General features: G+C 57.9%; 41 protein-coding genes and 1 riboswitch (2 of these 42 cut by a window edge). Of the genes, 20 read left to right on the forward strand and 21 right to left on the reverse strand.

All coding sequences use genetic code 11. From position 1 onward, the window contains the following. The 3 genes from B9Z51_RS04945 to B9Z51_RS04955 form a co-directional block, all read right to left on the reverse strand. Positions 1–1,577, reverse strand: partial view of a peptide chain release factor 3 gene (locus B9Z51_RS04945; protein WP_108372276.1) — the 5' portion only. It extends 52 nt beyond the left edge of the window; 1,577 of the gene's 1,629 nt are visible here — the first part of the coding sequence; it begins with the start codon at positions 1,575–1,577; the stop codon falls past the left edge of the window. 146 nt (positions 1,578–1,723) lie between these two features. Next, positions 1,724–2,119 (reverse strand): type II toxin-antitoxin system PemK/MazF family toxin, encoded by a 396-nt coding sequence (locus B9Z51_RS04950; RefSeq protein WP_369958628.1) that lies wholly within the window; start codon positions 2,117–2,119, stop codon positions 1,724–1,726. Next, complete coding sequence (locus tag B9Z51_RS04955) at positions 2,079–2,333, reverse strand: antitoxin of toxin-antitoxin stability system (protein WP_233254826.1); 255 nt, start codon at positions 2,331–2,333, stop codon at positions 2,079–2,081. Before B9Z51_RS04955 ends, B9Z51_RS04950 begins: the two co-directional genes overlap by 41 nt. Before the next feature lie 237 nt (positions 2,334–2,570). Here B9Z51_RS04955 and B9Z51_RS04960 point away from each other — a divergent pair, with 237 nt between their 5' ends. From B9Z51_RS04960 to B9Z51_RS04985, 6 genes are all read left to right on the forward strand, one after another. Further along, the gene (locus tag B9Z51_RS04960; protein ID WP_108372280.1) at positions 2,571–2,870 is read left to right on the forward strand and encodes a nucleotidyltransferase family protein; all 300 of its coding nucleotides are present in this window, start codon (positions 2,571–2,573) and stop codon (positions 2,868–2,870) included. Then, positions 2,867–3,235 (forward strand): DUF86 domain-containing protein, encoded by a 369-nt coding sequence (locus B9Z51_RS04965; RefSeq protein ID WP_108372282.1) that lies wholly within the window; start codon positions 2,867–2,869, stop codon positions 3,233–3,235. Before B9Z51_RS04960 ends, B9Z51_RS04965 begins: the two co-directional genes overlap by 4 nt. Positions 3,236–3,241: 6 nt before the next feature. Then, positions 3,242–3,333, forward strand: a riboswitch (S-adenosyl-L-homocysteine riboswitch). Between the two features lie 82 nt (positions 3,334–3,415). Continuing rightward, positions 3,416–4,849: an adenosylhomocysteinase gene (ahcY, locus tag B9Z51_RS04970; protein WP_108372284.1), complete on the forward strand. Its 1,434-nt coding sequence runs from the start codon at positions 3,416–3,418 to the stop codon at positions 4,847–4,849. A gap of 224 nt (positions 4,850–5,073) precedes the next feature. Further along, the gene (locus tag B9Z51_RS04975) at positions 5,074–5,922 is read left to right on the forward strand and encodes a TlyA family RNA methyltransferase (RefSeq protein WP_108372286.1); all 849 of its coding nucleotides are present in this window, start codon (positions 5,074–5,076) and stop codon (positions 5,920–5,922) included. Positions 5,923–5,938: 16 nt separating this feature from the next. After that, positions 5,939–6,769, forward strand: coding sequence for a methylenetetrahydrofolate reductase [NAD(P)H] (gene metF, locus B9Z51_RS04980; RefSeq protein ID WP_108372759.1), 831 nt, complete (start codon positions 5,939–5,941; stop codon positions 6,767–6,769). 166 nt (positions 6,770–6,935) lie between these two features. Continuing rightward, the gene (locus B9Z51_RS04985; protein ID WP_108372288.1) at positions 6,936–7,532 is read left to right on the forward strand and encodes an OmpW family protein; all 597 of its coding nucleotides are present in this window, start codon (positions 6,936–6,938) and stop codon (positions 7,530–7,532) included. Positions 7,533–7,702: 170 nt separating this feature from the next. Here B9Z51_RS04985 and paaE read toward each other — a convergent pair whose 3' ends face one another. The 6 genes from paaE to B9Z51_RS05015 form a co-directional block, all read right to left on the reverse strand. Further along, a complete protein-coding gene (gene paaE, locus B9Z51_RS04990) occupies positions 7,703–8,803 on the reverse strand; it encodes a 1,2-phenylacetyl-CoA epoxidase subunit PaaE (RefSeq protein WP_108372290.1) in 1,101 nt (366 codons plus the stop codon). A 21-nt stretch (positions 8,804–8,824) separates the two neighbouring features. Beyond that, entirely contained in the window at positions 8,825–9,349 is a 525-nt protein-coding gene (gene paaD / locus B9Z51_RS04995) for a 1,2-phenylacetyl-CoA epoxidase subunit PaaD (protein WP_108372292.1), read from the reverse strand. Positions 9,350–9,353: 4 nt separating this feature from the next. Further along, positions 9,354–10,166, reverse strand: a complete 813-nt coding sequence (paaC, locus tag B9Z51_RS05000) for a 1,2-phenylacetyl-CoA epoxidase subunit PaaC (RefSeq protein WP_108372294.1) — start codon at positions 10,164–10,166, stop codon at positions 9,354–9,356. A 56-nt stretch (positions 10,167–10,222) separates the two neighbouring features. After that, complete coding sequence (gene paaB, locus B9Z51_RS05005) at positions 10,223–10,519, reverse strand: 1,2-phenylacetyl-CoA epoxidase subunit PaaB (protein ID WP_108372296.1); 297 nt, start codon at positions 10,517–10,519, stop codon at positions 10,223–10,225. A gap of 40 nt (positions 10,520–10,559) precedes the next feature. Further along, on the reverse strand, positions 10,560–11,588 hold the full coding sequence (paaA, locus tag B9Z51_RS05010) for a 1,2-phenylacetyl-CoA epoxidase subunit PaaA (RefSeq protein WP_108372298.1): 1,029 nt from the start codon (positions 11,586–11,588) through the stop codon (positions 10,560–10,562). A gap of 129 nt (positions 11,589–11,717) precedes the next feature. After that, the gene (locus B9Z51_RS05015; RefSeq protein WP_108372300.1) at positions 11,718–12,608 is read right to left on the reverse strand and encodes a 23S rRNA (adenine(2030)-N(6))-methyltransferase RlmJ; all 891 of its coding nucleotides are present in this window, start codon (positions 12,606–12,608) and stop codon (positions 11,718–11,720) included. Positions 12,609–12,806: 198 nt separating this feature from the next. Here B9Z51_RS05015 and rplM point away from each other — a divergent pair, with 198 nt between their 5' ends. The 3 genes from rplM to erpA all read left to right on the forward strand — a co-directional run bounded on the left by rplM (position 12,807) and on the right by erpA (position 14,175). After that, positions 12,807–13,238, forward strand: a complete 432-nt coding sequence (rplM, locus tag B9Z51_RS05020; RefSeq protein WP_089953382.1) for a 50S ribosomal protein L13 — start codon at positions 12,807–12,809, stop codon at positions 13,236–13,238. 11 nt (positions 13,239–13,249) lie between these two features. Then, positions 13,250–13,642, forward strand: coding sequence for a 30S ribosomal protein S9 (rpsI, locus tag B9Z51_RS05025; RefSeq protein WP_108324550.1), 393 nt, complete (start codon positions 13,250–13,252; stop codon positions 13,640–13,642). Positions 13,643–13,809: 167 nt separating this feature from the next. Next, positions 13,810–14,175 (forward strand): iron-sulfur cluster insertion protein ErpA, encoded by a 366-nt coding sequence (gene erpA, locus B9Z51_RS05030; RefSeq protein ID WP_090137811.1) that lies wholly within the window; start codon positions 13,810–13,812, stop codon positions 14,173–14,175. A gap of 33 nt (positions 14,176–14,208) precedes the next feature. Here erpA and B9Z51_RS05035 read toward each other — a convergent pair whose 3' ends face one another. Both B9Z51_RS05035 and B9Z51_RS05040 read right to left on the reverse strand, forming a co-directional pair. Beyond that, positions 14,209–15,348: an anhydro-N-acetylmuramic acid kinase gene (locus B9Z51_RS05035; RefSeq protein WP_108372302.1), complete on the reverse strand. Its 1,140-nt coding sequence runs from the start codon at positions 15,346–15,348 to the stop codon at positions 14,209–14,211. A 91-nt stretch (positions 15,349–15,439) separates the two neighbouring features. After that, positions 15,440–16,906 carry a M23 family metallopeptidase gene (locus B9Z51_RS05040; protein ID WP_108372304.1) on the reverse strand — a complete coding sequence of 489 codons (1,467 nt, stop codon included), beginning with the start codon at positions 16,904–16,906 and terminating at the stop codon, positions 15,440–15,442. A gap of 141 nt (positions 16,907–17,047) precedes the next feature. Between B9Z51_RS05040 and tyrS the strand changes: the two genes are divergently transcribed. The 4 genes from tyrS to B9Z51_RS05060 all read left to right on the forward strand — a co-directional run bounded on the left by tyrS (position 17,048) and on the right by B9Z51_RS05060 (position 30,790). After that, positions 17,048–18,280, forward strand: coding sequence for a tyrosine--tRNA ligase (gene tyrS / locus B9Z51_RS05045; RefSeq protein ID WP_108372306.1), 1,233 nt, complete (start codon positions 17,048–17,050; stop codon positions 18,278–18,280). Between the two features lie 55 nt (positions 18,281–18,335). After that, complete coding sequence (gene dtd / locus B9Z51_RS05050) at positions 18,336–18,779, forward strand: D-aminoacyl-tRNA deacylase (RefSeq protein WP_108372308.1); 444 nt, start codon at positions 18,336–18,338, stop codon at positions 18,777–18,779. A 620-nt stretch (positions 18,780–19,399) separates the two neighbouring features. Further along, a complete protein-coding gene (dbpA, locus tag B9Z51_RS05055; RefSeq protein WP_108372310.1) occupies positions 19,400–20,785 on the forward strand; it encodes an ATP-dependent RNA helicase DbpA in 1,386 nt (461 codons plus the stop codon). A gap of 1,308 nt (positions 20,786–22,093) precedes the next feature. Then, on the forward strand, positions 22,094–30,790 hold the full coding sequence (locus tag B9Z51_RS05060; protein ID WP_108372761.1) for a YDG domain-containing protein: 8,697 nt from the start codon (positions 22,094–22,096) through the stop codon (positions 30,788–30,790). Positions 30,791–31,136: 346 nt separating this feature from the next. Here the strand turns inward: B9Z51_RS05060 and B9Z51_RS05065 are convergent, their stop codons facing one another. Beyond that, positions 31,137–31,466, reverse strand: a complete 330-nt coding sequence (locus B9Z51_RS05065; protein ID WP_108372312.1) for a type II toxin-antitoxin system YafQ family toxin — start codon at positions 31,464–31,466, stop codon at positions 31,137–31,139. Then, positions 31,438–31,719: a type II toxin-antitoxin system RelB/DinJ family antitoxin gene (locus tag B9Z51_RS05070; RefSeq protein ID WP_108372763.1), complete on the reverse strand. Its 282-nt coding sequence runs from the start codon at positions 31,717–31,719 to the stop codon at positions 31,438–31,440. The genes B9Z51_RS05065 and B9Z51_RS05070 overlap by 29 nt, the downstream gene beginning before the upstream one ends. A 369-nt stretch (positions 31,720–32,088) precedes the next feature. Here B9Z51_RS05070 and B9Z51_RS05075 point away from each other — a divergent pair, with 369 nt between their 5' ends. From B9Z51_RS05075 to B9Z51_RS05085, 3 genes are all read left to right on the forward strand, one after another. Beyond that, positions 32,089–32,358, forward strand: coding sequence for a type II toxin-antitoxin system RelB/DinJ family antitoxin (locus B9Z51_RS05075; protein WP_108372314.1), 270 nt, complete (start codon positions 32,089–32,091; stop codon positions 32,356–32,358). Further along, positions 32,345–32,626, forward strand: coding sequence for a type II toxin-antitoxin system YafQ family toxin (locus B9Z51_RS05080; protein ID WP_108372316.1), 282 nt, complete (start codon positions 32,345–32,347; stop codon positions 32,624–32,626). The genes B9Z51_RS05075 and B9Z51_RS05080 overlap by 14 nt, the downstream gene beginning before the upstream one ends. A 357-nt stretch (positions 32,627–32,983) precedes the next feature. After that, the gene (locus B9Z51_RS05085) at positions 32,984–44,455 is read left to right on the forward strand and encodes a filamentous hemagglutinin N-terminal domain-containing protein (protein WP_108372318.1); all 11,472 of its coding nucleotides are present in this window, start codon (positions 32,984–32,986) and stop codon (positions 44,453–44,455) included. 297 nt (positions 44,456–44,752) lie between these two features. On the opposite strand, the gene B9Z51_RS05090 is transcribed toward B9Z51_RS05085, so the two are convergent. Continuing rightward, entirely contained in the window at positions 44,753–45,598 is an 846-nt protein-coding gene (locus B9Z51_RS05090) for a MurR/RpiR family transcriptional regulator (protein WP_108326489.1), read from the reverse strand. Positions 45,599–45,762: 164 nt separating this feature from the next. Beyond that, on the reverse strand, positions 45,763–47,226 hold the full coding sequence (gene zwf / locus B9Z51_RS05095; RefSeq protein ID WP_108372320.1) for a glucose-6-phosphate dehydrogenase: 1,464 nt from the start codon (positions 47,224–47,226) through the stop codon (positions 45,763–45,765). 152 nt (positions 47,227–47,378) lie between these two features. Here zwf and tal point away from each other — a divergent pair, with 152 nt between their 5' ends. Further along, positions 47,379–48,326, forward strand: coding sequence for a transaldolase (gene tal, locus B9Z51_RS05100; protein ID WP_108372765.1), 948 nt, complete (start codon positions 47,379–47,381; stop codon positions 48,324–48,326). Between the two features lie 266 nt (positions 48,327–48,592). After that, positions 48,593–50,125 (forward strand): glucose-6-phosphate isomerase, encoded by a 1,533-nt coding sequence (pgi, locus tag B9Z51_RS05105; RefSeq protein WP_108372322.1) that lies wholly within the window; start codon positions 48,593–48,595, stop codon positions 50,123–50,125. 910 nt (positions 50,126–51,035) lie between these two features. On the opposite strand, the gene B9Z51_RS05110 is transcribed toward pgi, so the two are convergent. The 5 genes from B9Z51_RS05110 to B9Z51_RS05130 all read right to left on the reverse strand — a co-directional run bounded on the left by B9Z51_RS05110 (position 51,036) and on the right by B9Z51_RS05130 (position 55,419). Beyond that, complete coding sequence (locus tag B9Z51_RS05110) at positions 51,036–52,019, reverse strand: plastocyanin/azurin family copper-binding protein (RefSeq protein ID WP_158272827.1); 984 nt, start codon at positions 52,017–52,019, stop codon at positions 51,036–51,038. A 151-nt stretch (positions 52,020–52,170) separates the two neighbouring features. Then, complete coding sequence (locus tag B9Z51_RS05115) at positions 52,171–52,575, reverse strand: nucleotidyltransferase domain-containing protein (protein WP_108372326.1); 405 nt, start codon at positions 52,573–52,575, stop codon at positions 52,171–52,173. A 118-nt stretch (positions 52,576–52,693) separates the two neighbouring features. Beyond that, on the reverse strand, positions 52,694–54,343 hold the full coding sequence (groL, locus tag B9Z51_RS05120) for a chaperonin GroEL (protein ID WP_108372328.1): 1,650 nt from the start codon (positions 54,341–54,343) through the stop codon (positions 52,694–52,696). A 43-nt stretch (positions 54,344–54,386) separates the two neighbouring features. Continuing rightward, the gene (gene groES, locus B9Z51_RS05125; RefSeq protein WP_108372330.1) at positions 54,387–54,674 is read right to left on the reverse strand and encodes a co-chaperone GroES; all 288 of its coding nucleotides are present in this window, start codon (positions 54,672–54,674) and stop codon (positions 54,387–54,389) included. A 127-nt stretch (positions 54,675–54,801) separates the two neighbouring features. Continuing rightward, positions 54,802–55,419: a helix-turn-helix domain-containing protein gene (locus B9Z51_RS05130; protein WP_108372332.1), complete on the reverse strand. Its 618-nt coding sequence runs from the start codon at positions 55,417–55,419 to the stop codon at positions 54,802–54,804. A gap of 289 nt (positions 55,420–55,708) precedes the next feature. Between B9Z51_RS05130 and B9Z51_RS05135 the strand changes: the two genes are divergently transcribed. Continuing rightward, positions 55,709–56,536, forward strand: a complete 828-nt coding sequence (locus tag B9Z51_RS05135; RefSeq protein WP_108372334.1) for a lysophospholipid acyltransferase family protein — start codon at positions 55,709–55,711, stop codon at positions 56,534–56,536. 16 nt (positions 56,537–56,552) lie between these two features. Next, on the forward strand, positions 56,553–57,419 hold the full coding sequence (locus B9Z51_RS05140) for a lysophospholipid acyltransferase family protein (RefSeq protein ID WP_108372336.1): 867 nt from the start codon (positions 56,553–56,555) through the stop codon (positions 57,417–57,419). On the opposite strand, the gene B9Z51_RS05145 is transcribed toward B9Z51_RS05140, so the two are convergent. Next, positions 57,413–57,671, reverse strand: partial view of an alpha/beta fold hydrolase gene (locus B9Z51_RS05145; RefSeq protein ID WP_108372339.1) — the final stretch only. Its footprint extends 686 nt past the window's final position; the window shows 259 of its 945 coding nt (coding positions 687–945); the start codon falls outside the window, past its right edge; the stop codon is at positions 57,413–57,415. The genes B9Z51_RS05140 and B9Z51_RS05145 overlap by 7 nt on opposite strands.

The raw sequence follows: 57,671 nt of genomic DNA on the forward strand, positions 1-57,671 counted from the left end.
TGGATTTTGGGAAAGCGTTCTTGCGCCAGGCGCACGTCATATGGGCTGGTGCACAAATACGCCAGCGTGCCTGCCGCGTCCAGCGACATGCGCTGCGGGTAGGCGTTGGTGAACTCGCGCAATTCGGCCGGGGTGTCGGCGGTGATCCAGCGGGCGCCGGTGTACTGGCAGCCTTCCAGGCGCACATCGCAGTCGTATTCGGCTTTGAGGCGGTGCTGCACCACTTCAAACTGCAGCTGACCGACCGCGCCCAGAAGCATGGGGCCGCCGATTTCGGGTTTGAACACCTGGATCGCGCCTTCTTCGCCCAATTGGTCGAGACCGGTTTGCAGTTGCTTGGTGCGCAGCGGGTTCTTCAGGATCACGGTCATGAAGAGTTCGGGTGCAAAGAAGGGCAGACCGGTGAATTGCAGGTTGGCGCCGTCGGTGATGGTGTCGCCCAGCTGCACGCCGCCGTGGGTGGTGAACCCAATGATGTCGCCAGCAAAGGCCTCTTCCACGGCTTCGCGACGTTGGCTCATGAAGGTCACCACGCTGGTGGGCCGCAGCTCTTTGCCGGTGCGTTGCACCTTGAGCTTCATGCCCGGGGTGTATTTGCCAGACGCCATGCGCACAAAGGCGATGCGGTCGCGGTGGTTGGCGTCCATATTGGCTTGCACCTTGAACACCACGCCCGAGAACGCGCTGTCTTCGGGTTGGATTTCTTTGACCACGGGCTGCTTGTTGACCAGCAGGTTGCTGGTGCGGGGCTTGGGCGCGGGGGCCAAATCGACCAGGGCGTCGAGCACTTCCATCACACCGAAATTGTTCACGCCGGAGCCGAAGAACACGGGGGTTTGTTTGCCCGCCAAGAAGGCTGCTTCGTCAAACGCGGGCGATGCGCCGGTGGCCAGCTCCATGCTGTCCATGGCGGTTTGCCACTCCAGACCAAAGCGCTCGGCCAGTTGGGCTTGCTCGGTGAGCGGGATGGTTTCAAAGTCTTGCGGCAGGCGTTCGCTGCCGGAGTCGAACACCGTCATGGCCTGCGTGCGCAGGTTGATGATGCCGCCAAACGATTTGCCTTGGCCCACAGGCCAAGTCATGGGCACGCAGGGCATGCCCAGCTCGCGCTCGACTTCGTCGAGGATGTCGAGCGGGTCGCGCACTTCACGGTCCATCTTGTTCACAAACGTGATGATGGGCGTGTCGCGTTGACGGCAAACTTCAATCAGGCGGCGCGTCTGGGCTTCCACACCGTTGGCTGCGTCGATCACCATCAAGGCCGAGTCCACGGCGGTAAGCACGCGGTAGGTGTCTTCACTGAAGTCTTTGTGGCCGGGGGTGTCGAGCAGGTTGATGACGTGCTCGCGGTACAACATTTGCATCACGGACGAAGCCACCGAGATGCCGCGCTGCTTTTCAATTTCCATCCAGTCCGATGTGGCGTGGCGCGAGGCCTTGCGGGCCTTGACCGAACCGGCGATCTGGATCGCGCCCGAAAACAGCAAGAGCTTTTCGGTCAGCGTGGTTTTACCCGCGTCGGGGTGGGAAATGATGGCAAAAGTCCGGCGGCGCCGGGTCTCGTTGGCGTAGGTCACAAGGGGTCCTGATCGGGGGGGCACCACAGGGGTGCTGAGCGGGCGGCCAAGGTGTGACCGCGATGGGGGAGATTTTAACGGGCCAAGGGGAGTGCCTTGTGGGGGCTGGGCCGGTCAAATGCAGCCCCAATTCTCACCCGGTGCCTTCAGCGTCCAACAAGCAACTTGAGTGCATCTTCCACTTTTTTAAGATGGTTGCTGCTCAGCGTTGCAAGCGGCTGAGTGCCCATGAACCGTTGATTGGAAATGGCGCGAATTTGGTCAATCAGCAAATCAGTTTCCTGAATCAGCCCGGGCTGGTTGACCAAGGCAATTCGCAATGGAAAGTAGTCTTGGTCACGCCTTATTTGCGTTGTCCCGACCACCACAATGGTGGTGGCATGCCCGGCCCGGTTTAACAAATCGGTCTGAATGACCAAGGCTGGTCTGTTGCGTTTGCCGGGTTCTTCTTTGTGGGCTTGGGGCTCGAAATTGACCTCCCAGATTTGGCCCCGCAAGACCTTAATGGAGGCCATCTTCGAGCGAGTCGTCAAGCGATTCATTCAGACTCAGATGATCAGCGGAGAGTGCTTTGGAGAGCATCGCCATGCGCTGTGCCATGACCTGCTCGTTTTTCTCCCGAACAGCCTGACGGATGTAGTCAGAGCTCTTTAAACCCAGCATGTTGGCCAGCGTACGGGTTTGCTCGGCGAACTCGTCACCGGCTCGAAATGAAAGCGTGGCGGCATGCATGGTGATCTCCTTGAGGATAAGCATGAATATACAAAATCCATTGCGAAAATTGTAATACGTTTTTGTGTGGTGTATTAGTCGCCGTTGAAGGAGGTCGCGGGGCAGGCCCGTGCCTTGCTGGCGCTGGCACGCTCCGAATCTCCCCGCAGGAGCGACGCCCTCGTCGCGAAAAGCCCCGCAGACCACGACCCATCGCCTGGGGGGCTCCCACAGTTGGCATCCACTTTCGCCTCTGTTTGAACTGTTTCATAATGATCGTTTATGAACATCGCGCCTCAACAGCAAGCCCTCATTGCCGATATTTGTCGGCGTTATAAGGTTCGCCGCATGCAAATGTTTGGATCGGCTGCGCAAGGGCAAGAAAGGCCTGACAGCGATGTCGACTTGTTGGTTGAATTCATTCCCAATCAATACCCCACAGGCTTTGCGCTGGTGGACATGCAACATGAGCTGTCCATGGTCTTTGATGGAAAGAGCGTGGATTTGGCTTTTTCCTCGGTGTTGAACAACCCCTTCAGACGCAAGGCCATTGAGCCCCAATTGCGTTTGCTTTACCAATGAGTACCGACCGCGCACCTGCGCACTTGGCCGATATGCTTGGTTTTTCTGAGGAGCTGCAATCTTTGGTTGTGGGCTTGAGTCCCACAGAGTTCCAAAGTCAAAGAGTTTTGTGCCTCGCTGTTGAGAAATTGTTCATTAATTTGGGTGAGGCTGCGGCCAGGATGGGGGATTCAAATGTTCAATTTCCTCAAATTCCTTGGCGACAAATTATTGGTTTGCGCAACATCTTGGCACACGGTTATGAACAGGTTGCCCACGAAATCCTTTACCAAACCATTGTGCAGGAGCTGCCAGCCCTCAGCGAGAGTCTGCGTGTTGCGCTGCAGGTCCGGGTTCACGGCAGCACTGTGAGCGGCTCGCTATAATCAGCAACTTCCGAGGAGCGTTGCAGCGCCCACCAGCCCCAAAGCTGGCAGCAGGCGTGAGGCTCGGAACCTTCATACAGCAACGACGCTCATCCACTCGACGTGCGGTGAGCCTGTACCTTCCATCCAGTGCTTTCATCCACGCGTGTGGCTTTTTCACATTGCTTTGGAGCTTTTCTCATGAATGCACGTATGCCTTCCACCGTCAACGCTGATTGCGTGATTGCCGACATCGGCCTGGCCGATTGGGGCCGCAAAGAAATCAAAATCGCCGAGACCGAAATGCCCGGCCTGATGGCCATCCGCGAAGAGTTCAACAAGGCCCAGCCCTTGAAGGGCGCACGCATCACCGGCTCGCTGCACATGACCATCCAAACGGCTGTGCTGATCGAGACCCTGCAAGCCTTGGGCGCTGATGTGCGCTGGGCTTCTTGCAACATCTTCTCGACCCAAGACCACGCCGCCGCCGCGATTGCTGCTGCCGGGACGCCCGTGTTCGCCATCAAGGGCGAAACCCTGGCCGATTATTGGGATTACACCCACCGCATTTTTGACTTCGGCGCCGCAGGTACGCCAGGCGAAGGCCCCAACATGATTTTGGACGACGGCGGCGATGCCACGCTGCTGATGCACCTGGGCAAGCGCGCCGAAACCGACGCCAGCCTGATCGCCAACCCCACCAGCGAAGAAGAGACCTGCCTGTTCAACGCCATCAAGGCCAAGCTGGCCGTGGACCCCACCTGGTACAGCCGCAAGGGTGCGCACATCATTGGCGTGACCGAAGAGACCACCACCGGCGTGTTGCGCCTGAACGAGATGGCCGCCAAAGGCAGCCTGATGTTCCGAGCCATCAACGTGAACGACTCGGTGACCAAGAGCAAGTTTGACAACCTCTACGGCTGCCGCGAATCGCTGGTCGATTCGATCAAGCGCGCGACTGACGTGATGATCGCGGGCAAAGTGGCTTGTGTGGCCGGTTACGGCGACGTGGGCAAGGGCTCGGCCCAAGCCTTGCGTGCTTTGAGCGCCCAAGTGTGGGTGACCGAGATCGACCCGATCAACGCCCTGCAAGCCGCGATGGAAGGCTACAAAGTCGTGACCATGGAATACGCCGCTGACAAGTGCGACATCTTCGTGTCGGCCACCGGCAACAAGAACGTGATCCGTTACGAGCACATGGCCGCCATGAAAGACGAAGCCATCGTGTGCAACATCGGTCACTTCGACAACGAGATCGACGTCGCTTCGCTCGAAAAACTGCAGTGGGACGAGATCAAGCCGCAAGTCGACCACGTCATCTTCCCCGATGGCAAAAAGATCACCCTGCTGGCCAAAGGCCGTTTGGTGAACTTGGGTTGCGCCACCGGCCACCCCAGCTTCGTGATGTCGTCGTCGTTTGCCAACCAGACCATCGCCCAGATCGAGCTGTTCACCAAGCAAGACCAGTACGAAGCCGGTAAGGTGTATGTGCTGCCCAAGCACCTCGATGAAAAAGTGGCGCGTTTGCACCTCAAGAAAGTCGGCGCCATGCTGACCGAGCTGAGCGACGAGCAAGCCGCTTACATCGGCGTGTCCAAGAATGGTCCTTACAAGGCCAACTCTTACCGCTATTGAACCGAATCGCCCCGAGGGCGGGGCTCCTACAAATTCCCTGTAGGAGCGATGCCCTCGTCGCGAATTGCGTTTCATCGCCCGGGGGCGGGGCTCCCACAAATCCCCTGTAGGAGCGACGCCCTCGTCGCGAATTGGGTTTCATCGCCCGGGGGGGCGGGGCTCCCACAAATTCCCTGTAGGAGCGATGCCCTCGTCGCGATTCTTAGAACTGAAATGACTGATTGATGCGCATTGACCAACTTCTCGTCGAACGTGGCTTGGCCGCTTCTCGTTCCCAGGCACAGCGACTCATTGCTGGGGGGGTGAAGTGGCAGCAGCCCGATGGCGCTTGGCGCACCGTGGTCAAAAACCGCGACGAAGTGCCCGACAGTGCCGCCCTGGAGCTGCTGGACGATGCCGAGTCGCGCTACGTGTCGCGTGGGGGTCTCAAGCTCGAAGGCGCTTTGAAGGCCACAGGCGTCAAGGTCGATGGCCTGCGTTGCCTGGATGTGGGCCAAAGCACCGGCGGCTTCACCGACTGCCTGCTGCAAAACGGTGCGGCCGAGGTGGTGGGCATTGATGTCGGCCATGCCCAAGTGCACCCCCGCATCCGTGAAGACGAACGTGTGGTGTGCATTGAAGGCGTGAACGCCCGCGAGCTGGAGCCTGGCGACGAGCGCATACCCGAGGCACTCGAAGGTTTTGACTTGATGGTGGGCGATGTGTCGTTCATCTCGCTGACCTTGGTGTTGCCGGGCGTGGTGCATTTGCTCAAGCCCACAGGTCAGTTGCTGATGCTGGTCAAGCCTCAGTTTGAATTGCAACCCGGTCAGGTGGGCAAGGGCGGCATCGTGAAAGACGACACGCATTTCCCCTTCATCGAGAACCGTGTGCGCACGGCTTTGACCGAACTGGGCATGCAAGTGACGGCGTGGCTGGACAGCCCGATTGAAGGCGGCGACGGCAACCGTGAATTTTTTGTGCAGGCCTGCTGGCCGGACCCGGCGGCGGTGCTGCCTGCGCGTGAGGCCACACGCGTGGCCCACGAGGCCGATCTGGCCGCCAAGGCGTATGCCAAGGCCAATGACTATTGAATTGGAAAGTGAAGTGATGTCTGGTTTGAAATTGCCCATCAGTCTGGAATTTTTCCCACCCAAGACGCCAGAGGGCGCAGAAAAATTGCGTGCAGTGCGCCAACAGCTTTACGCCTTGAAGCCGGAGTTTTGCTCGGTCACCTATGGCGCAGGGGGCTCAACGCAAGAGGGTACCTTCTCAACCGTGAGCGCCATTCTGAGTGAGGGCGTGGCCGCCGCTTCGCACTTTTCGTGCATTGGTGCGACCAAGGCTTCGGTGCGCGAAGAGTTGGCCACCCTCAAGGCCATGGGCGTCAAGCGCCTGGTGGCCTTGCGCGGCGACTTGCCCAGCGGCTATGGCGCAGGGGGTGAGTTCCATTACGCCAGCGATCTGGTGGCCTTCATTCGGGCCGAGACCGGTGACGACTTCCACATTGAGGTGGCGGCCTACCCCGAGATCCACCCCCAGGCCAAGTCGCCCGAGTCCGATTTGCAGGCGTTTGCCACCAAGGTCAAAGCCGGGGCCAATTCGGCCATCACCCAATACTTCTACAACAGCGATGCGTACTTCCGCTTTGTAGACGATGTGCACAAGCTGGGCGTCGATGTGCCGGTGGTGCCCGGCATCATGCCGATCACCAGCTCCTCGCAGTTGCTGCGTTTTTCAGACGCATGCGGTGCGGAAATTCCCCGCTGGATTCGTTTGCGTCTGCAAGGCTTTGGCGATGACTTGGACTCCATCAAGGCGTTTGGGTTGGATGTGGTGACCGAGCTGTGTGATCAATTGATCTCGGCGGGTGTGCCGTCGCTGCACTTTTACACGATGAATCAAAGCGCAACCACAGCGGAAATTTTGCGGCGGTTATGAAGTGCACACAAAGCGGGTCTGCAGCCCACTTTGTTGATCCGCTCTAAAGACCATGGTTGAGCGCTGTTGCCAATTTGCACAATGTGAGCCCTCCCACAACGCAGGACGGGCACAAGACATCCAATGGCATGGAGAGCCGTTTCTCTCATCCACCAAGGAATGTCAAATGCAAAAGAAAACCATTGTTGCCGCCGCCATGGCTGTGTGTTCTGCCACCACTGTGATGGCCCAAGTTTCCGGTGAAGGCCCGTGGCTGGTGCGTGCCCGTGTTGTCAATCTGGACAGCGCCAACAGCGACTCCACAGGCTTGGGTTTGTCCATCGACAACAAAACCTTGGGTGAGCTGGATTTCACCTATTTCTACACCAAGAACGTGGCGACCGAACTGGTCTTGACCACGCCTCAGACCCAGCGGGTGTACGCCAACAATTCACAAATTGGCTCATTCCGCCATCTGCCGCCCACCTTGATGTTGCAGTACCACTTCACGGATATGCAGGGTTTCAAGCCCTATGTCGGTGCAGGTATCAACTACACCAAATTCACGGGTGTGAGCTTGCCCCCTGGCCTGAGCCTGAGCAGCGATCAATGGGGCGGCGCGTTGCAGGCGGGGCTGGACATTCCGCTCGACAAAAACTGGTCGATCAACTTTGACATCAAGAAGGTCTACATCAGCACCAATGTTTACAACAACGGCGTACGCATTGGCGAGCTGAAGGTCGACCCCATGCTGTATGCGGTAGGTGTGGGCTACCGTTATTGATTCGATTGGCTGTGCCGCAGGTCAGTGGTCAAAGACCCCGACGTGTGCATGATTGACCCGCAATGCCTGTTTTGCCCGCGCCGGTGATCGTGCAACGTCGGACTCTGCGAGTGCCGACCTACAAGAACGCATGCTGTAGGTCGGAGGCTTCAGCCCCGACATGGTTGTCTTCAGCGCTCGTCGAAGCTCACCACCACGCGCCCGCTGGTGGGGCGGGCTTGGCACGAGAGCACGTAGCCTTGGTCGACTTCGGGTTTTTCGAGGGTGAAGTTTTTCTCCATCTCGGTGGAGCCTTCGACCACTTTGCAGCGGCAGGTGCAGCACACGCCACCTTTGCACGAATACGGCAAGTCCAGGCCCATGGCCAGCGCAATATCGAGGATTTTCTCGTTCTTGTTCATCGGCATGTCGTAGGGCTTGCCGTCGAGCACCACCGTGAGCTGCACTTCTCCACCATCGCGTGTGGCTTTGTGGCCCAGCACGGCTTTGGCTTTTTGCTCGGGGCTCAGCGCTTCGAGCGTGGGCGAGGTGAAGCGTTCGGTGCGGATGCGGTCGGCCTTCACGCCGGCATTGAGCAGTGTCTTTTCAGTTTCTTCGATCATGGCCTCGGGGCCGCAGATGAAGACTTCGTCCATGCTGCCCACAGGCAAGAAGGCGTCGATGATGGCTTGCACTTTGGCAGCGTCGATGCGGCCTTCGAGCAGCGGCACTTCTTGCGCCTGGCGCGAGAGGATGTGGATCAGCGTCAGTCGCGAGGGGTAGCGGTCTTTGAGGTCTTGCAGTGCTTCGTTGAACATCACGCTGTCCATGCGGCGGTTGCCATAGACCAGCGTGAATTTGGACGCAGGCTGCTCTTCGAGCGTGGTGGCCAAGATCGACAGGATGGGCGTGATGCCCGAACCGGCAGCAAAGCCCACGCGGTGGATGGCGCGCTGCTTTTGCACGGTGAATCGGCCATCGGGCGGCATCACGCGCAGGGTGTCACCGGCTTTGAGTTGCGTCGCGGCCCAGTTGGAGAACACGCCGCCTTCGACCGGACGGATGCCCAATTCGACTTCACCATTCTTCAACTGGCTGCGGGCCGAGCTGATGGAGTAGCTGCGCCGCACATCGGCACCGTCGATGGCAGCGCGCACGGTGAGGAACTGGCCGGGCGCAAAGTCAAAGGCTTCGCGCAGATCGGCGGGCACCGCCAGCGTGATGGCCACGGCGCCTGCGGCTTCGGGCGTGACTCGGGCGACGGTGAGGTCATGAAATCGCAAGGCGGTCATGGCGGGCTTTCTTGAGAAGCTTCAGTAGGGTTTGAAGTAGTCGAACGGTTCCATGCAGGCGAGGCACCTGTACAGGGCCTTGCAGGCGGTGGAGCCGAAATGGGAGGTTTCGGTGGTGTTGGCCGAGCCGCATTGCGGGCAATTCACAACTTGGGCTTTTGCGCCGCGTGCTGCGAACTGCACCACGTTGCTCGCGCCGGACTTTTCGCTGGCGCAGGCGTGCGGCGGGGCAATGCCGTAGGCACGCAGCTTCTCGCGTGCCGCTTCGGTCATCCAGTCGGTGGTCCAGGCGGGGGCGAGCTGTGTGACCACGGTCGCTTGCAGGCCCTCGGTAGCCAGTGCAGCTTTGACGTCGTCTTCGATCTGGCCCATGGCCGGGCAGCCGCTGTAGGTGGGGGTGATGACCACTTCCAGCCCTGATGCTCCTTCACGCACGTCGCGCAGGATGCCCAGCTCGCGCAGAGAGACCACTGGGATTTCCGGATCGCTCAGGTGCTCGAGCAGGGCCCAGGCGCGTTCGGCCGGGCTCAAGGTGTGGGTGGTCATGGGCTTACCAGGTGGCTTCGGGGTGCGCGCGGGCGAGGCTTTGCATTTCGGCCAGCACAAAGCCCAGGTGCTCCGAGTGGATGCCTTGCTTGCCGGTGGGCACAAAGCCGCCTGCAGCGGGGCGCTTGAGCGTCGCCTCTTGCAGCGCGGCGTCCACGATCTGGTTCCAGTCGGCTTGCAGCGCGGCCATGTCGATGCCGGTGCCGTTGGCCAGCGCAGCCGCTTCTTGCGGGCTGGCGCTCCAGAACTCTTGTGTGTAGGGCAGCAGCTGGTCGAGTGCGGTTTGTGCCTTGGCATGCGACGCGTCGGTGCCGTCGCCCAAGCGCACCAGCCAGTCGCGCGAGTGGCGCAGGTGGTAGCGCACTTCTTTGAGCGACTTGGCGGCGATCGCAGCCAGTTGTGCGTCTTGCGAGTGTTGCAGCTGGTCCCACACCAGCACCATCAGGCTGCTGTAGAGGAAGTTGCGCACGATGGTCATCGCAAAGTCGCGGTCGCCCTTTGATGTGGCGGCCATCAGCGGCATGTGCGGCAATTCGCACAAGGTGTAGTTGCGAAAATCCGGCACGTCACGGAAGTACGCCAGCGTGTCTTCGGTCGCACCGTTGCCGATTTGAGCGGCGGCGTGCTGATACAGCATGCGGGCTTGACCGATCAGGTCAAGGCTGTTGTTGGACAGGGCAATGTCCTCTTCAAGGATGGGGCCGTGACCGCACCATTCGGCATTGCGCTGACCCAAAATCAGCGCGTTGTCGGCGAGGTGCAGTAAGTAATCGACCGGCGCGTTGAGCGTGGCGTGTTGAGCGTTGAGCGTATTCATATTGGACGAGTCTGGTGCGTGCCGCTCAACGCTGAACGCTGAACGACAGACATGAATCACATGTGGCCGACTTCTTCGGGGATGCTGTAAAAGGTGGGGTGACGGTACACCTTGTCGCTGGCGGGCTCAAAAAACTCGCCCTTGTCATTGGGCTCGCTCGCCGAGATGGTGGCTGAGGGCACAACCCAGATGCTCACGCCTTCCTGGCGGCGGGTGTAGACGTCGCGCGCCATTTGCAGGGCGTGCTGCGCGTCAGACGCGTGCAGGCTGCCGCAGTGCTTGTGCTCCAGGCCTTGCTTGCTGCGGACAAAAACTTCCCACAGGGGCCATTCTTTGAGTGCGGTGGTGTTCATGGGGTTTCCTTGATCAGTGGGTGACAGCGCTGAACATCTGTCACGCCATTTTTTTTGCTTGACGCGCTTGTTGCTTTTGGGCGTGGGCCAGGGCCGCTTCGCGCACCCAAGCACCGTCGTTCCAGGCCTTGACGCGGGCGCCCAGGCGCTCTTTGTTGCAGGGGCCGTTGCCGTTGACGGTGGCCCAGAACTCGTCCCAGTCGATCTGGCCGTAGTCGTGCGCTTGACGGGCTTCGTTCCACTTGAGGTCGGGGTCGGGCAAGGTCACGCCCAGCACCTTGGCTTGTGGCACGGTGGCGTCCACAAACTTCTGGCGCAGGTCGTCGTTGCTGATGCGCTTGATGCCCCAGCGCATGCCTTGCGCGCTGTTGGGGCTGTCGGCGTCGGGCGGGCCAAACATGGCCAGGCACTTCCACCACCAGCGGTTGACGGCGTCTTGCACCATGGCTTTTTGCTCGGCCGTGCCTTGCATCATCACCAGCAAAGCTTCGTAGCCCTGGCGCTGGTGGAAGCTCTCTTCTTTGCACACGCGCACCATGGCGCGGGCATACGGGCCATACGAGCAGCGGCACAGCGGGATCTGGTTCATGATGGCCGCGCCATCGACCAGCCAGCCGACCACGCCCACATCGGCCCAGTTGAGCGTGGGGTAGTTGAAGATGGAGCTGTATTTGGCTTTGCCGGTGTGCAGGGCGTTCAGCATCTGGTCGCGGCTGGTGCCCAGTGTCTCGGCTGCGCTGTACAGATAGAGGCCGTGGCCGCCTTCGTCTTGCACCTTGGCGATCAGGATGGCCTTGCGCTTCAAGCTGGGCGCGCGGCTGATCCAGTTGCCTTCGGGCAGCATGCCGACGATTTCGCTGTGGGCGTGCTGGCTGATCTGGCGCACCAAGGTCTTGCGGTAGGCGTCTGGCATCCATTCGCGGGGCTCGACGCGGCCGTCAGCGTCGATGCGTTCGTCAAATTGTGCTTGCAGCGCTTGTTCGCTGGCGCTGGCTTGTTTGGGCACGGCCTTGAGTCCGGCCGACTTCGCGTCGTCCTGGTCGGAAACGCTGAAGGATTGCGTGTACATGGGCTTCTCCTGCGCCGGACAGGATGGAATGATCGTGGCGCGCTGAGAAGTATAACAATTAACCGACCGGCCGGTCGGTTAATTGTTGCCCATGGACTCAGGACTTTCCCTGAGCGGAATCGAGGTCGATCAAGACGAGGATTCGACCTGCCAGCTCTTGCCAGTGCCGCGTGCGAGAGCGGGGCCGACCACGTCCAGTGCCTTGCGGATCTGGTCTTTCAGGGTGAAGGGCGGGTTGATCACGAACATGCCGCTGGCCACCAAACCACCTTCGTCGCCAGGGCCACGGCCAATGGCCAGCGTGGCGTTGAGCCAGGGCTTTTGCGCCTGGTTGGCCAGGGTGCGCAGGCGGCGGGGCAGCTCATGTGCTTCGGGGCGCGGAATGATCGGATACCAGACCAGGTAAGTGCCGGTCGAAAAGCGCTTGAGGTATTCCTGAATGACGTTGGCCACCTTGACGTAATCGGACTTGATTTCGTAGCTGGGGTCGATCAGCACCATGGCGCGCTTGGAGCCGGTGGCCGAGGGTGGCGGGGGCAGCAGCTTTTTGAGGGCTTCAAAGCCGTCCTCGCGGCTGACGGTGACGGTGCGACCCGCATCCAGTTGGGCAATGTTGGACATCAACGCCTTGCTGTCGGTGGGGTGCAGCTCAAACAGACGCAGCCGGTCACGCGACTCGTGTCGCATGAGCCGCTGCATCAAAAAGGGGGACCCTGGATAGACGCGAGCCTGGCCATTGGGGTTGAAGCTGGCGATCTGTTCAAGATAGTCTTCAATGGGTTCGGGGATGCTGTCCAGCTTTTCGAGGGCAGCCAGAAGTTTGAACAGACCGTCTTCGGCCTCGGCGCCTTTTTGCGAGTAATCGCCATCGAGCCGGTAAAGTCCTGCGCCCGAATGGGTGTCGATGAGAGTGATGCCGGCCTCTTTTTGCATGAGGTGGCGCATGGTGGCGAGCAAGGTGATGTGTTTGAGCACATCGGCATGGTTGCCCGCGTGGAAGGCGTGTCGGTAACTGAACATCCGTCGATGGTAACCAATTACATCTGCAAGTCCTTGATTTTTCGTATAATGGCAGGCTTCGCAGCGATTTTGTGGTCCCGCGGCGAAGAAGCCCTTGTTTGTAAAGACAGTGGCAAATTCCCACCTAAGAGGCTCCCAACAGAGGAGCACCGACCGTGGAAAAGGGCCCGACAAACCTTTCTTTCAAAGAGAAAACTCATGACAACAACTTTCAGCGCAAAACCCGCTGAGGTCGTGCACGAGTGGTTTGTGATTGACGCGACCGACAAGGTCCTCGGACGAGTAGCCAGCGAAGTTGCTCTCCGTTTGCGCGGCAAACACAAGGCCATTTACACGCCTCACGTCGACACCGGTGACTTCATCGTCATCATCAATGCTGCCCAGCTCAAAGTGACTGGCACCAAGACCATCGACAAAGTGTATTACCGTCACTCGGGCTATCCCGGCGGTATCACTGCAACCAACTTCCGCGACATGCAAGCCAAGCACCCTGGCCGCGCACTCGAGAAGGCTGTCAAGGGCATGCTGCCCAAAGGCCCACTCGGTTACGCCATGATCAAGAAACTCAAGGTGTATGGCGGCGCAGAGCACCCACACACCGCCCAACAGCCTAAAGTGCTGGACATCTAAGGAGCCTTGAGATGATTGGTGAATGGAACAATGGCACAGGCCGTCGCAAATCCAGCGTCGCCCGCGTGTTTCTGAAAAAAGGCACTGGCAAGATCACAGTCAATGGCAAGGACATCCAAGCCTACTTTGGCCGCGAAACTTCCATCATGATTGCCAAGCAACCCCTCATGTTGACCAACCATGCCGAAACTTTCGACATCATGATCAACGTGCACGGTGGTGGTGAATCCGGTCAAGCCGGTGCATCGCGCCACGGCATCACCCGCGCCCTGATTGACTACGACGCAACGCTCAAGCCTATGCTGAGCCAAGCTGGTTTTGTCACTCGTGACGCTCGTGAAGTCGAACGTAAAAAGGTCGGCTTGCACTCTGCTCGTCGCCGCAAGCAGTTCTCCAAGCGTTAATCCGCTTTTCCTGCTTCGTCAAAAAGCCGCCCGGTTCGCCGTGGCGGCTTTTTGCTTTTTGCAGGGTGAACGCATAAGCCCATGTGCCCAGTAGCGTTACTGGCGTTCAGGCCGGTAATTCCCGACAAGCGCGCTATACTATTTGTCATTGAACCCGGAGAAACACCATGAGCGCTGTTGCAGAAAATATCCAGACTGAAATGCCCGCCCCCATCGTCTTCACAGACAGTGCCGCGGCCAAAGTAGCCGACCTGATTGCAGAAGAAGGCAACCCGGATTTGAAGTTGCGCGTGTTTGTCCAAGGTGGCGGCTGCTCAGGCTTTCAATATGGGTTCACCTTCGATGAAATCACCAACGAAGACGACACCACCATGAGCAAAAACGGTGTGTCCTTGCTGATCGACGCCATGAGCTATCAATACCTGATCGGTGCTGAGATTGACTACAAGGAAGACCTGCAAGGCGCCCAGTTTGTGATCAAGAACCCCAATGCCACATCCACTTGCGGCTGCGGCTCATCGTTTTCGACTTGATCGGAGCCATGGGCGAGCAAGGCTTGCCCTGGGTCAGCGGGGGTAAATGGCCCCCAAGACACGGGCGCCTCTGGCGCCCGTGACGTTTGGCAAACTCGCTGTTTCGCGGCGAATGGTCTTGAAGGCCAGCCAGGCAAAAGCGGCGGCCTCCACCTGCAAGGGCGGCAGCCCATGGTGGTCACTGCTGACCACCTGTACACCGGGTAAATGCGCAGCCAAATCACGCATCAAATGGCCATTCAAAGCGCCTCCACCGCACACGATCAAGGTGCGGGCTTCGGGCGCAAAGCGCAAGATGTCCTGGCTGCAGGCCAGCGCCGTATAGGTGGTGAGTGTGGCTTGCACATCGGCCGCAGCCAACCCCGGGTGTGCATTCAGATGTTGAGCCAGCCAGCTGGGGTTGAACAGATCACGGCCCGTACTTTTGGGTGGTTGCCGATGCAAGAACGGTTCGGATGCAAAGCTGTACAAGAGTTCAGCATCAAGCCGTCCTGAAGCTGCCCAAGCGCCATCCCGGTCAAAAGCCAGACCTGTGTGCTGATGGCACCAGAAATCCATCAAGGCATTGCCCGGCCCGCAATCCCAGCCCAGAACGTCGCCTTTGGGCGACAGCACGCTGAGGTTGGAAATGCCGCCAATGTTGAGCACCGCCACGCAGGCATCAGGCTGACCGAACAACCCATGATGAAAGGCCGGAACCAGCGGCGCACCTTGGCCACCTGCAGCCAGGTCGCGGCTGCGAAAATCTGCCACCACATCGATGCCTGTCAGCTCAGCCAGCAAAGACGGGTTGTTCAACTGGAGCGTGTAGCCCACAGCGGCTTGCTGGCGGGTGGCATCGCCATCAAATTCCAGCGGACGGTGGCGCACCGTCTGGCCGTGCGCCCCGATGGCTGTGATGTGCTTGGCTTGCAGCTGGCTTTGCGCCAGCAGGGCGTGCACCACGCGTGCGTAGTTCCGGGCGATCTGGTTGCCTGCCAGGGCGCTGCGGTGCAACTCGTCCTCGCCTGGTTTGTTCAGTTGCAGCAGCTCGGCCCGAAAAGGCGCGTCAAACGCCTCAAAGGCATGTGCCAGCACCTGAATCTGCCCACGCTCATCCAGTTGTGCCAACACGCCATCCACGCCATCCAGTGAAGTGCCCGACATCAGGCCAATGTAGTGTGAGTGCGTCATGGGGTGAGTGGGCAAATATGAATCGATTCTGGGAAGTCACCGAGCGTATCAAAACCGCAGGGACAAAGAAAAAGGGCCTTGCGGCCCTTGTTCACTGAATCGAGCTTTCGCGCATTTGCGCAGCCGCTTGCAACTGACTTCGGGATTGACCGACCAGCGCATTGAACTTGGCCATGGCCAACGGGCTGATCGGCGAGCTTTGCGCTTGCTGAATGATCTTTTGCGGGTCAACGTGCACGCCATTCACGCGGAACTCGAAATGCAGGTGCGGGCCGGTGGACCAACCTGTGGAGCCCACAGCGCCCACAACCTGACCTTTTTGAACGCTCTGACCCTTGCGCACATGGATGCGGCTCAAGTGGGCATACACCGTCGAATGGTTGTTGCCATGGCGCACGATCACCATGTTGCCAAAACCACCCTGAACGCCTGCAAACTCCACCACGCCATCACCGACTGACTGGGCTGGCGTGCCTGTGGGGGCCGCATAGTCCACGCCGCGATGTGCTTGCATGGTCTGAAAAATGGGGTGCAAGCGCATGCTGAAACCACTGGTCTTGCGCGAGAACGCCACGGGCGCCGCCAGGTAAGCGCGGCTCAGGCTCTTGCCGTCCATGCTGTAGTAATTGCCCTTTTGGCCGGGTTCCTGAAACCAGACGGCTTCATAAGTTTTGTTGTCGTTGTTGAACTCGGCGCTCAAAACACGGCCTGTACGCAAAGGCTCGCCATCGGCTTCCAGTACTTCATAAATCACCGAGAAGCGTGCGCCCTTGCGCAAGGTTCGGTGAAAGTCGATCTGGTTGGAAAAAATCTGGGTCAATTGGCTGATGACGGCGTCGGGCAGTCGGGCCTCGTCAGCCGCGTCATACAAAGAACTGGCCACCGTGCCACCCGTCATGCGGATGCTGGTGTTCATGGGCGAGGTTTCCAGCGTGGCTTGCAGGCCTTGCGCTGAGCGCATGACTTTCAGACGCTGAAAAAAAGTGTCGCTGTCATTCTTGAGCCAGCGAACGTTCAGTTCACTGAGCAATTGGTTGCCGGTTGACTCGACCGACACAGCGCGTCCGGCTTGCTGCAAGGCCAGTTTGGCCAAGGGGTTGCTGCGCAAAAACGCAGCCGCCTGCGCATCTACCAGACCCAGACGGCGCAGCAAGCTTTCGGGCGTGTCGGCAGAACGGGTGGTGTCATTGCGTGTCAGGCGAAGATCAGACAAGTCCAGTGAAGCAGCCTGGGTTTGAAGCTGGGCAATTTCAAGGGGGGAGCTCACCATGACCACAGGTTGGTCAGCGATGTCTGGCCCCAGATTGACAATGGCAAATGCACCGCCGCCACCCGCCAGCAGAACAGATGCCACGGACATGCTGATCGTTTTGGGGTGCCGGGTCAGCCAGCTCAGCGCCCACTTGCTCGTTTGAGTCAGTTGCGGGTGCTGGCCGTCAATCCAAATCAGGCCGTTTTGCGCAGTCTTGAGCGTCCAGCCCATGGCAAGGCTGCACTTGTACAAAGAGGTCATCAGCACGGCATAGAGCTGAGATCGCATGGAAGAGAAAAATGTCATCAGTCTGGGTGATTTCGTGTCACAAATCGACAGGGCGATGGGTGATCAACAAGAATTAGGGTGGGTCGCCTCTAGAATGGGCGCCTCGGACAGCGGCCCATTCTAATGGGCCAATGCCTTTTGACTCCAGAAAAAACCCTTATGAATCAAGCGCTTGTTACAAAATACCCGGTTACAGACAAGACTTTGAATGCTTTAGAAGTCACCTTGCGGGGCTGCGATGAGCTGATCCCCAAAGAAGACTGGTTGCAAAAGCTGGCCAAATCCGAAGCCACCGGGGTGCCCTTGCGCATCAAACTGGGTTTGGACCCGACGGCCCCGGACATCCACATTGGGCACACCGTGGTGCTCAACAAAATGCGCCAACTGCAAGACCTGGGGCACCAAGTCATCTTTTTGATTGGCGACTTCACCAGCCTGATTGGCGACCCATCGGGCCGCAACAGCACGCGCCCGCCGCTCACGCCCGAGCAGATCAAGGCCAACGCCGAGACTTACTACAAACAGGCCAGCCTGGTGCTGGACCCCTCCAAAACCGAGATCCGCTACAACAGCGAATGGAGCCTGCCCCTGGGCTCCATGGGCATGATCCAGCTGGCCGCCAAATACACCGTGGCCCGCATGATGGAGCGCAACGACTTCCATGACCGCTTCAAGGCGGGCACCCCCATCAGCGTGCATGAGTTCCTGTACCCGCTGATGCAAGGCTACGACTCGGTGGCCCTCAACTCCGATCTGGAGCTGGGCGGGACCGATCAAAAGTTCAACCTGCTCATGGGCCGCCACCTGCAAGCCGAATACGGCCAGGAGCAGCAGTGCATCCTGACCATGCCCCTGCTGGAGGGCCTGGACGGCGTGGACAAAATGTCCAAGTCCAAGAACAACTACATTGGCATCGCCGAAGAGCCCAACACCATGTTTGCCAAGGTGCTGAGCATTTCCGATGTGCTGATGTGGCGCTGGTTCACCTTGCTGTCCTTCAAGTCGATGGCCGAGATTGAAGCGCTCAAAAAAGAAGTGGAGGCTGGGCGCAATCCCAAAGACGCCAAGGTCATGTTGGCCAAGGAAATCACGGCGCGCTTCCACAGCACCGCTGCAGCCGAAGCCGCCGAACAAGACTTCATCAACCGCAGCAAGGGCGGCGTGCCTGACGACATCCCCGAAGTGTCCTTGTCGGGCGCCCCCATGGGCATCGGCGCTTTGCTCAAGGCGGCCGGGCTGGCCCCCTCAACCACAGAGGCCGGTCGCCTGATCGATGGCAGCGGTGTGCGCGTGGATTCGAGCGTGGTCAGCGACAAAGGCCTCAAACTCGAAGCCGGCACTTACATCGTGCAAGTGGGCAAGCGCAAGTTTGCCAAGGTCCATCTGGCCTGATGCCATTCTTTTTGGCCGGGTTTTGTCCGCTCATGTGCGCTGAGGGTGTTTTGAAATGATCGCGGTACTGCAACGCGTGAGCGAAGCCAGCGTGCGCGTGGACGGTGACGTGATCGGCCAGATCGGCGCAGGCTTGCTCGTGCTGCTGTGTGCCGAAAAAGGCGACACCGACGCGGTGGCCGACAAGATGCTGGCCAAGATGCTCAAACTGCGCATCTTCAGCGACGAGGCGGGCAAGATGAACCGCAGCGTGCAGGATGTGGGAGGCGGCCTGCTCGTCGTCAGCCAATTCACGCTGGCCGCAGATGTGGCCGGTGGCAACCGCCCCAGCTTCACCCAGGCCGCTGCGCCCGACGAAGGCCGCCGCCTGTACGAGCACTTTGTGGCCCAAGCACAAAAAGCCCACCCCGAGGTGCAAACCGGCCGCTTCGCCGCCGACATGAAAGTCGCACTTATCAACGACGGCCCCATCACCATCCCCCTGCGCATGAGCGCTTGAGTCCGTCACAGCCTCAACATGGCCCTTCGGCCATTCATCGCCATGTCGGGGTCTACTGGGTGACAACTTTGTAGGTCGGTACTCGCAGAGTCCGACGTTTGGGCGATCCGGCACGGCAGATCATTGGGTTTGAGTGGTTAGCGGGCGCATGTCGGAGTCTTCGACCGCCGACCTACAAAGATTCTCAGCCCCATCACGTCCCATCGGCCATTTACCCTGCCATGTCTGGGGGCACGACGCTCGACAAACGGTAGTGACCATTTGTGGCCATGTCGGGGTCTACTGGGTGACAACTTTGTAGGTCGGTACTCGCAGAGTCCGACGTTTGGGCGATCCGGCACGGCAGATCATTGGGTTTGAGTGGTTAGCGGGCACATGTCGGAGTCTTCGACCGCCGACCTACAAAGATTCTCAGCCCCATCACGTCCCATCGGCCATTCACCCTGCCATGTCTGGGGGCGCGACGCTCGACAAACGACAGTTCCCTCGTAGGTCGGCACTCGAAGAGTCCGACATCTGCCCGAAGCGCCGCTGCAAAAGTAATTCGGCCTGTCTTGGCTGAGCATGCCAACGATAATCGACGCATGACTGCAACATCTCCCGCCGCGACCCTTGTCCAAATGACTTCTCGCTTCGATCAGCTTCAGCTGGCCCCCGCCACCCTCCAAAACCTCGAACAACTGGGCTACACCCAGATGACGCCCATCCAGGCGGCCAGCCTGCCGCTCACACTGGCGGGGCAAGACCTGATCGCCCAAGCCAGCACCGGCAGCGGCAAAACTGCCGCTTTTGGCCTGCCCCTGATCGAGCGCTTGCAAACTGCAGGCTCGCCCAGCGCCGCTATTCAGGCGGTGATTTTGTGCCCCACGCGCGAGCTGGCTGACCAAGTCACGCAAGAAATTCGCAGACTGGCCCGCGCCCGGCAAAACGTGAAAGTCGTCACCCTGTGCGGCGGCGTGGCCTTGCGCGGCCAGACCGTGAGCCTGGAGCACGGTGCCGATGTGGTGGTGGGCACGCCCGGCCGCATCCTGGACCACTTGGAGCGCGGATCGCTGAGTCTGGCGGGCGTGAACACGCTGGTGCTGGACGAAGCCGATCGCATGCTGGACATGGGCTTTTTTGACGACATCGCCAAAGTGGTGCGCCAGTGCGCCAAAGACCGCCAGACGCTGTTGTTCTCGGCGACTTACCCCGAGGGCATCGCCAAGCTGGCGGCGCAGTTCATGCGCTCGCCCCAGACGGTGAAAGTCGAGGCGCAGCACAGTGCCCACAAGATCCGTCAGATTTATTACGAAGTGAGCGAAAGCCAGCGGCTGGACGCTGTGTCCAAACTGTTGGCGCATTTCCGCCCAGAGCGAACGCTCGCGTTTTGCAACACCAAGCAGCAGTGCCGCGACCTGGTTGCAGTGTTGCAAGCGCAGGGCTACAGCGCGCTGGCGCTGTTTGGTGAGCTGGAGCAGCGCGAGCGTGACCAAGTGTTGGTGCAGTTCTCCAACCGCAGCTGCTCAGTGCTGGTGGCCACCGACGTGGCCTCGCGCGGGCTGGACGTGGAAGGCCTGGAAGCCGTGATCAACGTGGACGTGACGCCTGACCCGGAAATCCACATCCACCGCATTGGCCGTACCGGCCGGGGCGATGCCGAAGGCCTGGCCCTGACGCTGGCCAGCATGGACGAGATGGGCGCAGTCGGCAAGATCGAAGTCATGCAAGGCCGCGAGTCCAAGTGGGAACCCTTGTCGGGCCTGACGCCTGTCGCTGGCGGTCCGCTACAGCCGCCCATGCGCACATTGCAGATCGTCGGTGGTCGCAAGGAAAAAATCCGCGCGGGTGACGTCATGGGCGCTTTGGCGGGTGAATGCGGCCTGACCCGCGAGCAAGTCGGCAAGATCAATGTGAACGAGTTTTCGACCTATGTGGCGGTGCAGGCCGCGCTGGCCAAAAAAGTCGAAGCACAGTTGTCGAGCGGCAAGATCAAAGGCAAGACCGTCAAGGTGCGTTTGATCTGACAGTCAAGGGCTGCACCCGCATTGCAGGCGGCAGCCCACGTCGGAGTCTTCGACCACCGACCTACAAAAACCGTCCTCCGCAATACAGACCACTGCCCCCGTAGGTCGGCACTCGAAGAGTCCGACATTGCCCCATTCACCGCAGCCGCCCGCAAAGGCCCGAATGGTCCACCCGCCGCCCGCAAAGGCGCCAATGGTCAACCCGCCGCCCACGTCGGAGTCTTCGACCACCGACCTACGAAAACGTCAGCCCCCGCAAAACAGGCCACTGCCCTCGTAGGTCGGCACTCGCAGAGTCCGACATTGCCCCATTCACCGCAGCCGCCCGCAAAGGCGCGAATGGTCCACCCGCCGCCCGCAAAGGCGCCAATGGTCAACCCGCCGCCCACGTCGGGGTCTTCGACCACCGACCTACAAAAACGTCACCCCCCGCAAACCTGGCCACGGCCCCCGTAGGTCGGCACTCGCAGAGTCCGACGTTGGTCCATTCACCGCAGCCGCCCGCAAAGGCACCAATGGTCAACCCGCCGCCCACGTCGGAGTCTTCGACCACCGACCTACGAAAACGTCAGCCCCCGCAAAACAGGCCACTGCCCTCGTAGGTCGGCACTCGAAGAGTCCGACGTTGGCCCATTCACCGCAGCCGCCCGCAAAGGCCCGAATGGTCAACTTGCCGCGCACGTCGGAGTCTTCGACCACCGACCTACAAAACCTCAGGCCCATTCACCGCAACCGCCCGCAAAGGCCCGAATGGTCAACTTGCCGCCCATGTCGGAGTCTTCGACCACCGACCTACAAAAACGTCAGGCCCATTCACCGCAGCCGCCCGCAAAAGCGCCAATGGTCAACCCGTCGCCCACGTCGGAGTCTTCGACCGCCGACCTGCGAAAACGGCAGCCTCTTCATAGATAGGCCGACAACCGTCCCCGATCCCCAAAGCTTTTTTTGCGCAACCCGAGCAGACCGACAAAGCTGTTTCGCCCCATCCCTGCACAAATGCCATTATTTAACTTGACAAGCGCAACAGCGTAAATTAGCCATTTTTACTGTTTGAATTTACATCTTGTTGTTTTTATTAAAACTATTTAAGTATCACGAAAAGTGATTCCAAATAGAATGTGAGTTCTTAGGTGCTCGTTTTGTAACTGCAAGTCACATTTGGAGGCATTTGTTGCCAACTTTCGTGATCTTTTCAACAGATTGGAATGAATTTTCCTTCATTGTTAGAAAAAAAGTTCTTACGAGAGCATGGGTGCCAAAGCGATGGAATTTGGCACTTTAAGAAACAAATTGAAAAAGTGAATCCCCATGAACGCCAATTGCTACAAGACTGTCTTCTCCAAACGCCTGGGCACCCTCGTTGCTGTTGGTGAGCACGCAGCAAGCCAGGGCAAGGCCACTGGCAGCTTTGCTGGTGCAGGGTTTGTCAAAGGGTTTTCACACGCCACCGTTTACTACGTGGGTGCCTTGACCCTCAGCTTTGCACTGGTCACCATGGTCTGGGCGGCCCCCGCCAACAACGCATTGCCCACAGGCGGGCAAGTGGCCCAGGGCGCAGCGGCCATCAGCCAAAGCGGCGCCAACATGGCCATCAACCAAAGCACGGCCCGCGCCGTCGTCAACTGGCAAAGTTTTGACATCGGCAAGGATGCCAAAGTCAACATCGTGCAGCCCAACAGCCAGTCCGTGCTGCTCAACCGCGTCAACGGCCCCGCGCCCAGCCAAATCTTTGGCCAAATGACCGCCAACGGCCAGGTCGTTCTGGTCAACCCCAACGGCGTCACCTTTGGCAAAGACGGCTCCGTCAGCGCCGCAGGCCTGACCGCCAGCACACTCAACACCACCGACGCCGACTTCATGACCGGGCGCAACCACTACACCCGAGACGGCGCCACCGGCCAGGTGCTTAACCAAGGCACCCTCACGGCAGCTCCCGGCGGCTACGTGGCCCTGCTGGGCGCCAGCGTCAGCAACGAAGGCAAAATCGTCGCCCCCCAAGGCAACGTCGCCATGGGCGCCGCAGAGTCCATCACCTTGCCCCTGTACGGCAGCAGCCGCATCAAGATGGAGCTGACCCCCTCGGCCATCAACGCCGCCGTGGCCAACCAAAAAGGCGGCAGCATCATCACCGAAGGCGGCCAGGTCTACATGCAAGCAGCAGCCCTGGGCAACGCCATCGCCAGCGTCATGCAGTCCGGCAGCATTGACACATCAGGCGCCCAAGGCGGCGCGGTGCACCTGCTGGCCGATGGCGGCAGCATCAAAGTGGACGGCAGCATCACCGCCAACAGCACAGCCGCAGGCCACAAGGGTGGCGACATCGTCATCGGGCGTGATGAAGTGACGGGTGTGCTGGCCAAAAGCACGGATGTGAGCGGGGCGCAGTTGGAGAGCAAGGGGGGCTTTGTTGAGACTTCTGGTGATTTTTTGGCGACGGATGGTGTTTCCATCAAAGCCGCCCAATGGTTGCTGGACCCTTCTGACATCACAATCTCATCATCTGCTGACAGTCTTATTGCTGGTGCTCCTGGCAGCATCACGCCCAATGGAGGGGCTGGAACAACTAGTAACGTCAAAGTTGATACTATTCAAAACGCTATCAACAGTGGGACTAATGTCACCATCCAAACAACCAATGGAAGCAACACGACAGGCGCAGGCAACATCACCATTGCCAATGCATTGGCTTTCAAAAATACAGGCGCTACCGATGCAACCTTGAGTTTAATCGCCGATAACGGGATTATCCAAAACGCAGGTGCCACCATCACGACCGATTTGGTTAACAGCACCAAGCTGGTCAACATCAGCATGGAAGCCAAAGGCAACTACCAAGGCATCAACACTGCAAACGTCAACAGTAAAGGCATCACGCTCAACAGCAACATCACCACCAACGGTGATGTCACCCTCAAAGGCACAACCAACAACTCTTTGGCAGCCAGTGCATCTAACGCGATTGGTGTGGATATCAAGACCGCCGCAGCCATCACTGCGAAGAACATTTCCATCACGGGTAAATCTGAAAGCTCTATCGGTATTCAGTCTGCTTCAGTCTTGAACGCTACAGGTGACCTCACACTTGACGGTACCAGTAAAAATTGGGTGGGGGTTGTGACTACCAATGCCGTCACTGCTGGCGGTGCGCTCACAATCACAGGCCACAAAACCACGGCTGCGGGTTATCAAGGCATCAACATCAACAGCGCGGTAAAAGGTGCCAGTGTCGCAATCACTGGCGACACAGTTGGTCACTATGGTGTTGGCATCGGCACCAGCGGCTCCGTGGAGTCAACGACAGGTGATGTCACCATCATCGGTACAGGTACTGGCGACACCACAATGGGGGCAAACAATAACGCTGTCGGGGTTCAAGTGCGGGGCGATATCACTGCCAAAGGTAAGCTCAGTATCACGGGAACAAAGGTTGGGTCTGGCGGCTATCAAGGTGTCACGTTTTCTGATGCAAAGACTATGAAAGGTGACAGCATTGAGATTACTGGCACGTCCAACGCTTATGACGCGATCACGTTCACCAATGCCACGTTTAATGCAACAAAGACGCTCAAGGTCACAGCCGATTCAACAGCAGTCGGCAAGGGCATTTTGTTCTCAGGGGGAAGCACCAATACCTTTACCGCCGACAGCTATTTGGTAACGGCCAAGACAGCGGTCAACAATGGCATTTACTTTAGCGGGACCAACACATTCAACTCCACCTCGACCACCACAGACAGCCTGATCGATGTGACCAAAACCACTGCAGGTGGCGAAACGATTTTTAACGCTGGCACTTTGTCGATCAACAGCGGCGCACGCAAAGCGGCTCTGCAAACCTCGGTAACCAACGTTGGCGGCGGCATTCGTATCAATTTTGGTTCGATAGTTAATACCACTGGTGATGTCACCATAGGCTCCAAAAATAGCAGTAACGCTTACACCTTCAACCAAGGCACCATCAATGCACAAAGCGGTAATCTGACTTTGAAAGGCCAAATAAATTCTGCATCAGGTGCGAATGCGGGCGTTTGGATGCAAGACGCTTCAGGGACTCCCGCCAAAATTGTCGGAACGAATGGCGCGAACATCACCATCGACGGCACCAATACTTCGAGTGATGCGGGTGTCAACTTGAGCGTTAACAACAACGCCAACAGCATCACAACAACGGGCACTTCAAGCACTGGTGCAGTAGGCCATATTTCAATTACTGGTACGTCAGCCTCAGGCGACGGTATCTCTAATACCGCAACAACAATCAGCAATGCCAGCACCAACAGCATTACTGGCGCCAATGGCAACATCACACTCACAGGTACTTCTAACGCTGGAAATAAATATGGCATCAACAGCAAAGGACTCATTACTGCGGCAGGTCTTGTGAAAATGACCGGTACTGCTAAGGGTACATACCAAGGTGTTTACGTAGGTGCCAAAGTTGAAGGTAGCAATGTAGATATTTACGGCTCCACAACAGGGGGGGTCGGCGTTGATGTTTCCGCGCTTGTAAAGGCCACCGACACGTCCTCTACTGCAACCGGCGTGACCATAACGGGTTTTGGTGGTAATACCTATGGAAATTACAATCAAGGAGTTTGGGTAAAAGCTGCTGGCTCTGTTGATTCAGCAAGCAAAGTGAGTATTGTTGGTACCAACAATGTTGCAACCAATATGCCCACATTGATGGGCGCGCAAATTGACGGCACGGTTAAAGCTGCTGGTGATATTAATTTGGAAGGTTATTCAACCAGTCCAACTAACCCGAATAGCGGTTTGGTGATTCAAAACACTGTCACCTCGACCGGTGGCAACATCACCGCCACAGCGTCAGCCGCCAACTCCACAAAAGTGGCGTTGTCAATTTCTGGCGCAGGCGCGCTGATTGCAAGCGGTTCGAATAAAAACATCAACATGGTGGCTAACACCATGGACTTTAGCACTGCAACAGCCATTAATGCAGGCACTACTGGTACCGTGAATATCACCACCAAGGACGCAGGCAAGGCAATCAAAATTGGGTTGGAGGATGGTTCTCCCACAGTAAGCTCACAATTGAGCTTAAATCAAGCAGAGTTGAATAAAATCACCGCTGCAAAAACGGTGTTTGGTGATAGCTTAAACACAGGTGGTATCAGTGTTGATGGTGTAGTGACGACTGCAAGTGCCGCAGGCGATATCACCTTACTCACAAAAGGCAACATCGCGGTCAATGCGGCGTTGACGGTGGGTGATGCAGGTGCAACAAAGAACCTGACCCTGAACGGTGGCGGCTCAAGTAGCGCAATCTCTCAAACCGCAGCAGGTGTTATCAAAGCCGCAGGCCTGGAACTGCTGGGCGCCAACGCCACGCACACCCTCACAAACGCCGGCAACGACATCAAGAAACTCGCTGGCAACACAGGCACCGTCAGCCTGACCAACAACGCAGCCTTTGCCATTGACACCGTGAATACGGTGGGCTTGACCACATCAGGCAACACCACGTTGAATTCGACGGCAGCGGTCACGCAAACCCAAGCCGTCAACGCGGCAGGTCTGGAATTGAAGGGCGCAGGCGGCAGCTACACCTTGAACCATGCCGACAACACGGTCCAGAAACTCGCTGGCAACACCGGCTCGGTGTCGCTCACCAACAAAGGTGATCTGGAAGTCAGCACGGTCAACACCAATGGCCTGACAGCCACTGGCAATGTGTCGATCACGACAACAACGGGCAGTACGGCAGGCAATTTGGGCAACCTGACCCTGAAGCAAAACGTCACCGGTGCCACTGTGAACCTGAACGCAGCCGGTTCCGTGCTGCGTGACGGCAACGCCACTGCCGCGGCCACATCACTGCTGCGCATCAAAGCCGGTGGCAGCATCGGCACATCCTCAAGCCGCATCCAAACCGATGTCGCCACCTTGTCGATGGAATCCGTTGGCGACCAATTCGTCACCGAAGCCAGTGCAGTCACCGTTGCAGCCAAGTCCACAACCGGCAGCGTCAACATCGACGCTACAACAGGCGCCTTGACCGTGGGCAGCTCGACATTGATTGACGGGTCGGCCATTGACGGCGTCAGCGCCGCCACAGGTGTTGTACTGACCGCGCAAGCGGGCGACTTGAACATCAACAAAGGCATCAGCAACAGCACATCGGGTGATGTGGTGTTGGGCGCGGGTGTGTCCAAATTGGCGGGTGATGGCACTGGCGGAGATGTGAAGACCGGCGGGGACGTATCAAATTCCGCCTCTGCAGGGAAAACATACATCTATACCGGCGCCGTTGCTACAACAGGAACGCTGACAGACAGTTTTTCCAGCAGCCTCGGTTCGCTTTACTTGTCCACCATTGGGGCAAATCTGGCCAATACGGCTTCACACACGCGCTATACAGGTACACCTGCGCCGATCTTGGGTGGTGACACCACCCAGGTGTTTTTCCGTGAAGCCATCAACGTGGGCACCGTTGGGTTGGGGGCAAGTAGTCTCACCAAAACCTACGGTGATATCAGTCAGTCCGATGCTACAGGTAGTAGCTTGACTGCAGGCTTGCGCAGCCTAGTCAAAGCCAACAACTCAACAGGTAGTACATCTAACACCATAAACCGCACTGGTGTGACTGGTGCCGCAAGCAACATCTACATCAGCTCATCCGACCTGATTGACTCTCTGCTCCTGACAAAGACATACGCAACAACAGATTTCAGCACATCTGCAAACCTGCGCGCCAACACCAGTGGGTATGTGTACGCAATGGGTCAAGGATCGGCTTATGCGGTGACGTTGGACAGCGGTAGTTCGGCTAAGGTGGTGGTGGATAAGAAGGTGTTGACGGGTGTCACGGTTGATGCGGCAGGCAACACCTATGGTGGTCCAGTGGCAGCGGGTGCTGTGAAATTCGACACCTCCAACAAAGTCAGTGGCGACCAAATCGGCGGCACAGCCAGCGTGCAAAGCACAGCAGCAGACCTGTCAAGCAGCAGCAACCTGAAGTACAAGGTAGGCGGCTACGACCAGAAGGTCAGCGCGCTGACCAGTGGCAACGCCAACAACGATGCAGACAACTACACGTTCAGCCCTGTGACTACCACGGGTAACTACACCGTGAGCAAACTGTTGTTGACGGGTGTCACGGTTGATGCGGCAGGCAACACCTATGGTGGTCCAGTGGCAGCGGGTGCTGTGAAATTCGACACCTCCAACAAAGTCAGTGGCGACCAAATCGGCGGCACAGCCAGCGTGCAAAGCACAGCAGCAGACCTGTCAAGCAGCAGCAACCTGAAGTACAAGGTAGGCGGCTACGACCAGAAGGTCAGCGCGCTGACCAGTGGCAACGCCAACAACGATGCAGACAACTACACGTTCAGCCCTGTGACTACCACGGGTAACTACACCGTGAGCAAACTGTTGTTGACGGGTGTCACGGTTGATGCGGCAGGCAACACCTATGGTGGTCCAGTGGCAGCGGGTGCTGTGAAATTCGACACCTCCAACAAAGTCAGTGGCGACCAAATCGGCGGCACAGCCAGCGTGCAAAGCACAGCAGCAGACCTGTCAAGCAGCAGCAACCTGAAGTACAAGGTAGGCGGCTACGACCAGAAGGTCAGCGCGCTGACCAGTGGCAACGCCAACAACGATGCAGACAACTACACGTTCAGCCCTGTGACCACCACGGGTAACTACACCGTGAGCAAGAAAACCATCACAGTTAGTGGCCTGAGCGTGAACAACAAAACGTATGACGGCACCACGGTTGCATCAGTGACTGGTGGCTCCAGCCTCTCGACAGTGGCAGTGGGCTCGAGTCTTGCAAATGACAACAGTGTTGTTGTGGGCGACAACGTCTCGTTGACGGGCACGGCGGTTGGCACATACGACAGCAAAAATGTGGCGGCAACAGGCAACAAAGTCACCTTCACCGGTAAGGCCTTGAGCAAGACTGTGGCAACGGGCGCGGATGACACCAGCAACTATGCATTGGTGCAGCAAGCGCAGGCAACGGGTGATGGCACGATCAAGGCCAAGACCATCACAGTTGGTGGCCTGAGCGTGAACAACAAAACGTATGACGGCACCAAGGTTGCATCAGTGACCGACGGCTCCAGCCTCTCGACAGTGGGAGTTGGCTTCAGTGGTGCCAATGACAACAAACTTGTTGCGGGCGACAACGTCTCGTTGACGGGTACAGCAGTGGGCACATACGACAGCAAAGATGTGGCGGCAACAGGCAACAAGGTCACCTTCACAGGCAAGGCCTTGAGCAAGACAGTGGCCACGGGCCCAGATGACACCAGCAACTACAGCTTGGTGCAGCAAGCGCAGGCGACGGGTGATGGCACGATCAAGACCAAGACCATTACAGTTGGTGGCCTCAGCGTGAACAACAAAACGTATGACGGCACCAAGGTTGCATCAGTGACCGACGGCTCCAGCCTCTCGACAGTGGGAGTTGGCTTCAGTGGTGCCAATGACAACAAACTTGTTGCGGGCGACAACGTCTCGTTGACGGGTACAGCAGTGGGCACATACGACAGCAAAGATGTGGCGGCAACAGGCAACAAGGTCACCTTCACAGGCAAGGCCTTGAGCAAGACAGTGGCCACGGGCCCAGATGACACCAGCAACTACAGCTTGGTGCAGCAAGCGCAGGCGACGGGTGATGGCACGATCAAGAAAGCTACTTTGAGTGTCTCCCTTGCCGCCCAAAACAAGACCTATGACGGCACGACAGGGGCTGCCTTGGCATCGGGTTCGATCACAGCCGCGGGCGTGACAGTGGGCGGCGTGGCAGAAACTGCAACGGTGAACAAAGCCAGCGGCACTTACAACGACAAGAACGTGGCTGCTGCAACCACAGTCACCGCGAGCTTGGCGACAGGCGACTTCGCTTCTGGCACAGCCGATCTGAGCAACTACAACTTGCCCACCACGGTGGCTGGTAATGGCACGATCAGCAAGAGTTCCAATACCGTGACTCTGACCGCCAACAGCGATAACAGCAAGGTGTACAACGGCACGACACAAAGCGTTTCTGGCTTTGGTGTGACAGGTCTGCTGGGTGATGACGCCATCAACAGTGCGGCCGCAGTTGCAGGTATCAATGCAGGCACTTCCGGCAAGAACGCAGGCAGCTACACCAGCACCTTCACGGGCAGCAATGCTGATTTGGCAAATAACTACGCCAACATCACCAAGACCAACGGTACGTTGAACATCGCCAAAGCCAACCTCACAGTAACCCTAGCCGACCAAACCAAAACCTACGACGGCAGCACAGCAGCCACCCTGGTCCCCGCCGCCTTCACCGTCAAAGGTGTGACCGTTGCGGGCCAGACCGAAACCGCCAGCGTGAACCAAACAGTCGCCTTGTATAACGACAAGAATGTGCTGGGCGCGAGCAGTGTCACGGCCAATCTGGCAGCGGGCAACTTTGCGGCAGCGGCGGGTACGGATCTGAACAACTACAACTTGCCGACTTCGGTCACTGGCAAAGGCACGATCACACCCAAGGACGCTGCCGTGACAGGCACCGCCACCACGGTGCAGGCCAATGGCACGCTGCAAACTCAGGCGGCTGCGACCAAGTCGGGCTTTTTGGCGGGTGAGGATGTGACGGTGTCTGGCGTGGCCACGGGCCTGATTGCGGGCACTTACAACTCGAACCTGAGCGCTGCACCAGCCAATGCGGCCACGGTGCTGAGCAACTACAAGATTGCCTACACCAATGCGGCGCTGAAGATCACCCCGGCCGTGGTGACCAACAGCACAGTGACCGTGGCCTTGGCCCGCACCACCACGCCGACCAGTCGCTTGAACTTGACAGGCTTCTCTAACTCGGGTGGTGTGGGTGCCGCTGTGGCGGGGGGCGTGGATTCTGGCGCTGACAGCAAAGAGCCTACAGGCGCAACAGCCCAGCCGCCGCAAGTTTGCTCACCCGAGAGTTTGCAAGAGTGCGAGTGCGAGGAAAGCACCACAGGTGAAGGCATTGAGCTGTGCCTGGCACCTGGAAACAAGTCTTGAGGGTTTGTTGTCGGATGGGTGGGTGAATGTCGGGGGCTTGGGCCCCCGACCGCCTGAGGTGTGACGGGCATTTGTCGGGGTCTTCGACCGCCGACCTACGGGGCGGTGGTCTTGTAGGTCGGTACTCGGAAGGTCCGACGTTGTGAGTGACCTGTAAAAAATGGGAAAGTTCTGCAAATGTTGGGAATTTCCCGAGAACAACGGGAAAACTTGTACCCTAGCTTTCTCCAAGGCCCCTGCGAACCGGAGGCAATGGGTGATGTATAAAACCATAAGGTATAGAAAAATACACCATCAAGATTTTTGAAAAAACAAACAAAATCAATGACTTACGCTTCGTTGGCATTTACGAAAAAAGCTCGGAGTGAGTCCCACTACGAACAAACACCACCAAGCCAGTCTTACCTGAATCATCAATCCTGTAGATCAACAAGAAGTCGCCACCTGCATGGCACTCACGATGACCTGACCAATCGCCCGTCAAGGGATGGTCTAACCACTCTGCGGGCAGAGGTCCATCGTTCGCAACCAGAAGCAACATGGCCTCTTTCAGTACATTCATGTCGTACCGACCGGAATGAGAAAGGCGTTTCCAATCTTTCTGAAATTCTCTGGTGTAGTCCGAAGCCCGCGGCAGGCTTGCCCGCTTACTTGCGGCTGGCTTCTTCGAGGTCATTCATCAGCGCGTCAGCAGTTGCAAAACGAGCGCGGCGGCTCTGAACAATCTGATCGCCCTCAGCGATAGCCGCACGGCTGGTTTCATTTGGAGCTTTGAGCGCGAATGGGAGTTCTTTGTCTGCAACGATACGGGTCAAGAACACGCGAACAGCATCCGAAACAGTCAGCCCCATAGCGCTCAACGTTTCAGCCGCTTGGGCTTTGATTTTTTCGTCCACCCGGACGTGAACCATTGTTGTGGTAGCAGCCATGATTGCCTTCTGAGTTGGTGAATTGAGATGCATTGTATCTCAATACGCTGGTTTGGCTAAAGTGTGACTGTCATCCATCCTAGGCACCAATCCATTCGAATGAAATTCGATTTTTTCTCACGTATTAAGAACAAAACAAAGCCGACAACGTGGTTTATTCCCAATATTTGCGGCCTTGTCAAAGACGTTTTTGGGGTTAACGAAGGCTTCATGTCGGGGCTGAAGCCACCGACCTACGGGGGAGCTATGGGCTTGTAGGTCGGCGGCTTTAGCCCCGACGTTTTGGCCGTGAGCGAAGGCGCTGTGTCGGGGTTGTGGTCGCGCTGTGACTACACTTGAACTTTCAAATCGTTTGATAGAAGGCCTCCCATGACAATTGCCGCTGACACTTACGTTCGTGCCCGCATCGACAGCGACACGAAGGAGCGCGCCGCTGAAGCACTCGAAGCCATGGGTTTGTCCATCTCCGATGCCATTCGATTGCTCATGTTGCGTGTGGCCGATGAGCGTCGGTTGCCCTTTGACGTCAAGGTTCCCAACGCGAAAACGCGTAAGGCGATTGCAGAGCTTGAATCAGGCAAGGGCAAGAGGTTTGCCAATGTCGATGATCTGATGGCTGATTTGCATGCGGACGATTGATCGCGCATCAATTTTCAAACGCGATTTCAAGCCCGAAGCCAAAGGTCGATACCGCGCCACGCTGGATGAAGACTTGAGGCCTGTTCTTGTGGCCTTGCTCTCTGATCATCCACTCGATGCCAAATACCGCGACCATGATTTGAGTGGTGATTGGGCGGGCTACCGTGAATGTCATGTCAGGCCTGATTTGCTCCTGATTTATCGAAAGTCAGATTCAGAAACGCTCAGACTGGCCCGGTTTGGCTCACATAGCGAGTTATTTGGTTAGGTCGGCGGGCCGTGGTTTTGTAGGTCGGTACTCGGAGAGTCCGACGTTTGGCGTGAGCGAAGGCTCTGTGTCGGGGTCTTCGACCGCCGACCTGCGAGTGGATGGCAAGCTGCGCATAAATTCGGTTTTTTCGACGAAAACAATTCGATAAATCAATAATTATAATTATCTGGAATATAAATAATGAAATAAAAGTAATTTCCATATTTAATTAGTACTAATTAAAAAATGATCAAATTTAAATAAATAATAGGTTAATTTAATTAAAAAAATTACCAAAACAACAAATAAAATCGTATATGTGCGATAGATAACAGACATTTAGTACTCATAGATTTAACTTCTGTAGTTAAGCCTATGAACAAACTTTGCTATAAAACCATCTTCTCCAAACGCCTGGGTGCCCTCGTGGCCGTTGGCGAGCACGCTGCCAGCCAGGGCAAGGCCACTGGACAATTTACAGGAGCGGTCTTTGTCAATGGCTTTTCACACGCCAGCGTCTTCTACATCGGCGTCCTGACTCTGAGCTTTGCGCTGGTCTCGATGGCCTGGGCAGCCCCGGCCAACAATGCCTTGCCCACCGGCGGCCAAGTGGCCCAAGGCGCAGCGGCCATCAGCCAAAGCGGCGCCAACATGGCCATCAACCAAAGCACGGCCCGCGCCGTGGTCAACTGGCAAAGCTTTGACATTGGCAAAGATGCCAAGGTCAACATCGTGCAGCCCAACGCCCAGGCCGTGATGCTTAACCGCGTGACCGGCGTGGCACCCAGCCAGATCTTTGGCCAGATGACCGCCAACGGCCAAGTGGTTCTGGTCAACCCCAACGGCGTGACTTTTGGCAAAGATGGCTCCGTCAGCGCCGCAGGCTTGACGGCCAGCACCCTCAACACCACCGACGCCGACTTCATGGCTGGGCGCAACCGCTTCACCCGCGACGGCGCCACTGGCCAGGTGATCAACCAAGGCACCCTCACGGCAGCCCCGGGCGGTTACGTGGCCCTTTTGGGCGCCAGCGTCAGCAACGAAGGCAAGATCGTGGCCCCGCAAGGCAATGTCGCTTTGGGCGCGGCAGAGATGATCACCTTGCCCCTGTACGGCAGCAGCCGCATCAAGATGGAGTTGACCCCCTCGGCCATCAACGCCGCCGTGGCCAACCAAAGGGGCGGCAGCATCGTCAGCGAAGGCGGTCAGGTCTACATGCAAGCTGCGGCAGTGGGCAGCGCCATCGCCAGCGTGATGCAGTCCGGCGGTATCGACACATCAGGCGCCCAAGGCGGTGCGGTGCATTTGCTGGCGGACGGCGGCCGCATCAAGGTGGACGGCAGCATCACTGCCAACAGCACTGCAGCAGGCAACAAGGGTGGCGACATCGTCATAGGGCGTGATGAAGTAACAGGCGTGTTGGCCAAGAGCACGGATGTGAGTGGGGCGCAGTTGCAGAGCAAGGGCGGATTTGTTGAGACTTCGGGTCATTACTTGAAAACAGAAGGCATTTCGGTCAAAGCCAAAGAGTGGTTGCTGGACCCGACGGACATCACCATTGTTGCAACAGGAACGGCCACAGCTGATACCGCATCCAGCACCGCATCGGGCACGACCACTTATGAAGACAACACAGCAGTGGCTAGCAGCGAAGTGTTGAAGTCCACCATCGAATCCGCCATCAATGGCGGCACGAATGTGACGATTAAAACCAGCAACACCACAGCAGGTGCTACAGGGGCAGGCAACATCACCATTGCAACAGCGCTGGCTTTCAACAACACGGGCGCGACAGACGCCACCTTGAGCCTGATCGCTGACAACGGCATCACACAAAATTCGGGTGCATCCATCACCACGAATGCCGCCAGCACCAAGCTGGTCAACGTCACCATGACGGCCAACGGCAACTACCAGGGCAACACTGCCGCAAGTGCCAGCAGCCGAGGCATCGTGCTCAACAGCACCATCAACACCAATGGCGCAGTGACGGTGACAGGCACCAGCAAAAATACGGGAGGTGGCGCAGGTGTTCAGTTTGGCGGTGGTGCAAGCATCACCACCAAAGGTGCTGTCACAGTCGATGGCACATCGACTTCGGGTACTGGGTATGGTGTGTCATTGAACAACACGCTCATTGATGCAGGCACCTCAGGTGATATTTTGATCACCGGTATGTCCAACGGCAATCACGGCGTTTTCAACAATTCCACAAGCAACAACTTCTACAACATGAAGTTGGTGGGAAAGGATGTCACGATCAATGGCACCACATCTGGCCTGAATTCATCGGGCTTTTACAGCTTCATTGGTAACTACGCGGGCAACATCATTGAAGCAGCAGGAAATATAGCCATCACAGGAACGACCAACGGCACAGGCACAGGTTCGGGCTTGTACTATGCAACGACAAACTGGCAGAAATATGTCAACAGCTACACCGCTGGAGGATCGATTGCACTGAGCGGAACAAACACCTCTGCAAGCAACACAGCAGCGGCTGTTCGTTTGTTTGGCGTGCAAGCAAAAACAACAGGCTCGGGCAGTGTTTCTGTCAACGCCAGCACTCAAAACGCAAGTGTCAATGCCATCCATATTTATTCTGAAAAAGGTCAAGTCCCTTCAGGGCAAACACAAATAAGCTACCAAGGCGGTGCAAGCTCTTTGGTGTCTACATCAGGTGATGTCAAGATTCAAGCCAACCAAGGGGGTATTCTTCTGAATGACAGTGTTCCCAACAGCGCGACACCCACCACCATCAGCGGCAGAAACATCAGCATTGACAACACCGGTGGCAACATTGACACAACGAGCGGCGCGATCACCAAGGGCTCGGGGAAATCCACCTCAGCGAATTCAGGCATCACAATCAATGATGCGCGCGCCATCACCGCCACGGGCAACATCAACCTCTATGGCGTAGGCACTTCGGGCAGTGGTGTCGAAATCAGCGCTGCAGCTGCTTTGACGGCAGCCAACATCACCATCAACGGCGAAAACACCGGCACATCCGGTGCAGCCATCAACATCAGCCATGCGGCAGCTACGTTGTCTTCCACACAAGCCAGCACATTGACTACTGGCGGCTCGGGCTCCGGCACTTCTTTGGTGGCCGCAGGCAACATCCAAGTGGGAACGCAACTCACTGTGACCACGCCAGCGGCGGGCACGATCTCTGGGGTGATCAGCGGTTCAGGCGCGCTGCTCAAAATGGGCACGGGCAAAACCACACTGAAGGCTAACAACACCTACACCGGCGCAACGGCGGTCAACGCAGGCACCTTGTCTTTGACAGCAGCTTTAGCCACTTATGCAGCAAGTACCACTGTGGGCTCTTTGTATTCGTCCAGTGGTTTCAACATCGCATCTGGCGCCACATTGGATTTCAACCTTCCAACCAATGCCAGCTCCAACGGCAATGCAACGACATTCACGGGCACTGGCAAGGTCACCAAAACAGGCGGCGGCACTTTGACCTGGGGCTCAGGTGGCACCAATGCCACCAAGTTTCAATTGGACGCAGGCTCTTTGTTGGATGTGCAGGCCGGTAGCGTCACCGCGAGCTCTTCCAATGCGGGTGATTGGAGCTTGAACAAGTCAAGCTTGAACATTGAAAATGGCGCATTTTTCTCAACTGCAGAAGCCAATGTCCGGGTGGATGCATTAACGGGCTTAGGCGCTTTGGGTCTGGGCTCGACCAGCTTCGGCGGCATCACGACAGGCGTTAACAACACGGCTGCGGGTACTTACAACACAACCTCCAACACGGCCACTTTCAGTGGCGTAATCTCTGCAAATTCAGGCGTCACAACAGGTGGCACATTTGCTAAAACGGGCTCAGGTACGCAAGTTCTGACGGGTACCAACACCTACACCACTACCAACGTCAACGGGGGTACTTTGCAAGTTGGTAATGGTGGAGGCACAGGCTCATTGGGCACCGGTGCCGTGACCTTGGCCAATGGTGCCAATCTGAATTACAAACGCAATGTCACCACCACCATTGCGAATACGATTGAAGGCTACGGCAACGTGAATGCCGACATCACCGCAGGTGGGCTGATTGTTGATCGTGGCATCAACTTATCAACAGGCAACATCACACTTGTTGGGTCTAATTCAGCGATTGATGGCGTAGGTGTCAAGATCAATGGCTATACATTGAAAGCTACGAACAACGAAACGACTGGAGTTGCCCTGGGCAAAGTGACGATCACTGGCACCTCAGGTACTGGTACAGGCGCAGGTATCCACAACACAGGCACCATTTCGGGTAGCTCTGTAGAAATGACAGGCATCAGCACTGGGTCTGGCGCAGGTATCAGCATGACTGGAACGGGTTCGATTGCAGCGACATCTGTGACGCTGGGCGCTGGTTCAGGCACAGTCAAATCAGGCGACATCAAACTTCAGGGCACTTCAGCGGGGGGCTTGGGTGTTAATGTGAACACCAGCACTGCGGTTCCTATTGATGCCACCAACGATGTGACCATCGAAGGCATATCCACAGCCACTGCACCTCAACAACATGGCGTATTTTTGTATCCCGCGAACAAGACAGTTCAAGGGAAAAAAGTCACGTTGACCGGTAGATCAGTCAATGGCAACGCGGTGCAAACTTATTCCGCCATCAAAGCCACAGGCGGCGATGTCAACATCACTGGCACCAGCACCGGTGCACTACAAACCGCCTCTGCGCTGAGCTTGCAAGGGGAGATCACTGCCGATCAAAATGTTGTGATCAAAGGTGAAAACACCGACGCTGGTAATAACAACGCCGTGGCGTATTTCAATAAAACGGTGCAGGCGACCAAAGGCCAAGTCGACATCACCACCTCCACACAGGGGACAACATCGGTCGCCTTGCAATTGGTTCTCGGTGCCAATTTGGTGGCCAAAAGTGATGTGAACATCAAGACGGATACGCTGAGCATTGATACAGCAAATGCCTCAATCAAGGCAGGAGCCTCAACCACGGCAGAACCTACAGGCACAGTCACCATCAAAACAGACTCGGCTGCCGTCAAGATTGACATCAATGCGGGTAATTCCAATACAGGTGATGCAGGCTCATCAACCCCGGGTTCACGAACCCTTGGGCTGTCCAACGCCGAACTCAACCGCATCACCGCAGGCAACCTGATCATCGGGGACGCCAGCAACACCGGTGGCATCACCGTCTCACAAGCCACCACAACCCATGCCACCGTCGGCAACGTCACCTTGCAAACAGGCGGAAACATCGAGCTCAAGGCTGCGGTGACGGTGGGTGATGACCCATCAACGCCTGCGGTTGAGGCCAATAAAAAACTGTCCCTCCAGGCAGGTGGCAACGTGAAACAAGCCCCTGGCGCAGCCATCAAAGCGGCTGAACTTCAGTTGAAGGGTTTAAGTACATCAGCCAATTTCATGTTGGGCGAAACATCAAACGCAGTGGGCAAATTGGCTGCAGTGGGCAGTAAAGTGGTGTTTGCCAATGCCAGTGCGCTGGAAATTGGCGAAGTCAATGTTCTGGGCTTGACTACACCTGTCTCGACCGCTGTTTCTGGCATCACAACCGCTGCCGGTGCATCCATCACCACACAAACCGGTGACATCACGATCACGAAAGCCATCAGCAACACAGGATCGGGTGATGTGGTGTTGGGCGCGGGTGTTTCCAAATTGGCGGGCGATGACACGGGTGGAGATGTGCAGACCACAACAGGCATCACGGCGACGAATTCGGGAGCTGGCAAAACTTACATCTACACAGGGTCAGTGGCTGGGACAGGGTTGTTGAGCAATCTCACCAACAATCTGAGCGACTTGAATCTTTCAAGTTTTGGCAGCGCAGCAGGCGAAAAAGCGAACACCATTTCGCATGTGACTTACACCACTAACAATGAAGCAGCCATTGCGGATGCCAATGGTGGCGGCACCGCCCAAGTGTTCTTCCGTGAAGCCATCAATTTAGGCAATGTGAATTTGGGTGCCAGCACAGTCAATAAAACTTATGGCGACGTCATGAATGACTATGTGACTGATGGACGTTTGACTGCGGACGTCCGCAGCCAAATGAAATCGACGAATTCCAGTGCATCGTTAAACACCATCAGTAAATCTGCTTCCGGTGCAGCCTCAACCGTCAAAATCAAAACGGCCGACTTGATTGACGCATTGAGTATTGCCCCAACGACGGCGTTTGATGCCAATAACTACAGCAGCTCCAACAATCTCAAAGCCTATGCGACGGGGTATGGGTATACCGTTGCTTCTGGGAGCACGTATAACGTGAGCTTGGGTGCGACCAGTGCTCATGTGGTGGTGGAGAAGAAGACCCTCACAGTTGGCGGTCTCAGCGTTAACAACAAAACATATGACGGCACCAAGCTTGCATCAGTGACTGACAGCTCCAGCTTCTCGACAGTGGCAGCTGGCTCGAGTGTTGCCAATGACAACAAACTTGTTGCGGGCGACAACGTCTCGTTGACAGGTGCGGCGGTTGGCACATACGACAGCAAAAATGTGGCGGCAACAGGCAACAAAGTCACCTTCACCGGCAAGGCCTTGAGCAGGGCGGTGTCCATGGGTGCAGATGACGCCAGCAACTACACCTTGGTGCAGCAAGCGCAGGCAACGGGTGATGGCACGATCAGTGCTAAAACGGTGAACCTGACGGGCACGCGAGCCTATGACGGCACGACCGCTGTAGCGGCTGCTGATTTGGTAGTGGCCACAGGCGTAAGCGTCAACGGCAAGACTGAAGTATTGGACCTCTCTGGTTCGGGCCTGATTGCCAGCAAGAACGTCATCACTGACAGCAATGGTGCGGTGCGGACGCGTCAACTGAGTGGCAAGGGTTCGCTGGATTTGGGTAGCAAAAGTGGTAACGGCACAAGTAGCATTGACGGACAGGCCTCCAACTATGTGATCGATACAGCTCAATCCACGGTGACCATCAATAAGCGTGATCTGACCTTGGCAGCGGTAACGGACAGCAAGACCTATGACGGCACGACTGCTTCAAGCAAGAGTGTGACTGTGAGCAACAAGGTGGCAACAGACAGCGTGACGGCGAGCCAGTCATACACGGGCAAGAACGTTGCAGGCACAGGTGGAAGCACCTTGCAGGTGAACGACACCGTGACCATTGTTGACGGCAACAACGTTGACATGAGTGGCAACTATGCGCTTGTTAAGCAAACTGCTTCAGGAACTATTGGTAAAGCCACATTGACCTTGGCACTTGCAGATCAGTCCAAGGTCTACGACGGCTCCGTCGATGCAGCGATTGCGGCAGGTCAAGTCAGTGCCAACGGCGTGACCGTTAGCGGTCAAACCGAATCGGCCTCGTTCAAGGCAGTAAGCGGCAGCTACAACAGCAAGAACGTTGTGGATGCCAAAACGGCGAGCACCACAGTGCGGGCAAGCGATGTGGTCTCTACAGCCAATAACCTGGACTTGAACAACTACACCTTGTCCAATACCAACGCCACGCAAACGGTGACAGGTACAGGCAAGATCACCAAAGCCAACTTGACGCTCACCGCCAACAGCGACCGCTCCAAGGTCTACAACGGTGCAGAGCAAAGCGTGAGTGGTTATTCGATCACCAGCGGTAGCCTCAAAGGCACTGACACAGCAGCCGTTGATTTGGCTGCCATCACTGCAGGCGGCAAGCGCACCGATGCGGGCACGACGGCGACCACAGTCAACGACAGCGCCTATACAAACGGCAACTACGCCATCAGCAAAGTTGATGGCGCCTTGTATGTTGCCCAAAAAGAAGTCGCCCTGTCTGCGGCCAAGACCTATGACGGCAGCAAGACCCTGACGGGGACGCAGCTGGCCATCACCACAGGCGTGGGCACTGAGACCCTGGGCTTCAGCAGTGCCACGATCAACAGCAAGGACGTCAAAGACAACAACACCAACTATGTGAATGCGGTTGCCTTGACGGACGGCACGGGCAAAGCCAGCAACTACAAGTTCACTGCGGCGCGCAGCGATAACAATTCAGTGGCGTTGACCAAAGCCAACTTGACGCTCACCGCCAACAGCGACAGCTCCAAGGTCTACAACGGTGCAGAGCAAAGCGTGAGTGGTTATTCGATCACCAGCGGTAGCCTCAAAGGCACTGACACAGCAGCCGTTGATTTGGCTGCCATCACTGCAGGCGGCAAACGCACCGATGCGGGCACGACGGCGACCACAGTCAACGACAGCGCCTACGTCAACGGCAACTACGCCATCAGCAAAGTTGATGGCGCCTTGTATGTTGCCCAAAAAGAAGTCGCCCTGTCTGCGGCCAAGACCTATGACGGCAGCAAGACCCTCACGGGGATTCAGCTGGCCATTGCCACAGGCGTGGGCACTGAGACCCTGGGCTTCAGCAGTGCCACGATCAACAGCAAGGACGTCAAAGACAACAACACCAACTATGTGGATGCAGTTGCCTTGACGGACGGCACGGGCAAAGCCAGCAACTACAAGTTCAATGCGGCGCGCAGCGATAACAATTCAGTGGCGTTGACCAAAGCCAACTTGACGCTCACCGCCAACAGCGACCGCTCCAAGGTCTACAACGGTGCAGAGCAAAGCGTGAGTGGTTATTCGATCACCAGCGGTAGCCTCAAAGGCACTGACACAGCAGCCGTTGATTTGGCCAGCATCACTGCAGGCGGCAAGCGCACCGATGCGGGCACGACGGCGACCACAGTCAACGATAGCGCCTACGTTAACGGCAACTACGCCATCAGCAAAGTCGATGGCTCTTTGTATGTTGCCCCCAAAGAAGTGGCCTTGTCTGCTGCCAAGATCTATGACGGTGGCAAGACCCTCACGGGGACGCAGCTGGCCATTGCCACAGGCGTGGGCACTGAGACCCTGGGCTACAACAGCGCCTCGATCAACAGCAAGGACGTCAAAGACAACAACACCAACTATGTGAATGCGGTTGCCTTGACGGACGGCACGGGCAAAGCCAGCAACTACACGTTCACTGCGGCGCGCAGCGCGGGCAACACCGTGGCGTTGAGCCAAGCCAACTTGACGCTCACCGCCAACAGCGACCGCTCCAAGGTCTACAACGGTGCAGAGCAAAGCGTGAGTGGTTTTGCGATCACCAGCGGTAGCCTCAAAGGCACTGACACAGCAGCCGTTGATTTGGCCAGCATCAGTGCAGGCGGCAAACGCACCGATGCGGGCACGACAGCGACCACAGTCAACGACAGCGCCTACGTCAACGGCAACTACGCCATCAGTAAAGTTGATGGCGCCTTGTTCGTTGCACAAAAAGAAGTGGCCTTGTCTGCAGCCAAGACCTATGACGGCAGCAAGACCCTCACGGGGACTCAGCTGGCCATCGCCACAGGCGTGGGCGCTGAGACCCTGAGCTACAGCAGTGCCGCGATCAACAGCAAGGACGTTAAAGACAACAGCACCAACCATGTGGAGTCAGTTGCCTTGACGGACGGCACGGGCAAAGCCAGTAACTACACGTTCACTGCGGCGCGCAGCGATAACAACACGGTGGTGTTGACCAAAGCCAACTTGACGCTCACCGCCAACAGCGACCGCTCCAAGGTCTACAACGGTGCAGAGCAAAGCGTGAGTGGTTATTCGATCACCAGCGGTAGCCTCAAAGGCACTGACACAGCAGCCGTTGATTTGGCCAGCATCACTGCAGGCGGCAAACGCACCGATGCGGGCACGACAGCGACCACAGTCAACGACAGCGCCTACGTCAACGGCAACTACGCCATCAGTAAAGTTGATGGCGCCTTGTTCGTTGCACAAAAAGAAGTGGCCTTGTCTGCAGCCAAGACCTATGACGGCAGCAAGACCCTCACGGGGACTCAGCTGGCCATCGCCACAGGCGTGGGCGCTGAGACCCTGAGCTACAGCAGTGCCGCGATCAACAGCAAGGACGTTAAAGACAACAGCACCAACCATGTGGAGTCAGTTGCCTTGACGGACGGCACGGGCAAAGCCAGTAACTACACGTTCACTGCGGCGCGCAGCGATAACAACACGGTGGTGTTGACCAAAGCCAACTTGACGCTCACCGCCAACAGCGACCGCTCCAAGGTCTACAACGGTGCAGAGCAAAGCGTGAGTGGTTATTCGATCACCAGCGGTAGCCTCAAAGGCACTGACACAGCAGCCGTTGATTTGGCCAGCATCACTGCAGGCGGCAAACGCACCGATGCGGGCACGACAGCCACAACAGTCAACGACAGCGCCTATACAAACGGCAACTACGCCATCAGCAAAGTTGATGGCTCTTTGTATGTTGCCCCCAAAGAAGTGGCCTTGGCAACGGCCAAGACCTATGACGGCAGCAAGACCTTGACGGGCACTCAGCTGGCCATCGCCACAGGCGTGGGCACTGAGACCCTGGGCTTCAGCAGTGCCTCGATCAACAGCAAGGATGTCAAAGACAACAGCACCAACTATGTGGATGCAGTTGCCTTGACGGACGGCACAGGCAAAGCCAGCAACTACAAATTCACTGCGGTGCGCAGCGATAACAACACCGTGGCGTTGACCAAAGCCAACTTGACGCTCACCGCCAACAGCGACCGCTCCAAGGTCTACAACGGTGCAGAGCAAAGCGTGAGTGGTTATTCGATCACCAGCGGTAGCCTCAAAGGCACTGACACAGCAGCCGTTGATTTGGCCAGCATCAGTGCAGGCGGCAAACGCACCGATGCGGGCACGACAGCCACAACGGTCAACGACAGCGCCTACGTCAACGGCAACTACGCCATCAGCAAAGTTGATGGCGCCTTGTTCGTTGCACAAAAAGAAGTGGCCTTGTCTGCAGCCAAGACCTATGACGGCAGCAAGACCCTCACGGGGATTCAGCTGGCCATTGCCACAGGCGTGGGGACTGAGACCCTGAGCTACAGCAGTGCCTCGATCAACAGCAAGGACGTCAAAGACAACAGCACCAACCATGTGGAGTCAGTTGCCTTGACGGACGGCACAGGCAAAGCCAGCAACTACAAATTCACTGCGGTGCGCAGCGATAACAACACCGTGGCGTTGACCAAAGCCAACCTCACAGTTACCCTGGCCGATCAAACCAAGACCTACGACGGCACAACAGCCGCCACGCTGGTCCCCAGCGCCTTCACCGTCAAAGGTGTGACCGTGGCGGGCCAGACCGAAACCGCCAGCGTTCATCAAACAGTTGCTTTGTACAACGACAAGAATGTGCTGGGTGCGAGCAGCGTCACGGCCAATTTGGCGGCTGGCAACTTTGCAGCAGCAACCGGTACGGATCTGAACAACTACAACTTGCCGACTTCGGTGACTGGCCAAGGCAAGATCACACCCAAGGACGCTGCCGTGACGGGCACGGCCACCACGGTGCAGGCCAATGGCACGCAGCAAACGCAGTCGCCAGCAACCAAATCGGGCTTTGTGGCGGGTGAGGATGTGACGGTGTCGGGTGTGGCCACGGGCTTGGCGGCAGGTACATACAACTCCAACCTGACGGCGGCTCCGGCCAATGCGGCCACGGTGTTGAGCAACTACAAAATTGCCTACACCAATGCGGCGCTGAGGATCAATCCGGCTATCGTGACAAACAGCAACGTGGTAGTGGATTTGGATTTGGCCTTGGCCCGCACATCGATGCCCATCAGACGTTTGAACTTGTCGGGCTTCTCTACCGCGCGTGGTGTGGGTGCTGCCATTGCGGGTGGCGTGGATTCAGGTGCTGGCAGTAAAGCGCCAACGGGCACCCCAGCCTTGCCGTCGCAGGCTTGTTCACCTGAGAACTTGCAGCAGTGTGAGTGCAAGGAGAGTGGTGACGATGGCATTGAGTTGTGCTTGGCGCCCGACGGCAAGCTTTGAGCGTACATGGCCGGTTTGACCCATTAACGTCGGGGTCTTTTGCCCCCGAGCACCAGAGGGGTGATCGGCATTTGTCGGGGTCTTCGACCGCCGACCTACGGGGCGGTGGTCTTGTAGGTCGGTACTCGCAGAGTCCGACGTTTTGGGTGTCGGCGAAGGCGCTATGTCGGGGTCTTCGGCCGCCGACCTACGGGGCGGTGGTCTAGTAGGTCGGTACTCGCAGAGTCCGACGTTTCGGGTGTCAGCAAAGGCGCTGTGTCGGGGTCTTCGACCGCCGACCTACGGGGGCAGGGGGCTTTATGTGTAGCGCTTGTTGCGCAGGTTGTTTTTCATGTCGCGCAGTGTGGGTTGCAGTTCTTCGCCGATGCGCAGGGCCACGGTGGTGGCGAGGATGTCGATGATGAGCAGGTGCAAAAGGCGCGAGACCATGGGGCTGTATTTGTCGTAGCCCTCGGGGTGGTCGGCCGTGAGGTGGATGTGCCCGGCGCTGGCCAGGGGCGAGCCGCTGGCGGTGATGACGATGGTGGTGGCGCCTTGTTTTTTAGCGATGTCGCAGGCGTCCATCAGGTCGCGGGTGCGGCCCGAGTTGGAGATGATGACGGCGCAGTCGCCAGGCTTGAGCATGGAGGCGCTCATGACTTGCATGTGGCCGTCGCTGTAGGCAATGGCATTCACACCCAGGCGGAAGAATTTGTGTTGCGCATCTTGCGCCACGATGCCGGAGTTGCCCACGCCGTAAAACTCGATGCGGCGGTTGGTCTTTTGGGTAGAGGCCAGGGCCTGGGCGGCGTGTTCCAGCGCAAAGGAGCTGGCGTCGTTGCGGTATTTGAGGAAGGCCGCCACCGTGTTGTCGATGACCTTGACGGCGATGTCGCTGGTTTTGTCGTCCACATCGACGCTGCGGTGGATGAAGGGCACGCCTTCACTCACGCTGCCTGCGAGTTTGAGTTTGAAGTCGGACAGGCCGTCGTAGCCCATGCTGCGACAAAAACGCACGACGGTGGGTTTGCTCACATGCGAGCGATCGGCCAGTTCGGTCACGGGCAGGTTGGCAAACGCCCTGGGGTCGGCCAGCACGAGCTTGCCCACACGTTGCTCGGCCGGGGCCAAGGAGGGCAGGGAGGCTTTGATTCGTTCGAGCATGGCGTGTCTCTTTGGGTTTTTTTCAGGCAATTGTCGGACTCTTCGAGTGCCGACCTACGGGGTGCTTGGGAATGTCGGACTGTTTGAGTGCCGACCTAGAAGGGAAGTCTTCGCAGGACGGTACTCGGAGAGTCCGACATGGGGTGCTTTTTAATTCGGCATTCTCAAATTTCCTCAGACCAGCAAAACCCGTCGCGCGCAATCATGGCGCTCGATGCGCTGGGTCCCCAGGTGCCTGCGGCGTAGGGGCGGGGGCCGATGGTGTCGGTGCTCCAGTGGCGCAGGATGGGTTCGACCCAGCGCCAGGCTTCTTCTTGTTCGTCGCTGCGCACGAACAGGTTCAGGCGGCCATCGAGCACGTCGAGCAGCAAGCGTTCATAGGCGCCCACGCGCTGGTTGCCAAAGCGTTTGTCAAAGTCCAGGTCCAGGTGCACGGGGCTCAGGGTCTGGCCGCCGCTGCCTTGGCCACGCTTGCTTTGGCCCTGGGCAAACAGGTGCAACTCGAGCCCGTCTTTGGGTTGCAGGTGGATCACCAACTTGTTGACCTGGCCCACCGGGCTTTTGAAGATTTCGTGCGGTGTGGGGCGGAAGTTGATTTCGATGTGCGCTTCGCGCGAGGCCATGCGTTTGCCGGTGCGGATGTAGAACGGCACGCCCGCCCAGCGCCAGTTGGAGATTTCGGTGCGCAGGGCCACAAAGGTTTCAGTGGTGCTTTGGGGGTTGACGCCTGGCTCTTCGCGGTAGCCGGGCACGGCCTTGCCTTCGACGCTGCCCGCGCTGTATTGGCCGCGGATGACGTGTTGGCTGAGCGTTTCGGGGGTCCAGCGTTTCAAGGCGCGCAGCACCTTGAGTTTTTCGTCGCGGATGGCATCGGCATGCGCGTTGATGGGCGGCTCCATGGCGATGGCGCACAGCAGTTGCAATGCATGGTTTTGCACCATGTCGCGCAGGGCGCCCGTGGTTTCGTAAAAGCCGCCGCGCTTTTCCACACCCAACTCTTCGGCCATGGTGATCTGGATGTTGGCGATGTGCTCGCGGCGCCAGAGGGGCTCAAACAAGGCGTTGCCAAAGCGCATGGCAAACAGGTTTTGTACTGCGGGCTTGCCCAGGTAGTGGTCGATGCGGAAGATTTGCTGCTCTTTGAAGACTTTGCCCACGGCCTCGTTGATGGCGCGGTTGGAGGCCAGGTCGTGGCCCAGTGGTTTCTCCAGAACGATGCGGGTCTTGGGCGTGTTCAGTCCGTTGGCAGCAAGTTGCTCGCACACGGTGGTGAACAGGCTGGGTGCGGTGGACAGGTACATGACCACATGGTCGGTGTCGCGTTCGGCCAAGCGACTGGTGAGGGCCGCGTAGGCTTCGGGTTTGGACAGGTCCATGCGCACGTAGCACAGCAGGCTGGCAAAGCGGGCAAATTCTTCGCTGTTGGGGCGCTTGTCGCCTTCGACTTGCTCAAAGCGCGACTGGATTTGCTGGCGGTATTGCTCGTCGCTCAGGTCGTCGCGGCCGACGCCGATGATGCGGCCGCCTTCGGGCAGCGTGTCGTGGCGGTAGGCCTGAAACAGGGCGGGCATGAGTTTGCGCCACACGAGGTCACCGGTGCCGCCGAAAAAGACCAGATCAAAAGCCATGATGTTCTTGGGTTACATGAAAAATTGATTTGTAATGTAACTTTGTTTCACGGATAATTCAAGCCAAGTTTCAAAAATAGGCCTTGTCCTTTGAACTCTTCCGCAACCCGTTCGCGCTGAGCCTGTCAAAGCGCACCGACCCACGATCCTTCATGAACCAACTCAACGCACTCAAACAATTCACCACCGTGGTGGCCGATACCGGCGACTTCAAGCAACTGGCTCAGTTCCAGCCGCAAGATGCGACGACCAATCCTTCGTTGATTCTGAAGGCTGTGCAAAAGCCCGAATACGCCCCTTTGTTGTCCGAGACCGTGGCCGCTCATGGGGGGCAGCCGCTGGATGTGGTCATGGACCATTTGCTGGTGCGTTTTGGCTGCGAGATTTTGAAGACCATTCCAGGCCGCGTGTCGACCGAGGTGGATGCCCGATTGAGCTTTGATGCAGCCGCCACCGTGGCGCGTGCGCGCCGCATCATGGCCTTGTATGAGGCGCAGGGCATTGCCCGCGAGCGCGTGCTGATCAAGATCGCTTCGACTTGGGAAGGCATTCAGGCAGCGGCAGAGTTGGAGCGCGAGGGCATCCGCTGCAACCTGACGCTGTTGTTCGCGTTTTGCCAGGCGGTGGCGTGTGGCCAGGCCAAGGTGCAGCTGATTTCGCCTTTTGTGGGCCGCATTTACGACTGGTACAAAAAGTCCGAAGGTGCAGCGTGGGATGAAGCCGCAAAGTCGGGTGCCAACGACCCCGGCGTGCAGTCGGTGCGGGCCATCTTCAACCATTACAAAAAGCACGGCATTGCCACCGAGGTGATGGGCGCGTCGTTCCGCAACATCGGCCAAATTACCGCATTGGCCGGTTGCGATTTGTTGACCATCAGCCCTGAGTTGCTGGCGCAATTGGCCGCGACCGAAGCGCCGTTGAGCCTGGCCCTGGATGACGCTGCAGCCCAGGCGATGGACTTGCCTGCTGTGAGCTATGACGAAGCTTCTTTCCGTCTGGCCCTGAACGAAGACGCCATGGCCACCGAGAAACTGGCAGAAGGCATCCGCGCGTTTTGCGCCGACGCCGTGAAGCTCGAAGAATTGATGAAGAAAGTTTGAAATCCCATGGGTCTTTGTAGGTCGGCACCTTCAGATCCGACAAGCCTTTGTGGACCGCTAGCGGTTTGTCAGTCGCTTCGCGAAGTGATGGCTGTCGGGGCTGAAGCCACCGACCTGCGAATACCCTGTAGGTCGGCACTCGAAGAGTCCGACGTTTAGTGCCTATGGCGCACGTCCCAAGACGGAGTCTTTGACCGCCGACCTACAAAAACGGAAAACCCTTTGAGCGCTTGCCCTGAAAGCGCTCATCTCACTGAAAGACCCTGATGCGCTGTGACTTGACCCCTGCTTGGAAAAACCTGCAAACCCATGCGGTGGGATTTGCAGGCTTTGATTTGCGCACCGCGTTTGCGCAGGATGCCAAGCGGGCATCGGCCCTGAGCCAGATCGCCCCGTATGTCTTTGCCGACCTGTCGAAAAACCACACCGATGCCGCCACCGAAGCGCTGTTGATGGAGCTGGCCAGGCAAACTGGTTTGGCCTCGCACCGCGATGCCATGTTCCGGGGCGAACATATCAACAGCACCGAAGACCGCGCTGTGATGCACTGGCTGCTGCGCCAGCCTGAAGGTTCACTGTCGGGTGATTTGGCCGAGCCCCTCAAGCTGGTGCACGACACCCTCCAACCCATGCTGGCCTATGCCGAGCAGATCCGCGCCGATGTGCAAATCACCGATGTGGTGAACATCGGCATTGGCGGCTCTGACCTGGGGCCGCAAATGGCCGTGTTGGCGCTGCAAGACTTCGTGATCCCGGGCAAGCGTTTTCACTTTGTGTCGAATGTGGACGGGCATGAACTGGCTGCGGTGCTCAAGGGCCTGAAGGCCGAGAACACGCTGTTCCTGATCGCGTCCAAAACCTTCACCACGATCGAGACCATGACCAACGCCCGCTCGGCGCTGGCCTGGTTCAAGGCCCAGGGTGGCGGCGATGTGTCGCGCCACTTTGCGGCGCTCACCACCAACGTGTCGGCTGCGGCCGAGATGGGCATCACCACCACTTTCGGTTTTTGGGACTGGGTGGGGGGGCGTTACTCCGTGTGGTCGGCCATTGGCCTGCCCGTGGCCATTGCTATCGGCGCGCAAGGCTTTAAAGACTTGCTGGTCGGCGCACACGCGATGGACCAGCACTTCCAGTCTGCGCCGCTCGAAAGCAATTTGCCTGTGCGCCTGGGCTTGCTTGACGTTTGGTACCGCAACTTTTTGAACTACACCAGCCGAAGCATTGCGCCGTACCACAGCGCCTTGCGCCGGGTGCCTGCGTATTTGCAGCAGCTTGAGATGGAGAGCAACGGCAAGCGTGTGGACCGCAATGGCCATGCGCTGCCGTATGGCACTTCGCCCGTGCTGTGGGGCGAGCCGGGCACCAACGGGCAGCACGCTTATTTTCAGATGCTGCACCAGGGCACCGACGTGGTGCCGCTGGAATTCATCGCGGTCAAAAAGCCCACACACAGCCTGAAAGACCATCATGAGTTGCTGCTGGCCAATGTGATCGCGCAAGCGCAGGCGCTGATGCTGGGCAAGTCGGACGATGGTGGGCACAAGCACTTTCCCGGCAACCGGCCCAGCACCTTTTTGTTGCTCGATGAACTCACGCCCGCCAGCCTGGGTGCGTTGATCGCCTTGCAAGAACACCGCGTGTTCGTCAGCGGCTCGGTCTGGGGCATCAACAGCTTTGACCAGTGGGGGGTGGAGTTGGGCAAGGTGCTGGCCAAAGACATCCATGCGCGCATCGTGTCGGGCGACGTCAGCGGGCTGGATGCGTCCACTGCGGCCTTGTTGAACAAGGTTCGTTGATTCAGTTGTGACTTCGTAGGTCGGCGGTCGAAGACCCCGACAATGGGCGAGCAAGCTGAAACGCCAAAGCGGGCCATTGTGGTGAGATGTAGATGTCGGACTCTGCGAGTGCCGACCTACGAGGCTGGTGCCTTTTTGTAGGTCGGCGGTCGAAGACCCCGACAATGGGCGAGCAAGCTGAAACGCCAAAGCGGGCCATTGTGGTGAGATGTAGATGTCGGACTCTGCGAGTGCCGACCTACGAGGCTGGTGCCTTTTTGTAGGTCGGCGGTCGAAGACCCCGACAATGGGCGAGCAAGCTGAAACGCCAAAGCGGGCCATTGTGGTGAGATGAAGATGTCGGACTCTGCGAGTGCCGACCTACGGGGCTGGTGCCTTTTTGTAGGTCGGTGGTCGAAGACCCCGACAATGGGCGAGCAAGCTGAAACGCCAAAGCGGGCCATTGTGGTGAGATGAAGATGTCGGACTCTGCGAGTGCCGACCTACGAGGCTGGTGCCTTTTTGTAGGTCGGTGGTCGAAGACCCCGACAATGGGCGAGCAAGCTGAAACGCCAAAGCGGGCTATTGTGATGAGATGAAGATGTCGGACTCTGCGAGTCCCGACCTACGGGGCTGGTACCTTTTTGTCGGTCGGCGGTCGAAGACCCCGACAATGGGCGAGCAAGCTGAAACGCCAAAGCGGGCTATTGTGGTGAGATGAAGATGTCGGACTCTGCGAGTGCCGACCTACGGGGCTGGTACCTTTTTGTAGGTCGGCGGTCGAAGACCCCGACAATGGGCGAGCAAGCTGAAACGCCAAAGCGGGCCATTGTGGTGAGATGAAGATGTCGGACTCTGCGAGTGCCGACCTACGGGGCTGGTGCCTTTTTGTAGGTCGGCGGTCGAAGACCCCGACAATGTGTGACCACGCTCAATGCTTGTGTGTGCTGCGATCGTGATCTGCTTCGGGCTTGGTGGTGGGCTCTCTTGGCGCCACACCCGATAAGACTTTGATGGTTCCGCGCATGCCGGCTTCGTAATGACCCGGAATCAGGCAAGCCATTTGCAGGGTGCGGGCATCTGCAAAGGTCACCACCAACTCGCCGGTTTGCCCGGCTGCCACGCTGATGGCGGCCCCTGTGCCGTGCGGGTGATCGCTGCCATGGGCCAACCTTTGGGCTGCCGCTTGTTTCATAGCCTCGGCGTGAGCGCGAATGTCCTCGTCGCTGCCCAGCACCATTTCATGCGCTGTGCGGCCCGAATTGGTGACCACAAAACGGATGGTTTCTCCAGCGTGCACGTCGATCTGGTTGGGTGTGAAACGCATTGGGTCATCCATGTTGACCGTGATGCTGCGACTGACCACTTGCGCGATGGCCCCAGCCTTGAGCGAGGCCCCTTGGTGGTCGTCTGTTGCAGCGGTCTCGCCGTGGCTGTGCCCTGTGGCAGCCCAGTCGGGGTGGTGTTCCAGCCACTGCCAAGCGGCCCAACTGCTTGCTGAGACGGCTGTGCCGACCATCAGTAGATATACCGTGGCCGCCCGAGGCCAGTGGCGGGGTGCACTCAGGCCCAGCGCCACCACCGAGATGAAAAAGCCCAGCGGCACCACCCAGGCGCTGCGCGCGGGTGAATCCGGAAAATGCTGCAAGCCGCCGGTGAAAAAGCCCAGCCCAATCGACAGCAAACTGCCGATGGCCAGGGTCTTCATGAGGCCCGACTGCGGTGTGTCGGTATCTGCGGCTTGCCAACGGTGTTCGAGCCAAGCGCCCAGCACAAACAAAACCATGCCGACCAATGCGGTCCACAAAGAGCGTTCGCCGCTGAAAAAGCCGTGGTTGACGGCCCCCGAAATGAAGCTGATCCCCGAATACTTGAGCAGCATCGCCCCGTGGTGTTGTTGTAAAGAAGAGGTCATGCGTCCATCCATGCGCGGTTTTTGCCAGCGCGTTTTGATTGTTCAGCTGCGCGAGACTTGGCCCGTGCAGAACGTGAAAAGAGGAGGCGCGTTCAGGCGATGGGCGGGCGCCACGCTGCGCTCAATGGTGGCGGCTTTGTTGATCAGCACATCATCGGCCATACACGGCTCCTCTTCGCATCACGTCCTGGATCAAAGGCTGCCTGGCTGCGTCCCAATGCAGTTTTTCAGTGAGCATGGCGGCTTCAAACAAGCCCGCCGCCACATCCCTGGCCCACAGGCGTTCGCCTTCCATCAGAATTTGGTGTTGCATGACGGTGGAGGCTGCACGAAGGTCCAGCAGATCGACTGGGCAAGCGACCAGGTCGGCCATTTCCCCGGAGAGTTCAAAAAGCTCAACGGGATCGGCATAGCCTTCGACCAGCACGGCCAGATCCAGATCGCTGTCTGCATTGGCATGGCGGCCTTGGTCACGCACACGGCTGCCAAAGGCGTACACCGCCATCAGCTTGGGGAGCCGCTTTTGTAGCAGGCCAACAAGTGCTTGAAAATTCATGCAACGATTGTGGCGCATTTGCTGCACACCGAAAAAAAGCCCCGCTAGGCTTTCACCTTGCGGGGCTTTGTTTGGGGTCGGGTGAGGGCCTAAGCCCTCAGTCCGGACAGCCGAGCCATTACATGCCCATGCCGCCCATACCACCCATGCCGCCCATGTCAGGCATGCCGCCGCCCATAGGGGCGTCGTCTTTCGGAGCTTCCGAAACCATGCACTCGGTGGTCAGCATCAAAGAGGCCACAGAAGCGGCGTTCTGCAAAGCAGTACGGGTCACTTTTGTAGGATCCAGGATACCCATTTCGATCATGTCGCCGTAGGTGTCGTTGGCAGCGTTGAAGCCGTAGTTGCCCTTGCCGGCCAACACAGCGTTCACCACCACCGATGGCTCGCCACCGGCGTTGTACACGATCTCGCGCAGAGGCGCTTCGATGGCTTTGAGCACCAGCTTGATGCCGGCGTCTTGGTCAGCGTTGTCGCCTTTGATGGTGCCAGCTGTTTGACGTGCACGCAGCAATGCCACGCCGCCACCAGCCACGATGCCTTCTTCCACAGCAGCGCGAGTGGCGTGCAGGGCGTCTTCAACGCGGGCTTTCTTTTCTTTCATTTCGACTTCGGTGGCAGCGCCGACCTTGATCACAGCCACACCGCCAGCCAACTTGGCCACGCGCTCTTGCAGCTTTTCGCGGTCGTAGTCGGAAGTGGCTTCTTCGATTTGCACGCGGATTTGTTTGACGCGGGCTTCGATGTCGCCAGCAGCGCCTGCGCCATCGATGATGATGGTGTTTTCTTTGCCCACTTCGATGCGCTTGGCTTGGCCCAGATCGGCCAAAGTCACTTTTTCGAGGGTCAGGCCCACTTCTTCAGCGATCACTTTGCCGCCGGTCAGGATGGCGATGTCTTCCAACATGGCTTTGCGACGGTCACCAAAGCCAGGAGCCTTGACGGCCACAACCTTCAGGATGCCACGGATGGTGTTGACCACCAAAGTCGCCAGGGCTTCGCCGTCGACTTCTTCTGCAACGATCAACAGAGGACGGCCAGCTTTGGCAACGGCTTCCAGTGTGGGCAGCAGATCGCGGATGTTGCTGATCTTCTTGTCGAACAACAACACGAAGGGGTTGTCCATCAAAGCAGCTTGCTTTTCAGGGTTGTTGATGAAGTAGGGCGACAGGTAGCCGCGGTCGAATTGCATGCCTTCAACGACGTCGAGTTCGTTGTTCAAAGACTTGCCGTCTTCCACGGTGATCACGCCTTCTTTGCCCACTTTGTCCATGGCGTTGGCGATGATTTCGCCGATGCTGGTGTCGCTGTTGGCAGAGATCGAGCCGACTTGGGCGATTTCTTTGCTGGTGGTGGTGGCTTTGGTGGCCTTCTTGAGCTCTTCGATCAGGGCTGCAACAGCCTTGTCGATGCCGCGCTTCAGGTCCATCGGGTTCATGCCGGCGGCCACGTACTTCATGCCTTCGCGCACGATGGCTTGAGCCAGCACGGTCGCGGTGGTGGTGCCGTCGCCTGCGTTGTCAGAGGTCTTGGAAGCGACTTCCTTGACCATCTGGGCGCCCATGTTCTGCAGCTTGTCTTTGAGTTCGATTTCCTTGGCCACGGACACGCCGTCCTTGGTCACGGTGGGGGCGCCGAACGAGCGCTCCAGAACCACGTTGCGGCCTTTGGGGCCCAGTGTCACTTTGACCGCGTTGGCTAAAATGTTCACGCCTTCAACCATGCGTGCGCGGGCTTCGCCGCCGAAAATTACGTCTTTTGCTGCCATGTGAGTAGCTCCTGAAAGTATTTAAAAATGGGGACTGAGAGACTTATTCGACGACGGCAAACAGGTCTTCTTCTTTCATGACCAACAGCTCATCGCCACCGACCTTGACGGTCTGGCCGCTGTACTTGCCAAACAACACGCGGTCGCCGACTTTGACGCTCAGGGCTTTGGTCTCGCCTTTGTCGTTGGTCTTGCCGGGGCCGACTGCCAAGACTTCACCTTGATCAGGCTTTTCAGCTGCGGAATCAGGAATCACGATGCCCGAAGCAGTTTTGGTTTCGCTCTCGACACGTTTGACGATCACGCGATCGCCCAAAGGACGCAGTTTCATGGAATCTCCTAGATTTGAAACAAGGGTTTTAAAGAAAAGCACCCACTTCGGGTGCTTTTTAACGGTGTGGAGTTTTGTTAGCACTCAACTCCATCGAGTGCTAATGATAAGGGCATTTGCCCAAGTTTCAAGACACTGCCATCTCAATGCGTCTCATGGATGAGGGCTGTTCGGCATCAACACCCTGTTGTATGTGGGTGTGGATGTGGCCCAGTTGATAGCCATAGACCAGGTCGGTGCTGATGTCGTTTTCAAACAAGCTGATGCTTTTGGCCAGGTGCAGGGCACTGTCGGCGGGCAAGTCTTTGCTGTTGTAAACCACGATGTGGGCATTCTGGATGGTGTCTTCTTGCAAATGCAGTGGCGAGTTATGCAGCCAGGGAATGCGTGCATCAATGAAAAAGACCCCCACGTTTTGATGGATGCCCATCAAGTCCAGTGGTTGGGTCATGACCTTGACTTGTGCCCATTCCTTGAGAATGGTCAGCGCCGGTGTCAGTGTTTCGCTGCTGTGCAGGATGCAGACCAGCGGTTTGTCTGTGGTGGTCTGAGGGGCCTGAAAACCTTGCTGTTTGCAGTAGTGGCTGAAAGAGGTCGCCAGAATGCGTCGATGCCCTCCTTGTGTCACAAACGCTTTGAATACGCCGTTTTCGACCATGCGCTGGATGGTGCCGACAGACAGCCCCAGAATTTTGGCGGCTTGGCTGGTACTGAAGTACTCTTGCGAGCTCTGGGCATTTTTCATCTCGGATTCCTTAATTGGTGATTTCCGTGGTCGGGTTTGAAGTTTTTGGGTTGTTTGGATGTTATGAGCAGTCTTGCCAATCTGGTCGGTTGCTGAACCGGTAGCGGAGCTAACAAAAACAGGTAGTGTTACCACCGCGATGTTCCATCGACACGCATGTGTCGGGGTCTTCGACCACCGACCTGCAAATTCCCCGTGTCTCGTAGGTCGGCACTCGAAGAGAGCGACATGTCGGCTTGACGGGGCGCCGCCGCCAGGGGGCATGGTTTCAAGGCAAAATCCCCCTCCTATGCTGAGTTGGTTCCGTTTTTTTTCTCATTGGCCTTTGTTGGCCTTGCACGCCATCGGCTGGGTGGGCGGCTGGCTGGCTTGGTGCCTGTCGGGCACCTACCGTCGCCGATTTTTGGACAATGCCCGCCAAGCGGGCTTGAATTGGCGTGCTTTTGTAGGCGCCATTGGGCAAGCGGGTTGCATGTCAGCGGAGTTACCGCGTTTGTGGCTGGGCCGCACACCTGCCTTTGAATGGGCCGATGACCGGGCTGCCGTGCAGGCCTATGCCGCAGGTCAAGGGGTCTTGTTTTTGACACCGCACATGGGGTGTTTCGAGATCACGGCTCAGGCCCTGGCGCTGCGCTTTGCACCGGCGCATGGTGATTTGACGGTGCTGTACCGTCCGTCCCGTCATGCGGGACTGAATGAGGTCATGACCCAGGCGCGCAACCGCCCCGGGCTGGAGGCGGTGCCCACCACGCTGGCCGGGGTGCGCCAGATGATCAAGGCCCTGCGTGCTGGACGTGCCGTAGGTTTGCTGCCTGATCAGGTGCCCCCCGAGGGCATGGGGCAATGGGCGCCGTTTTTTGGCAAATCGGCTTACACCATGACTTTGGCGGCCCGTTTGGCGGCGCAGACCGGGGCGCAGGTGGTGCTGATCTGGGGTGAGCGTTTGCCTTGGGGGCGCGGTTACCGCTTGCACACCCAGGACTTGGGGCATGCCTTGTCGAGCGATCTGGACACGGCGGTGGTGCAAATCAACCAGGCCATGGAGGCGCTGATCTTGCAACGTCCCAGCCAATACATCTGGGGCTATGCCCGTTACAAGCAGCCGCGCTCCGCATGAACAGGGTCCTCTCAACATGGTGAATTTGCTGATCGCTTATCTGCGCTTGTGCGCCCGCTTGCCGCTGCCTTGGGTTCGCGCCTTGGGCACCGGGCTGGGTTGGCTGTTGTGGCATGTGGCACGCAGCCGCCGACACATTGTGTGTGTCAACCTGGAAAAAACCATGCCTGAGCTGTCGGCGGCTGAGCGCGAGGCGCTGGCGTATCGGCATTTCATATCTTTTGGCCAGTCGGTGATGGATCGCGCCTGGCTCTGGCACGCGCCCGAGTCGCTGGTGCGCCAGCGCTTGCGCTGGGTGGGCGACGTGTCGGCCTTGACCGCGCCGGGGCCTTTGGTGATGTTGGCGCCGCATTTTGTGGGGCTGGATGCGGGCGGCATGGCCGTGTCGCTGGATGTGCCGGGGCCGGTGGCTTTCATTTTTGTGGGGCAGTCGCGCCCCGCCGTCGAAAACTGGGTGCGCCAGGGGCGCGAACGTTCGGGCAATGTGCGGCCGTATTTCAGGCACCAAGGCATGCGCCAGATTTTGAGCGGCATCAAAAAAGGCGAGCCCCTGCACCTGTCTCCCGACATGGATTTCGGGCGGGAGGAGTCGATTTTTGTGCCCTTCATGGGGGTAGAAAAGGCGGCTACCTTGCCTTCGCTGTCTCGCTTGTCCAAAGTGGCGGGCGCCCGTGTGGTGCCGGTCGTCACGCGCATGACGGCGCAGGGTTATGACATCGAGGTGCATGCGCCTTTGGTGGATTTTCCGAGTGCCGATGCCGTGCAGGACACGGTGCGCATGAACCGCCTGCTGGCCGAATGGGTGCGCACCATGCCCGAGCAGTATTACTGGGTGCACCGGCGCTTCAAGACGCGGCCCGAGGGCGAGCCGGGGTTTTACTGAAACGGGGGCTGCAAAAAGTCGGTGATTTCCGTGATCACCCTTTGCGGCTGCTCATGCACCACCCAATGTGTGGCGTTTGCAATCGGCACCAGAGACAAGTCAGCCACATGCGTGTCCAGCCCCTCGGTCAGGCAGGGCAACAAGGCGATGTCGTCTTGCGCCCAGAGCAGCAAAGTGGGCACCTCAATACGCAGCATTTCGGGGGGCAGGCTTACTTGCGCCACAGCGGGGTCTTGGGGTGTTGATGGGCGC

Origin of the sequence: Limnohabitans sp. T6-5, assembly GCF_003063315.1 — a bacterium.
Lineage (GTDB): Bacteria > Pseudomonadota > Gammaproteobacteria > Burkholderiales > Burkholderiaceae_C > Limnohabitans_A.

Bases quoted from the DNA above. Each gene is read 5' to 3' on its own strand.
- B9Z51_RS04950 (WP_369958628.1), bottom strand. From the start codon at position 2,119: ATGAATCGCTTGACGACTCGCTCGAAGATGGCCTCCATTAAGGTCTTG.
- B9Z51_RS04955 (WP_233254826.1), bottom strand. From the start codon at position 2,333: ATGCTTATCCTCAAGGAGATCACCATGCATGCCGCCACGCTTTCATTT.
- B9Z51_RS04960 (WP_108372280.1), top strand. From the start codon at position 2,571: ATGAACATCGCGCCTCAACAGCAAGCCCTCATTGCCGATATTTGTCGG.
- B9Z51_RS04965 (WP_108372282.1), top strand. From the start codon at position 2,867: ATGAGTACCGACCGCGCACCTGCGCACTTGGCCGATATGCTTGGTTTT.
- ahcY (WP_108372284.1), top strand. From the start codon at position 3,416: ATGAATGCACGTATGCCTTCCACCGTCAACGCTGATTGCGTGATTGCC.
- B9Z51_RS04975 (WP_108372286.1), top strand. From the start codon at position 5,074: ATGCGCATTGACCAACTTCTCGTCGAACGTGGCTTGGCCGCTTCTCGT.
- metF (WP_108372759.1), top strand. From the start codon at position 5,939: ATGTCTGGTTTGAAATTGCCCATCAGTCTGGAATTTTTCCCACCCAAG.
- B9Z51_RS04985 (WP_108372288.1), top strand. From the start codon at position 6,936: ATGCAAAAGAAAACCATTGTTGCCGCCGCCATGGCTGTGTGTTCTGCC.
- paaE (WP_108372290.1), bottom strand. From the start codon at position 8,803: ATGACCGCCTTGCGATTTCATGACCTCACCGTCGCCCGAGTCACGCCC.
- paaD (WP_108372292.1), bottom strand. From the start codon at position 9,349: ATGACCACCCACACCTTGAGCCCGGCCGAACGCGCCTGGGCCCTGCTC.
- paaC (WP_108372294.1), bottom strand. From the start codon at position 10,166: ATGAATACGCTCAACGCTCAACACGCCACGCTCAACGCGCCGGTCGAT.
- paaB (WP_108372296.1), bottom strand. From the start codon at position 10,519: ATGAACACCACCGCACTCAAAGAATGGCCCCTGTGGGAAGTTTTTGTC.
- paaA (WP_108372298.1), bottom strand. From the start codon at position 11,588: ATGTACACGCAATCCTTCAGCGTTTCCGACCAGGACGACGCGAAGTCG.
- B9Z51_RS05015 (WP_108372300.1), bottom strand. From the start codon at position 12,608: ATGTTCAGTTACCGACACGCCTTCCACGCGGGCAACCATGCCGATGTG.
- rplM (WP_089953382.1), top strand. From the start codon at position 12,807: ATGACAACAACTTTCAGCGCAAAACCCGCTGAGGTCGTGCACGAGTGG.
- rpsI (WP_108324550.1), top strand. From the start codon at position 13,250: ATGATTGGTGAATGGAACAATGGCACAGGCCGTCGCAAATCCAGCGTC.
- erpA (WP_090137811.1), top strand. From the start codon at position 13,810: ATGAGCGCTGTTGCAGAAAATATCCAGACTGAAATGCCCGCCCCCATC.
- B9Z51_RS05035 (WP_108372302.1), bottom strand. From the start codon at position 15,348: ATGACGCACTCACACTACATTGGCCTGATGTCGGGCACTTCACTGGAT.
- B9Z51_RS05040 (WP_108372304.1), bottom strand. From the start codon at position 16,906: ATGACATTTTTCTCTTCCATGCGATCTCAGCTCTATGCCGTGCTGATG.
- tyrS (WP_108372306.1), top strand. From the start codon at position 17,048: ATGAATCAAGCGCTTGTTACAAAATACCCGGTTACAGACAAGACTTTG.
- dtd (WP_108372308.1), top strand. From the start codon at position 18,336: ATGATCGCGGTACTGCAACGCGTGAGCGAAGCCAGCGTGCGCGTGGAC.
- dbpA (WP_108372310.1), top strand. From the start codon at position 19,400: ATGACTTCTCGCTTCGATCAGCTTCAGCTGGCCCCCGCCACCCTCCAA.
- B9Z51_RS05060 (WP_108372761.1), top strand. From the start codon at position 22,094: ATGAACGCCAATTGCTACAAGACTGTCTTCTCCAAACGCCTGGGCACC.
- B9Z51_RS05065 (WP_108372312.1), bottom strand. From the start codon at position 31,466: ATGACCTCGAAGAAGCCAGCCGCAAGTAAGCGGGCAAGCCTGCCGCGG.
- B9Z51_RS05070 (WP_108372763.1), bottom strand. From the start codon at position 31,719: ATGGCTGCTACCACAACAATGGTTCACGTCCGGGTGGACGAAAAAATC.
- B9Z51_RS05075 (WP_108372314.1), top strand. From the start codon at position 32,089: ATGACAATTGCCGCTGACACTTACGTTCGTGCCCGCATCGACAGCGAC.
- B9Z51_RS05080 (WP_108372316.1), top strand. From the start codon at position 32,345: ATGCGGACGATTGATCGCGCATCAATTTTCAAACGCGATTTCAAGCCC.
- B9Z51_RS05085 (WP_108372318.1), top strand. From the start codon at position 32,984: ATGAACAAACTTTGCTATAAAACCATCTTCTCCAAACGCCTGGGTGCC.
- B9Z51_RS05090 (WP_108326489.1), bottom strand. From the start codon at position 45,598: ATGCTCGAACGAATCAAAGCCTCCCTGCCCTCCTTGGCCCCGGCCGAG.
- zwf (WP_108372320.1), bottom strand. From the start codon at position 47,226: ATGGCTTTTGATCTGGTCTTTTTCGGCGGCACCGGTGACCTCGTGTGG.
- tal (WP_108372765.1), top strand. From the start codon at position 47,379: ATGAACCAACTCAACGCACTCAAACAATTCACCACCGTGGTGGCCGAT.
- pgi (WP_108372322.1), top strand. From the start codon at position 48,593: ATGCGCTGTGACTTGACCCCTGCTTGGAAAAACCTGCAAACCCATGCG.
- B9Z51_RS05110 (WP_158272827.1), bottom strand. From the start codon at position 52,019: ATGACCTCTTCTTTACAACAACACCACGGGGCGATGCTGCTCAAGTAT.
- B9Z51_RS05115 (WP_108372326.1), bottom strand. From the start codon at position 52,575: ATGAATTTTCAAGCACTTGTTGGCCTGCTACAAAAGCGGCTCCCCAAG.
- groL (WP_108372328.1), bottom strand. From the start codon at position 54,343: ATGGCAGCAAAAGACGTAATTTTCGGCGGCGAAGCCCGCGCACGCATG.
- groES (WP_108372330.1), bottom strand. From the start codon at position 54,674: ATGAAACTGCGTCCTTTGGGCGATCGCGTGATCGTCAAACGTGTCGAG.
- B9Z51_RS05130 (WP_108372332.1), bottom strand. From the start codon at position 55,419: ATGAAAAATGCCCAGAGCTCGCAAGAGTACTTCAGTACCAGCCAAGCC.
- B9Z51_RS05135 (WP_108372334.1), top strand. From the start codon at position 55,709: ATGCTGAGTTGGTTCCGTTTTTTTTCTCATTGGCCTTTGTTGGCCTTG.
- B9Z51_RS05140 (WP_108372336.1), top strand. From the start codon at position 56,553: ATGGTGAATTTGCTGATCGCTTATCTGCGCTTGTGCGCCCGCTTGCCG.